We start from the raw sequence: 57,671 nt of genomic DNA, 5'->3' as shown, positions 1-57,671 counted from the left end.
CCCTTGCGCACCACGATCGCGACGACCGAGCCGAACGGAATTCCCTTGGTAGCGTCGGCATTCCAGCTCGGGTCGACCAGACCGGCGTCGACCAGGCGGGTGATATCGGGCTCGACCGAGAAGTTGACGATATCGGCCTCGGCGCCGTCCTTGACCTTGCGGGACTGATCGCCCGACGCGCCGTAGGAGCCGTTGATCTGGACGCCCTTGCCCTTATCGGTCTTGTTGAACTCGGGGACGACCTTGTCGAAACCAGGCTTCGGGACGGCGTAGGCGTACAGGTTGAGGGTGCCGCCGCTACCGTCGGCGCCACCGCCGCCGACGGTGTCACTCGCTCCACCACCGCAGGCGGCGAGCACAACGGCGGCGACGGCCGTTAGTGCCGCGATCACCGGGCGACGGTGCGATCGGGACGATCCGAGGAGCAAGGACCTGGGTGACATGGGTGGAACCTTTCCTATGCGCTCCGCCACGACATGGACTAGTTGTCGCGGCGGTAGAACTGCGGCGCGACTTGTCGACCGAAGGTCGGGGTACGGACACTGCTGCGAAAAGTTTGCGCGCCAGTCTAGAGAAAGATGGGTGCGCAGCAGCGCCCGGAGCCGATCAGCGACAGAGAATGTCCGCGACCGCGAGGTTGCCGACAGCGATCAACGCCAGTTCATGGCGGACCTGCGGGACGGCACTCGAAGACACGGGCAGACTGTAGCAGAGGAAACGTCACCAGTTCGAATCAACGCTAGCTATCCGCTTGCAGGCGGCAAAAACCGACAAAGTTCCTGGAAGAGGGGGGTTTCATCCCATGACTACCAGCCCGGACCGCGTACGCACCCGGTTCCCCGATATCAGCACTCGGGCATGGGAGCATCCCGCCGACCGCACCGCGTTGGTGACGCTGCGCTCGCTCGCCGGGTTCGACACCGTTTTACGAACCTTGTCCGGATTGCTGCAGGAACGCCAGCACCGGCTGCTGTACCTCGCGACCGCGGTCCGGGTGGACGAACGCCAGTTCCGTTCGCTGCACCAGTTGCGTCAGGACTGTGTGGAGGTACTGGACGCGCGCACCACACCCGAGATGTTCGTGCTGCAGAGCCCGCATGTGAACGCCTTCACGATCGGCATGGACCAGCCGTTCATCGTGCTGACGACCGGGCTGATCGATCTGATGGACACCGAGGAGCTGCGCTTCGTCGTCGGTCACGAAATCGGGCACGCGCTGTCCGGACATGCGGTGTACCGCACCATGCTCATGCATCTGCTGCGCATTTCGGCCAATCTGGGCTGGGTGCCGGTGGGTGGCTGGGCACTGCGCGCGATCGTTGCCGCACTGATGGAGTGGAGCCGCAAGTCCGAGTTGTCCGGCGATCGGGCCGGGCTGCTGTGTGGTCAGGATGTCGAGGCGTCGGTGCGGGTGCACATGAAGACCGCGGGCGGCACCTGGATCAAGGAGATGAACCACGGCGCGTTCCTGCAACAGGCCGATGACTACGAGCGCTCCGGCGATCTGCGCGACGGTGTGCTGAAGCTGCTCAATCTGGAACTGCAGAGTCATCCGTTCTCGGTGCTGCGGGCGGCCGAGCTGCGCCGCTGGATCCAATCCGGCGAATACAACCGCGTGCTCGGCGGCGATTACCCGCGCCGCGAACACGATAAGAACACCAGGATCAGCGATGAGATCAAGGAGGCCGCACGCATCTACCGGCAGAACTTCGACCAGTCGGAGGATCCGCTGATCCGCACCGTACGAAATCTCGGGCGTGATGTCGGATCGGCGGTGAGCACGGTCGGTCAGGAGGTCGGCGAAACCGTCTCCAAGATCGGCAAGCGGTTCAACGACTGGCGCACCGGTGCGGACCGGGACGCTAACGAGTAATAAGCCAGGCGATAACCACGAGCACGAGCAGGGCGATCAAGGCGAGCTGAACACGGGAACGCGGCATCAACGCGCCCCGCTCTGCGCGGTCTCGCGCACGGCAACCGGCGGCGCGATCGGCTCGGGCATGAGGACGGGCTCGGTGCCCACGACATCCTGCGCGGTGAGTGCCGTCGAGGCCGTGGGATTACGGCCGAGCAGTTGCAGCGAGATCCGCAGCAGTCGGTCCAGCAGGTAGGCGATGGCGAAGCTGACCGGAACCATGCCGACCAACACCACGACGAACTGCGGGATAAACGGCAATCCCGCGACCCACAGTTCGAAGCCGTCCCACCACCCTGCGATCTGATGCACGGCACCAGCCTAGCCGTGTTGAATTTGCCGCGCCGTCGGCACCGCGTGGTGGTCGGGTTTCGGCGCGCGCGGTGGACGATACGGGCAGACGGACCGAAGATAAGGTATGGCGTCTTCCGATGATCTGACCGTCGACGAACCTGCCGACCTGCCTGTGCTCAGTCAGTTGACCGAGGTGCGCCAGCACGCCACCTATCCGCCGATCGACGATTACGCATTCCTGTCCGACTGTGAGACCAGCTGTCTGATCGCCAGCAATGGCGGCGTCGAGTGGATGTGTGTGCCACGACCCGATTCGCCGAGCATCTTCGGCGCGATGCTCGATCGCAGCGCCGGACATTTCCGGATCGGCCCGTATGGGGTAAATGTGCCCGCATCGCGGCGGTATCTGCCCGGCGGCATGATCCTGGAAACCACCTGGCAGACCGAGACCGGCTGGCTGATCGTGCGGGACGCACTGGTGCTCGGCCCATGGCACAACAATGAGCAGCGCAGCAAGACCCATCGCCGCACGCCAATGGATTGGGATGCCGAGCACGTCCTGCTGCGCACGGTGAAGTGCGTGAACGGCACGGTCGAGCTGGAGATGAGCTGCGAACCCGCCTTCGACTACCACCGCGCCCCGGCCCGCTGGGAGTACACCGGCAAGGTGTACGAGGAGGCCACCGCGGTGCGCACCACCGATCCGAGTGCGGGCCCGACATTGGTGCTGACCACCGACCTGCGGCTCGGACTCGAGGGCCGCGAGGCCCGCGCCAGGACCAGGATGAAGGAGGGCGACGAGGTGTTCGTCGCGCTGACCTGGTCGGAGTTGCCCGCACCGCGCACCTTCGAAGAGGCGGCGCAGAAGATGTGGCAGACCACCGAATGCTGGCGGCAGTGGATCACCCTCGGCGATTTCCCGGATCATCCGTGGCGCAACTACTTGCAGCGCAGCGCACTGACGCTCAAGGGACTCACCTACGCGCCGACCGGTGCGCTGATGGCCGCGGCAACCACCTCACTGCCCGAAACCCCTGGCGGCCAACGCAATTGGGACTACCGCTATACCTGGGTGCGTGATTCCAGTTTCGCGCTGTGGGGTCTGTACACACTCGGTCTGGACCGCGAGGCCAACGACTTCTTCGCCTTCCTGAGGGACGCCACCACCGGTGACAACGGCGAACCCGTTCCGCTGCAGGTGCTCTACGGTATCGGCGGCGAACGCGACCTCACCGAGACCACCCTCGACAACCTGACCGGCTACGACGGCGCCAAACCCGTGCGCATCGGCAACGGAGCGTACAACCAGGACCAGCACGATATCTGGGGCACCATGCTCGATGCGGTGTACCTGCACGTGAAATCCCGCCAACACGTGCCGGAGTCGCTGTGGCCACTGTTGGAGCGCCAGGTCGAGGCAACCATCGCGCGCTGGCGGGAGCCCGACCGCGGCATCTGGGAGGTGCGCGGTGAGCCACAGCATTTCACCTCGTCGAAGGTGATGTGCTGGGTGGCACTGGACCGCGGCGCGAAGCTGGCCGAACTGCACGGCGAATACGAGCGGGCCACCGAGTGGTACACCATCGCCGACCAGATCAAGGCCGATATCCTCACCAACGGCGTGAATGCCGACGGTGTCTTCACCCAGACTTACGGTGGCGACACCCTGGACGCGTCACTGCTGCTGGTGGTGCTGAACCGCTTCCTGCCGCCCACCGACCATCGGGTGCGCGCCACCGTGCTCTCGATCGCCGACCGGCTCACCGAGAACGGTCTGGTGCTGCGCTACCGGACCGAGACCACCGATGACGGATTGACCGGCGCGGAGGGCACCTTCACGATCTGCTCGTTCTGGTTGGTCTCCGCACTGGTGGAAATCGGCGAAGTACAGCGGGCCCGACATCTGTGCGAGCGGCTGCTCGGCTATGCGAGTCCGTTGCGGCTCTACGCCGAGGAAATCGATTCGCGCAGTGGGCGTCATCTCGGCAACTTCCCGCAGGCATTCACCCATCTGGCGCTGATCAATGCGGTAACGCACGTGATCAGGGCCGAGCAGTCACACCACTCCGGCGGGTTCCAGCCAGCGCACACACCGGCGAGCATTCCGACCTGAGGCCGTGAAGCGTACGATCTTGCCTACGCGGCCGCGCTGACCCCATCGACCTCGGCGCGCAGCCCCCGCAGCCTGGCGAGTTGCACATCGAGGTCGGCGATGCGCTCCTCGCGGTGGTCGCCGTATTTGCCGTAGGCCACCTCCGCGACGCGCAAACGTTCGTCGGCGGTGCGGAGTACGTCGGTGGCGATATCGGTGAAGTGATCACGCAGGGAGCGTTGCATGGCGCGCAACCGGTTTCGCGATTCCTTGCCGACCTGGAAGATCACATCGTCCATCAGTCTGGCCACCGAAACCCTGGCCTCGGCCTGACGGCGCTGCTTGCGCGCCTTGCGGTCGTCCCACAGGGCGTTGGCGCCGAGCAGCAGGGCGGCGGCGGCCGAGTACCAGTTCACCAGTGGCATTTTCAGGAGGCTGGTAAGTACACCGACCATCAGCAGGCCACCGTAGGACCCGCGCATGACGGTCAGGAATTGGCCGAGCACACCGGCTTTCCCGCTGATCAGCGGATCCAGCGGCGCGACTTGGTCGAGCACTTCACCGGGATTTTCCAGGCGTAGGTCCGGTAGCGGCGGGGTGCGGTGATCGGCGGGGAATTTGGCCGCAACCTGTTCGGACAGCTCAACCGCCCGGTAGTGCGCCACCACGAAATTCTCTTCGACGGCCTCGCAGATGCGCGCGTCCAGATCCGCGCCGAAATCCTGCCAGCCGCGGGCCGGATCGGTCTGGGCGATCTCGGCCTCGGCATCGCGCACCAGACTGCGCAGCCGGTGCCGCAAATCGTGTTCGATATCGGCCATCAGCTCGGTGCTGCCGTCACCGAGGGTGACCTGCCAGTTGGCCGAACGCTGTCGCAGCTGATCGGCCCGGTCGCGGGCGGCGACCAGTTGTTCGGTGATTTCCACCTGGCGGCGCGGATCGCGCAGCGCCTCGGCCTCGGTCCGCAGGGTCACGGCCAAGTGGTCGGCGACCAACCGGATGTCGTTGGCCGCGGCTTCCAGCACCAGGCTGTCTGCCCGTGCCAGCACGTAGTCGCGCAGGTGGTCGACCAGTTGGGGCACGCCGGACTCCATATCGCGCTGATAATCGCCCGCCTGCAGATGCAGCAGCGCGGACACCGGTGCCACCGCGAAGCCGAGACCGGCCGCGTCCAATAGCTCGCGATTGCGTTGCTGGGTGTGCTGCCAATGCGGGTGCAGGTCGATCTTGTTCAGCGCGCAGATGACCGTCGGACAGAGCTGCTGGATGCGCCCGAGGTAACCGATCTGTTCCGCGCTGAATTCGATTCCGGCGTCACCGACGTAGAGCACCGCATCCGCGGCGGCGATCATCGACCAGGTGGTGTGGTCGTCGCCGTTGGAACCCGGTGCATCCATCAGGACGAGGCCCTCGGCCAGCAGGGGGCTCGGCTCGGTGAATTCGGCGCGGATCACCCCGTCGGCGGCCAGCGCAGGCCCGGGGTCCAGCGGATCGACAGCCTGACGTTCGATCTGGCCCGCGCCCAGCGATTTCACCAGCACGGCGCTCGGCTCCGGTCCGAACTCCACGATCACCGGCACACTCATCGCACTCTCGGTGGCGCTCACCCGCGCCCCGATCAGACCGTTGACCAGGGTGCTCATACCGTTCTTCGCGGCACCTACGACCACCAGGCGCAGCCGTGTGTCACCGACCCGGGCCCGGACCATACTCAGTCGGCCACCCAGGTCTTGCCGGCCCGCGGAGCGAGTCATCTCCTGCAGTTGATCGAGGATTCCGATGACCGGCGCCATCGCCTCCGGATGTTTCACCGTGGCGGCCTCCAGCCCGGCTGCGGCAGACAACCGCTCCTCCTAACTGTCGTGCGGATATCGCGTTCGACGATGACATGCGCCAGCGCGACGGGTGCGCGCGACCCCCAATGCGGCTTCCTAGATCAGGGTGATATCCAAGCCCGGCACGAGGTGGTGGCCGTCGTCGACACCCGGATCAGGCAGCAGCGGGGTGGACAGCCCGGCGGCCATGAGGCTCAGCGCCGCATGATCGGGCTCGTATACCGGGTGCGCGAAATCGGCCGGATCGCTGATTTCGGCGGCGATCGGGTGCGTCGGCGGCTTGATCGGGGTGACCGGGGCGGGCATCGTCGGCGCGGGCACGTGCGGCTGCTGAGTCGGGATCGGCGCCGGGGAGTTCGCGGTCGGGATATCGATATCCGGGGTCGGTGCGACCGTCGGTGCGGAGTGGGTGACCGTCGGCACCGAGACGGTCGGGACATCCACGGTCGGGTCGTCGACTTCCGGCTGGGTGGTGTGTGTATTCGGGATGGAGTTGCCGCCGTTGACGGTGCTCGGAGTGGTCCCGCCGTTGTGGCCGGTGCTGGTTCCACCACCGTTGCCGGTGCTCGGGAGCGTCACATCGTCGTCGTCCGGTGTCGGCGGCGTAGCGGTGTGGGTCGGTGCCTGCGTGGTGGGGGCCTGTGTGGTCGGCGCGTGGGTGGCGGTCGGGATCTTCGTCGTCCCGCTGATATCCGGATCCGGAACTGTGGTGTGGCCGGGCCTGGTGCTGCCCGTATCGGGCGCCTTGGTCGGATGCCCGGTGGTGTTGTCGGCGGGGATCGGCACCGTCTTGGTGACAGTGGTCGGGATGCTGGTCACCGGCGTGGTGGTCGAATGCGAATCATCGACCACGACCGGATGCTTCGCCGGAACCGGCCGCGGCTCGAATAGCGCGGGCACCGTCGCGGCGGGTGCGGTCAGCGGCGACGGCCCCTGCGGCGCGACAAGGACATTGGCGACCGGGGTGCTCGCCACATCCGGCTGAATCGTGGTCTGCAGCGGGGTGGCCGCGACCGGCGCTGCCACCGCCGCGGGCGCGACGACCGCGGGGGCCACCGCCGCGGGCGCGACGGCCGGTGCGATCGGGGCGGGCAGCGGCGCCGCGAACGGCTGCACAGGCTGCACCGCGACGGGCTGCACGGCCGAGTACGGGGATCCGCCCACAGGCTGGGCGCCGACCGGGTTGACCGTGCCATGCGTGCCGGAATTGTCGAGTCCGGAACGTCCGGTGGTGCCGGGGGTTTGGCCGAGCCAATCGGAGAACCTGTCGATATTGTCACCGACTCGGCCCGCGCCCACCTCGATCTTCAGCGCGCCGTCGACCTCGACCTTGGACTGCGTGGCCAGGTACATCCCGTTCGGGCCGACGCTGAAGTCGACTTCGAGCTCGGTATGCACGCTGAACGCGGCCTCTGCATTGATGAATACGCCGACGGCATCCGGATTACCGACACCGTGGAACATATCGGCGCCGTGGAAGGCGTCATTGCCGTGGTACGCGTCGTCACCGTGGAACAGCGCACCACTGCCCCCGGTCGCGCCGCTGTGGAACATGTTTCCGCCGTAGAACGGAACGTTGCTCGCGACCGCATCGCCGTCGTCGGCGCTTTCGGCATCGCTGCTCACCGACTCGCTGATCGCCGTGTTGTGGGCCGTCGCCGACGTCGGAACACGGGGCAGGGTAAAGGGATTCGAACCCGGAGCGAGGAAGCTGTTCGGGTCGGGGAGGTGGAAACCATGGTCGCCCTGACCGAGGTCGAATCCGGGCAGTTTGCCGAAGCCGCCGGGCACGTGTCCGGTACCGAGATCGAGCCCGGACTGCGGTGAATCGCTGTGCAGATCGAGTCCGGACCGTTCGCTTTCGGTTCCGAGACCGAGTCCGGGCTGATAACTGTTGCCGTACCCGGTGTTCTGCCACGGCTGTACTGAATGCTGCTGCGGCACAGGCCCGATGTACACGCCGGAATTGGGCACATTCGGGATGGTGAACGGCGCGTTGACGCTGACATCGCGCGGGGTGGGCGTCGACGAATGCACTGGCGCGGACGGTGTCGAATTCGGGTCCGGATCCGGGAAGGTGACCACCGGACTCGGCGCGCCAGCATCGGGGTCGCGGGTGTAGGCCGAAGTCCAACTGTCGAGCCGTTGCCCGCCGGGATGGACAGGTGCGGGACCGCCATTGGTGGCGACCAGCGCGCCGCCGGTGACGTACGCGCCCGCCCGCGCTACCCGCGCGACGCCGGTGGCAACGCGATAGGCGGTATCGCCCGCACGATCGTCAGCTTCGGTGGCATCGCTGTCGAAGGGCAGGTCACTCGTCATGCAAGCTCCACTCTCAGGTTTCCAGCATCCTCACCACGCCGGGCAGACCGAGTGAAGATCACCTAACGATATTCCGGAAAACCCAACTGTCACATTCTGCAGGTCCGCAGAGCGTACGACTGTGACGAGCAACATAACCTTGCCATTGCGGAAACCAGAACGGAAGCCCTGTTTCTGCGGGCATCACGAACGGGGGCAGGTATCACCATCGGACCTGCTCGAGCGCTCCGGGCCCACGGCCCGAAACCGTGTCGACGAGACTAACTCGGCGGCGGCCAGGCGTACAGCCCGAAGTTCGATGCGCCGCAAGAGATCTCTAATGATTGCTCAAGAGATGGTGAAGTTCGGCTCTCTAGCGTCGGTCTCGCCGGGACAACCCGGTATCGACGCGAAGGAGATCGCATCATGACCGCACCTTTCGGACGCGGCCGAGCCCGTATTCTCACCATCGTCACCGGTACCGCATTCGCCGCCACCGCGGCCGCGCTGGTCGCGGGTACCGCCTCGGCCCGGCCGCCGCTGCCTGCGCCGGGCGGCCCGAGCGTGACGTGTGTGCTGGACGGTCCGGGCGATACACATGTCCTGATCCAGCGCAGGCCGGGTCAGGAACTCGCCGTTCCGGCCACACCGCTGCCGCCGGGTGCCGCGCTGCCCGACTGCCCGGATATCGATCCATCCGGACCGGTCATCGTCGGACCCGGTGGTCCGCAGGTGATGATCGAACCTGGCGGGCCCGGCGTCGTGCATGTCCATCCCGCGCATCCGGCTCATACCGGCAGCAGCGGCAGCTGACCGAGCAACGGTTCTATCGTGACCCCATGACGGAAGCGTCGGGCAGCGATTGGGCGAGGGGTGACGGGTGACGGGTGGACAGCGCATCTTGGTCGTGGACGATGAGGTTCGAGTTCTCGCGTCGCTGCGGCGCGGACTCGAACTCTCGGACTTCGAAGTGGTCACCGCGGGGGACGGTGCCGAGGCGCTGTCGATGGTCCACAGCGCCGAACCGGACGCCATGGTGCTCGATGTGAATATGCCGAATCTCGATGGGGCCGGCGTGGTTACGGCATTGCGCGCGATGGGCAACGACATTCCGATCTGCGTGCTCAGTGCGCGAACCGCGGTCAGCGATCGCATCGCGGCTCTGGAGCGCGGTGCCGACGATTACCTGACCAAACCTTTCGACCTCGGTGAACTGGTTGCCCGGCTGCATGCGCTGTTGCGCCGTCGGCCCGCGACGATCCGGCCGCACGGCAACGATCAACGCCACGTCGGACAGGTGCGGGTCGATCGGGCCGGACATCGGGTCTTCGCGAGCGGACAGCAGGTGGAGCTGACCAAACGGGAATTCGAGGTGCTCGCACTGCTGGCCGAGAACATCGGCATCGTCCTCAGCCGCGAGCAGATCCTTTCCGCTGTCTGGGGTTACGACTTCACCACCGACACCAATGTGGTGGATGTGTTCGTCTCGTATCTGCGACGGAAGTTGGAGGCGCACGGTGCGGCGCGAGTGATCCACACCGTGCGCGGAGTGGGTTTTGTACTGCGGGAGGAAGCGTGAGCGAGGGTCGGAGCCAGCGCTGGGCATCGCGAAAACGGCGGTCGTGGTGAATGACTGCCGAGGGAAAGCGCGTCCTCGCGCACGGCGGAATCGACCGCTGATGAAGTGGGAGCCATGCGTGAGCTTCAGCTAGGTGAACCAACGTCGCAGTGCGCCCTCACGCACAGCGAAGCCCAACATCGACGAGCCGGAGCCATGAATGAGCCTCGGCAAGAGCACCCAACAACACCGTGCACCCTCGCACACAGCGAAGCCCAACATCGACGAGCCGGAGCCATGAATGAGCTCCGGCGAGAGCACCCAACGACACGGTGCGCCTTGGCGCACAGCGGAATCGAGCGGCAACGAAGTGGAGTTATGAACGAGTACGCATCCCCGTGTGGAGCCGGACGGTGAGGGCGACGACGGTGTCATTATCGTTGCGCGCCCGGGTCGCACTGGTATCGGGCGTCGTGGCCGCGCTGGTGGCGGTCACGCTCGGCATCGCCTACACCGCCCTGCTCGACGCCACCGGATCTCGACAGTTCAACGAGACCGTGTCGACGATGGGCGTCGCGGTCGTGCAACGGTTCGATGTGCCACCGCACGCGGGGATTCCGGCACTTCCGCCACTTCCGCCGCCGCCACTGCCGGGACCCGCGGTGTCCGGGCCGGTGCTCGTCGGTCCCGACGGCGTCCGCACCACCGTGGCGGGTGCGCCCGGATTGGTGGTGCGGCTCGATCCCGATCGCGCACTGGTTGATTCGGCCATCCGCCGCAGCCAGCTGATCGGCGTCGGGATCGGCATCGCCGGCGTGCTGCTCGCCGCAGTGCTCGGCTGGTTCCTGGCCGGTTACGCCGCGCGGCCACTGCGCAGACTGGCCGCCGCGACGCACGGCATCGATACCCTCGAACAGCTCCCGCCGCTGAGCGGCCGCGGAGCCCGTGAGGCGGAGGAACTTTCCGACGCGATCACCCGCATGCTCGCACGACTGGAGGCGGCACACGGTGCCACCAACCGCGCACTCGCCAGTGCCAGGGACTTCGCCGCGGTCTGCGCTCATGAGTTGCGCACACCGCTCACCGCGATGCGCACCGACCTGGAAGTCCTGGCCACCAAGAAATTACCCGCCGACCAGCAGCGCGCGGTACTCGCCGATGTCCTGCTCGCCGAACGCCAGATCGAGAACACCCTGACCGATCTGGAACAACTCGCCGTCGGCGAACTCACCGAATCCGACGCCTTCGAACCCTTCGAACTCTGCGAAACCCTGGACCGCGCAGTGCAAGACGCCCGCCGCCGACACCCCGAAGTCCGCATCGATCTCACCGAATGCACCCCGACAACGCTGACCGGCCTACCAGGCGGACTGATGCTGATCGTCACCAATGCGGTCGCCAACGCCGTCCAGCACGGTCACGCGCGCACCATCACGATCGCCGCCCGTCGCTGCAATCCGAGCACCACCGCGACGAACCCAACCGATCCGCGCGTGGCTGGTCCAGGCCCCGCTGGCGTGAGCACCGCCGCTGCGAACACCCCGAATCCGAGCGTGGCCGTCGCAACCCCTACCGATTCAAGCTCTGACTGTCCGAGCACCGCAGGTACAACCCCTGCCGAAGCGAACCCGGCTGATCCGAGCATGGCCGGTCCAACCCCCACCGAGCCGAACACCGCCGGTACAAGCCCGGCTGAGGTGAACGCCGCGGATCCGAACGCCTATGTGCCCCCGGCCAATTCGAATGCACTCCACCACAACGTCGCCGACGCAACCTTGGGAGTCGAGATCATCATCGACGACGACGGCACCGGCATCCCCGAAACCCTGCGCCGCACCGCCTTCGACCGCTTCGTCAAAGGTCCCGGCTCGCCCGGCTCCGGCCTCGGCCTGGCCCTGGTCCGCCAGCAAGCCGAACTCCACTCCGGCACAGCAGAACTCGGCCCCAGCCCGTTAGGCGGCGTTCGCTTGCACGTGCGGATCGCGCTCCCGCGACCAAGCTGAAGCTCAGTCGCCCATGTCTTTGAGCGACTCGGTATCGAGCGTGATGCCCACCGGCTCTGGGAGGCTCACCGCCCGCCCGAATGCATAGCTGTGCACGTCCTGGTAGCCATCCTCATCAGGCTGGCTGTGCACGACTACCTTGCCGGTCTGGCGATCGATGAGCAGATAGATCGGGATCCCAGCTCGCGCATAGGCGATCGGCTTGTCGACTCGATCGCGCCGGTTGGTGTCCGGATCATGAGACGTGACTTCCACCGTCATCACCACGGCATCAGGTGAGGCCCACTCACCCGCGCCGGCGAAGGCATCCGGTGGCGCCAGAATGCCGTCGGGACGAGCTCGCCCCTTGCCGTACGACCCAACTGCCAAACCCTGCCCGATGACATGCAGAAACAGCCCCGGATTCAACGGCATCAGCAGCAAGAGCAGCCAGTTGAGTATCCGGCCATGGTCGCCATCGGGCACTCGTTTGACGACCAGTCGTCCGCCGATGAGTTCAACCTGCACGCCTGCGGTCTCACGCTCGACGGCCCGAGCGATCGACTCGAACTCGGTCGTGAGGATGGGCCCCTCTTCCGACACACGAGTCGGGTCTTCGTGCACCGCAGTCACAGCCCGCCGCCTCGGTTTCTGCCCACCTGACAACGGATCCTGCCTCATAGTCCCTCCCTATGAGACAGGATCCCGCATTTTGCCGACCGCCGCCGGAGTGGCGAACCTACTTCTGGCCCTTCGGCTTATCGGAGGCGGCATCAGAGGAGAGGGCGGCTACGAAGGCTTCCTGAGGGACATCGACGCGGCCGATGGTCTTCATGCGCTTCTTGCCCTCCTTCTGCTTCTCGAGCAGTTTGCGCTTGCGGCTGATGTCACCGCCGTAGCACTTGGCGAGCACGTCCTTGCGGATAGCGCGGATATTCTCGCGGGCAATGATTTTCGAGCCGATGGCGGCCTGGATGGGCACCTCGAACTGTTGGCGCGGGATGAGTTCGCGCAGTTTGGTGGTCATCTTGTTGCCATAGGCCTGGGCAGCGTCGCGGTGCACGATCGCGCTGAACGCGTCCACCGCCTCGCCCTGCAGCAGAATGTCCACCTTGACCAGATGCGACTCCTGCACGCCGGACTCCTCGTAGTCGAGGCTGGCATAGCCGCGGGTGCGCGACTTCAGCGAGTCGAAGAAGTCGAAGATGATCTCCGCCATCGGCATGGTGTAGCGCAGCTCGACCCGGGTCTCGGACAGATAGTCCATGCCGCCGAGTTCGCCGCGGCGACCCTGGCACAGCTCCATGATCGAACCGATGAATTCGCTCGGCGAGATGACGGTGCACTTGACCACCGGCTCGTACACATGGCGCACCTTGCCCTCCGGCCAGTAGGACGGATTGGTGACAACGTGCTCGCTGCCGTCCTCCATCTCCACCTTGTAGACCACGTTGGGCGCGGTGGAGATCAGGTCCAGATCGAATTCGCGCTGCAGACGCTCGCGGGTGATCTCCATATGCAGCAGGCCGAGGAAGCCACAGCGGAACCCGAAACCGAGCGCCACCGAGGTCTCCGGCTCATAGGTCAGCGCGGCGTCGTTGAGCTGGAGCTTGTCGAGCGCATCGCGCAGGTCCGGGTAGTCCGAACCGTCGACCGGGTACAGCCCGGAGTACACCATCGGGCGCGGCTCGCGATAGCCGGTGAGCGGTTCGGTGGCACCGCCACGCGCGGAGGTCACGGTATCGCCGACCTTCGACTGGCGCACATCCTTCACGCCGGTGATCAGATAACCGACCTCGCCCACGCCGAGACCCTGGGTGGGCTTGGGCTCCGGCGAGACGATGCCGACCTCGAGCAACTCGTGAGTCGCACCGGTGGACATCATCTTGATCTTCTCGCGCGGAACGATCTTGCCGTCCACCACACGGACATAGGTGACCACGCCGCGGTAGGTGTCGTAGACCGAGTCGAAGATCATGGCGCGCGCGGGTGCGTCCGGATCGCCGACGGGCGGGGGCACCTGCTTGATGACCTCGTTCAGCAACTCGACCACGCCCACGCCGGTCTTACCGGAGACCCGCAGCACATCATCGGGTTCGCAGCCGACGATATGCGCGATCTCGGCGGCGTAGCGGTCCGGATCGGCGGCGGGCAGGTCGATCTTGTTCAGCACCGGGATGATCGTCAGATCCTTGTCCAGCGCCAGGTACAGATTCGCCAGCGTCTGCGCCTCGATGCCCTGCGCCGCGTCGACCAGTAGCACCGCACCCTCGCACGCCTCGAGCGCACGCGACACTTCGTAGGTGAAGTCGACGTGGCCGGGCGTATCGATCAGATGCAGTACGTAGTCGGTGCCGTCGACCTGCCAGGGCAGCCGCACATTCTGCGCCTTGATGGTGATGCCGCGCTCGCGCTCGATGTCCATCCGGTCCAGGTACTGGGCGCGCATCGCCCGCTCCTCGACCACACCGGTGAGCTGCAGCATGCGGTCGGCCAGCGTCGACTTGCCGTGGTCGATGTGCGCGATGATGCAGAAGTTCCGGATCCGGGCGGGATCGGTGAACGTCGTGTCGGCGAAGCTGGCGGGCACTCCACTCCTCATGGGTATCGGCAAACTGCTATCCATCGTCCCATGCGCGAGGTAGCGGCACTGTCAGCGGTTCACTGTTCAGGGCTCCGTACCACTTTTCAGCCGCGATAGCCGGTGCCGGGGATGCGGTGCGCGTAGTCGGTGCAAAGGTAGGTCTCGGGTACCTGCTCGGTCACTGGTACCTCGAAATAGTCGTCCTTGGTGCGGACCGCGAGGTACTGGTCCTTGGCATCGCGATGACACCACATGCCGGTGAGGCCGTGGCCGTACGGCGAGTAATCGGAGAACAGGCATGTTATGCAGGACAGCAGGCGGATGTCGTCCGGGAACTGCTGTCCGAGTCGGAACAACGCGTCCTCGAAGTATCTATCGGTGCCCTGGTAGGTCAGTCCGTCGATGTCGATGGCGAGTTCGAGTGACTCCCCCGCCCCGCCGGGGGGCAGGATCAGCCGGAAGTGGATCACGCCGGGTTGCCGCTGGTCGTGCACCTGCACCGAGCAGGGCAGTTCGCCGGAGAAGACGCAGCCCGAGATGGCGTCCCACTCGTCGACAGGCAGTCCGGCCCGAAGCGCGGCGCTCTTGTCATAGGGACCGAGCGCGTCGAAGTCCGGACCCGCCACCGGGACGCCACGGATCACCGTGCGGATATCGAACCGGTTCGGACCCCAGTGCCGCGATGGCCCGATCCGCCACATGATGCGATCGGTACCGTGATCGTCGGTGTAGGTTCCCGGAAAAACCTGCGGTTGCACAGCTGGATCCTTACTCCCGCGACGAATTGCCCGACTCTAACCGAGAATTCGACGTATTTTCGGCGGGTGGAGAAAATGGTCTTCGTCCTGCGCCGATCCGATGCCGAGGCAACCGAGTCGTGGTGTGAATCGCTGCGCACCACCGTGGCCGCGCAACTGGTCGACCTGGGGGTTGCGGGTGTCACTGTCTATGTACGTGATGCGGCGGTCCAGGCCGCATTGATGCGGATGGTCACGCTGGATCCGCCGATCGCCGCGGCGGTCACGGTCTGGGTCGAGCAGAGCTATGGTCCCGAGGCCACGGCCGCGGCGGCGATTCTCGCCGAATTCGCCACCGCGGCACACGGCTATCTGGTGACCGAGTCGGTGCCGATGCGGCTCGACGATTCGGTCGCGACCCGCACCGAGGGCTTCGGCAACCTCGCCTTTCTGCGCAAGCCCGCCGAACTCATGCGGGCGGAATGGCTGAGTGACTGGCAGGGACGGCATACCGCGGTGGCCATCGAGACGCAGTCGACGTTCGGCTATTCCCAGAACGTCGTGGTACGGGCGATCACACCGGACGCGCCCGCCATCGATGCCATTGTCGAGGAACAGTTTCCGGCGGCGGCGCTCACCGATCCATTGGTCTGGTACGGCGCGCGCGACGCGGCCGAGTTCCAGGACCGGGTGCGGCGCATGCTCGACTCGGTCACCCGGATCGGCGCCGATCGCGACCTCGATACCGTCTCCGCCAGCAGATATCCGGTGCTGCAACCGTTTTCGACACGGACATATCAGCGTACCGACGCATAATGCGCGAACTCTCGCTACCCGGCGGTAGGCAGCGCTGATGAGAACACGAGATCGCGCCGTTACCATCCAAGGATGGCCCGAACTTGGAACACGATCGGCAAGCAGCTAGGCCTCATCGCGAAGCAGCAGGGTCCCAAGATCGTCAAGCAGCAGGGACCGAAGCTGGTCGACAAGCTGCAGCGCTCATCGCTGCTCGAGCGCGCGGTCGGGTCGCTGGCGACGCGTAAGGCGCCCCCGGTCGTGATCCGGCCGACCGCTTCGACCCCGGTGCCGACCGCCGAGCGGGCCAGGCAGGTCGTCTACTGCCCACAGCTGGACGGTCGCGCCGATCCGGGCGAGATCGTGTGGACCTGGGTGCCCTTCGAGGAGGACCCGGCTAACGGCAAGGACCGCCCGGTGCTCGTCGTCGGCCGCGACCGCAGGACCCTGCTCGGGCTGATGCTGTCGTCGAATCCGGAACGCGCCCACGATCGCGACTGGGTCGGAATCGGCAGTGGCAGTTGGGATCACGAGGGCAGGTCGAGCTGGGTCCGCCTCGATCGAGTACTCGATGTCCCGGAGGACGGCATCCGTCGCGAAGGCGCGATCCTGGCCCGCAAGACCTTCGACCTGGTCGCCCACCGCCTGTGCGCCGAATACAGCTGGCACTGACCGTGAATCGCGCCCCGAAGTTACGAGAGGCGGTCAGGCGATCATTTCCCGGGAGCGGCCGAACAGCAGACCGTAGATCAGTGCGCCGAGTACGCCGCCGATGAGCGGGAACACCACGAACACCCAGACCTGCGGTCCCGCGCCGTCCTGGTAGAAGGCGACGGCGAGGCTGCGGGCCGGATTCACCGAGGTGTTGTCCACCGGGATGGAGATCAGGTGGATGACCGTCAGGGTGACACCGATCGACAGACCGGCCAGCGGAATATCGGAGATCTGGTCGGTGGAGGCCAGCACCACGAATACCAGCAGCGCGGTCAGCATGACCTCGATGATGATCGTCGCGGACAGGCCGTATCCGTTCTCGATCACCACCTGTCCGAGCGGACCGCGCACCGCGGACGGACTGTGCTTACCCCAGCCGTTCGCACCGAGCCCGTTGACCGCGCGGTCGTAGGAGGGCAGATTCTTGGCGATTGCGAACAGCACGAGTCCGGCCAGGAATCCACCGATCAGCTGCGCGATCACATAGCCGACCGCGGAGATCACCGAAAGCCTGCCGAGCAGCAACTGCCCGACGGTCACGGCCGGATTCACATGGCAGCCGGAGATCGGCCCGATCGCGTAGACCAGGAACAGCAGGGAAAGACCGAAGGCCAGTGCCACGCCGAGCCCACCGACGCGCTCACCGGCCAGCACCGCGGTACCTACACCGCTCATGACCAGCACGAATGTGCCGAGCGCCTCGGCGGCCCACTTCTTGGCCTCCGGCGTCGGCTCCAGTTCGGTGACTTCCTCGACGACTTCCTGAGCAGTGGGAGACATACGCGCCACCTTCCGAGAGGATCTTCCCCGTATGCACGGGGTTGTGCCTTGGACCTGCTACGAAAATCACGGCTGATGTGAAACTGGACGTTACGCGAGACGGGTGAGCACTACAACGCTAACCCTTCGAGCAATCCGCAAGGGATCGCCACGGTGCTGGGCTAGGCGAGCCGGGTGATCTCTACGACGACCTCCAGATCGGTCGAACCGCCGCCGGAGAAGATGCCCTTGAGCGGCGGCACATCGGCGTAGTCGCGGCCGACACCGACGGAAATGTGCTGTTCGTTGATGGCGATATTGTTGGTCGGGTCGTAGCCCCACCACGCGCCGGTCCACGCCTCGATCCAGGCGTGCGACTGCCCCGCGACCGTCGTATTGATCTCGGCGGCCGGATTGGGGTGCAGATATCCGGAGACGTAGCGGCTCGGAATCCCCATGCTGCGCAATAGCACCAGGGTCAGGTGCGCGTAATCCTGGCATACGCCTTGACGTTCGGCGAAAGCCTGCACGGCCGATGTGTGCACCGATGTGGTACCCGCTATGTAATTCATTTCGTCGTGCACCCATTCAGCCACTCGTACAACGGCTTTCGCGGGCGGAACGCCACGCGCGAGCTGTTTCGCGATCGCGGCCAGCTTCTTGTCCTGCGGCACATAGGCGGTGGGCGAAAGCATTTCGTCGTAACGGTCACCGATGTGTTCGGAAAGCAATTCCTCCCAGGACAACTCCTCGACCGGACCGGCGAACGGTTCGGTCTCCACCACGGATGATCCGGTGACCTCCAATTCGGTATGCGGGGCGTGCAGATCGAAGGAAGTGACCGCGGTACCCCAGTAGTCGGTATACCGATAGGACCGGGTGGCGGGCACCGTCTCGACCCGATTCAGGATGACGTTCTGCCTGCTGTCCGCGCGCGGAGTGAGCCGAGCCTCGTTGAACGATCGGGTGACCGGGGCGTCATAAACATAACCGGTGGTGTGCACCACCCTGATCCGCCAGCTCACAGCTCTCCCTCCACCTGCGCATGGTTATCCTGACTGCTGCGCAGATCGGTCCAGGCCACCCATGGCGCGGCGTGGAAGTACTGCAGTGCGATCGCCTCGCTGACCTCGCGACAGGTCTTCTGAAGCGAAAGCAGGCGATTCTGCAGATCCTCCAGAAGCGCACCGGGCGGCAGGAATTCGAGTTCGCTGCGGGCCCGGCCGAGTAACCGCTGCGCCTCGTGGCGCGCACCGACCCGGCTGCTCGGGCGCTGATCGAGTTCGGTGAGGCAGGCCTCGGCCACCCGCACCGAATGGAAGACCGAACGCGGGAAAAGCCGGTCGAGCAGAATGAATTCGGCGACCAAATTGGCATCGAGCGCGCCGCGATGGGTGCGCAGATAGGTGTCGTGCGCACCGGCCGAGCGCAATACGGTCACCCACGCCGGTGACGAGGTGCGATCACCCGCGCGCGAAAGCAACAGGCGCACGGTCATATCCACGCGTTCGATGGCGCGACCGAGCAGCAGGAAGCGGTAACCATCGTCGCGGCTGAGGGTGGAGTCGGAGAGTCCGGCGAACATCGCCGCGCGCCCCTTGATGTAGTGGAAGAACTCGTGCGGGCCGAGACTGCGCGCGGCCTTCTCGGTGGCCGTGAGCCCGATATAGGTGGCGTTCAGGCACTCCCACATCTCGCTGGAGGTGACTTCGCGTGCGCCCCTGGCATTTTCGCGGGCATTGGCGATCGAGTCGACAATGGAATTGCCGTGGGCATGGCTGAAAGCGACCAGGTCGGTGACCGACCAGACATCGAGTTCGACCTCGGGCGGTTCGATACCCAACACCCGCAACAGAACTCGCGAGGTTCGGTCCGGATCCACCGTGGCGTCCTCGAGCAACTGATGCACCGCGACGTCGAGGATGCGGGCGGTGTCGTCGGCCCGTTCGACGTACCGTCCGATCCAGTACAGGGATTCGGCGTTGCGAGCCAGCATCAGCGCATCACCCCGCCTTGTCGTTGGTCTTGCCCGGGGACGGACTGCTGCCGGATTCGGCAAGGTGCTGGATTTTTCCGGGCACACCGACCTGTTGTCGGTCGGACCCGGGACCACCGAGCTGGTGCTGACTCTGCCGCATCGGTCCCAGCCGCTGCTCCTGCTGTTGTTGCTGCTGTTGCCGACTCGACTGCGTCGGGGTCGATTCCCGGCCGAGCTCACGCTGATCGGATTGCGGCGGATCGCTCACCAGCTCCTCGCCCGCGAGCTCACGGTCGGCGGGCGAGGCGCGCCCGGCCAGCACCCAGGTGTCTTTACTGCCGCCGCCTTGACTGGAGTTGACGACCAGCGACCCCTCCGGCAGCGCCACTCGCGTCAAACCGCCCGGCAGCACCCAGATGTCGTCACCATCGTTGACCGCGAATGGCCGCAGGTCGACATGGCGTGGGACAAGTTCGTTGCCGATCTTGGTCGGCACGGTGGACAGCTGCACCACCGGCTGGGCGATCCAGCCCCGCGGATCCGACTTGATCTTGCGCCGGATCGTGTCCAATTCTCGTGGCGTGGCCACCGGGCCGATGACGATGCCGTATCCACCGGACCCCTCGACCGGTTTGATCACGAGTTCGGCGATGCGGTCGAGCACCTCTTCGCGTTCGTCGTCGAGCCAGCAGCGGTAGGTATCGACGTTGGGCAGTACCGGTTTTTCGGCGAGGTAGTACTCGATGATCGTCGGCACATACGCGTAGGTCAGTTTGTCATCGCCGACGCCGTTGCCGATCGCGCTGGAAATGACCACATTGCCCGCCCGCGCGGCGTTCACCAGTCCGGCAACGCCGAGCACCGAATCGGGCCGGAAGTGCATGGGGTCGAGGAAGATGTCATCGATGCGGCGGTAGATGACGTCGACCTGACGCTCCCCCGCCGTGGTGCGCATGTAGACGACATTGTCGCGGCAGAACAGGTCGCGCCCCTCGACCAGTTCCACCCCCATCTGCCTGGCCAGCAGCGAATGTTCGAAGTAGGCCGAGTTGTAGACGCCGGGCGTGAGCACGACGACCGTCGGATCGGCCTCGTTCGGCGCGGCCGCTGCGCGCAGGGCGGCCAATAGATGGGTCGGATAGTCGCCGACCGCGCGCACCCGGTGCGAGGAGAACAGATCCGGGAAGACCCGCGCCATGGTGCGCCGGTTCTCCATGACATAGGACACCCCGGACGGTGCGCGCAGATTGTCCTCGAGCACTCGGAAATCGCCGCGCTCGTCACGGATCAGATCGATGCCGGCCACATGGATGCGCACTCCGTTCGGCGGCACCAGTCCGGCGGCCTCGCGGTGGAAGTGCTGGCATGAGGTGACCAGCCGCTTCGGGATGACCTCGTCGCGCAGGATGTTCTGCTCGCCGTAGATATCGGCGAGGAACAGCTCCAGCGCCGTGACCCGCTGCTTGATCCCGCGCTCCAGCTTGGCCCACTCGGCGGCCGCGATCACCCGAGGCACCAGATCGAGTGGGAAGGGACGCTCCTGTCCGGATAGCGAGAAGGTGATGCCCTGATCGATGAAGGCGCGGTCGAGTGCGTCCGAACGGGCAGCGAGATCGGCCACGTCGATGGGCGCGAGCGCCGAGAAGATTCCCTTATACGGCTGACGCACCCGACCCTGGCTGTCGAACATTTCGTCGAAGGCGTCCGCGTACCGGCCGGGTTGGTAGCCCTCGAATAGTCCGGATGTGGTTGCTCTACCGTTGCCGTTCGCATGCCCGTTCGACCGGACGCGATTCGGCGCAGATCGTGCCGAACGTGGCGGCGAGCCGGGAGTCATGCGAAAATCGTGCTACAGCAGCATCGATGCCGTGTGAGACGCAAGTAAATTTCTTGCATCACTCCGGATTTTACGCCCCTTACGCGGTCGGTAGCGTTGCCGGCCGAGCCGTTCGCGCGGTAGCGATTTCGCGTGCCGGGGCGGTGGTGATTTCGTGTGCGACGCGGGGGCTGGTACCCTCGATCTTCGGCGTCGCGTTACCTGATTGCTCCGGTTTCCAACGCGCGCTCGCGAACTTTTCAGCACAGTCCACCAGCGACAGGAACACGAGGAAACAGGCGTGGCCAACATCAAGTCCCAGATGAAGCGGATCCGCACCAACGAGGCGGCGCGCTTGCGCAATCAGTCGGTCAAGTCCGAGCTGCGCACCGAGATCCGCAAGGTCCGGGAGGCCTTCGCGGCCGGTGACAAGGAGAAGGCCGCCGGTCTGGTCGTGAACGCCAGCCGCAAGCTGGACAAGGCCGCTTCCAAGGGCGTCATCCACGCCAACCAGGCCGCAAACAAGAAGTCGGCTCTCGCGGTGGCGCTGAACAAGCTCTGATCGCAACAGTACCGTCCATACGTTGACGCAGCCGCCGTGGCCACGATGACCACGGCGGCTTTTGTCGTCCCCATCAACTATTGCGAGGGTCACTTTTTCGGTCCGGCGGCATGGATTCGGATATTTCTTCAGCAATAGTTCAGCAATCTTCCGTCACGGTAGCGATGCCGCTGCCTGGGCGTTGAGCGGAACCGTCCCGGCAGGTGCCGTGTCATCGAGACTTTCCTGGCAAATCGGCAGGAAAGTGCTGGCCCTGCCAGCATCCGCAGGTCATCGCCGCATCCCACTCCTCGAGCCGTATTCGGATCGGGCAGCCACATGTCGGAGGTTCCCGCTACGATTCGGCGCATGGTTACCGTCTACGCCAATCAGACGCCGGTCCGCTCCGAAGATCTGCCGGACATCATCCGCGCAGCCGAGGTCCTAGGCATCGGACTGAAGATCGAGAACGTCATGGTCCCCGATGAGGAAGGCGGCTACTCGCTCGAGTGGATCGTCACCCGGGACGAGGAAATTCCGGCCTACGAGGAGTGGGAGGGCCGGTACGAGGAGTCCGAAGACGACATCGAGCTGGTTCTCAGCTCGGTCGAATAGATCCCCGCGAATCCGCACCCGCACCGAGCGGGTGCGGATCTCTGGGTACTCAATCCAGATCGCCGTTCAACCGATCCAGCGCGGCTTGGGAGTCCGCATCGGCCGCGCGATAGATGATGATGCGCTGGTCCGGATCCTGTAGCGGCATGAGTACTTCGAAATTGACCACCAGCGGCCCGACTTCCGGGTGGCGCAGCGGCTTCTCCCCGCGCCCCTGCACCCGGACGTCGTGCCTGGCCCACCCCTGCGCGAACTCCTCGCTGCGTGCGGTGAACTCAGCGACCAGATCGGCGAGTTCCTGATCGTCCGGATGGGCCGCCCACGCGGCGCGCAGATCGGCGACGCCCTCGCGAATGATCCGATCCCGGTCGCAGTAGAAATCGCGCATCGCGGGATCCAACAGGCACAGCCACATGGAATTGCGCTGCCGCGGCGGCAGGGCGCCGAAGTCGACGACCAACCGCGCCATTTCCGGATTCCACGCCAGGATGTCGTAGCGGTGGTTGATCAGCATCGCGGGCAGCGGCGACAGATCGTGCACCAGCAGCTCTAGAGCGGGCGCGGGGACGGTGCTGGGTTTCCCGGCATTCGGCTGGCGCTGCTGGGCCAGATCGAAGAGGTAGGCGCGCTCGTCGGTATCCAGACGCAGGGCGCGGGCGAGCGCCTCCAGGACATCCGCGGATGGGCGCAGGCCGCGTCCCTGTTCCAGTCGCACGATGTAGTCGGTGCTCACACCCGCCAGCTCGGCGACTTCCTCCCGGCGCAGGCCCGGGGTGCGCCGAGCCTGTTTGCGCGGAGGCAGCCCCAGATCGCCGGGATTCAAGCGCTCGCGCCGAGCGCGCAGGAAGGCCGCGAGTGCTTGTGCCCAATTCGCGGAGCTCCCTGACCCTTCGTGGTCACGCAAGCTACCGCCTCCGGACCTGAGCTCGCTCCGCTGTGTCGCATTCACCGTGCTCGTCATCGCCCTCGATCTTACGGCTGACTAGGACTGGCTTTCCCAGGAAAGACCTTCCCTTACCCAAGCTCTCGCACCGTTCCAGACTCGATGACACCGGAAACGAAGTACTAACGACAGGAGCACGACATGTCCGGAGCCCGCACCCTCGATACCTACCGGTTGCTCGGCCGTTCGGGTCTTCGGGTGTCTCCGCTGTCCCTCGGGACAATGACGTTCGGCGCCGATTGGGGTTGGGGCGCCGATAAGGACGAGGCCCGCAAGATCTTCGACACCTATGTCGAGCGCGGCGGCAACTTCATCGATACCGCGAGCCAGTACACCAACGGCACCTCCGAGCAGCTGCTCGGCGAATTCAGCGCCGCCAATCGCGAAAGTCTGGTGCTGGCAACGAAATACACGATGCTGCGGCGGCCGACCGACCCCAACTCCGGCGGCAATCACCGCAAGAGCATGGTCGGTTCGGTGGAGGCCAGCCTGCGTCGGCTGAACACCGACTACATCGACCTGCTGTATCTGCACGCCTGGGACTTCCTGACCCCGGTCGAGGAAATCCTGCGCGCCATGGACGATCTGGTCCGCGCCGGCAAGGTGCTCTATGTCGGCATCTCCGACGCACCGGCCTGGCAGGTCGCACGCATGCAGACCATCGCCGACCTGCGCGGCTGGTCGCCACTGATCGCGTTGCAGATCGAATACAGCCTGATCGAGCGGACCGTCGAACGCGATCTCATTCCGATGGCGAGGGAACTCGGCCTCGGTGTGGTGCCGTGGTCGCCGCTGGCCAGCGGTGTGCTCACCGGCAAGTACAGCCGCGCCGACCTGACACACGACGCGGAGAGCTCACCCGAGGGCACCCGCAAGAACGTGGCCGCCGCCAACGGCTCGCTCACCGAACGCGGCCTGGTAATCGCCGACGTGGTGAAAGATGTTGCGGCACAACTGGGCAAGACTCCGTCGCAAGTAGCGCTCGCCTGGACACTGCAGAACCCGGGCGTCACGGCACCGATCATCGGTGCGCGGACGGCGGCACAGTTGGAGGACAACCTCGGTGCGCTCGAGGTGGAATTCGATGCCGCCCAGCTGGACCGGCTGGAACAAGCCAGCGCGATCGAACTGGGCTTCCCGCACGACATGCTGGCGCGTCCGATGACCCGCGGAGTGACGTTCGGCGACCTGAAAATCGAAGGCCGCGAGTGAGTTTCCCCTTTGCGGTGGGTGCGAGCCCTATTCGCACCCACCGCATCGGTGTGTCGGACAGCGAGCAGGTTCAGCGCTATCTCAGCTTGCGGAGTGCAGGTCCAGGATCTGCGTGAGGGCGTGTTCCAAGGCGTAGGTGGCGTCGGCGGCACCACCCTTGACGTCGGCATTCAGCGTGGCGACCACTTGCAGGGCCGTGCCGATGCTGGCCTGGTTCCAACCTCGCGCTTGGGCCTGGGCTTTCTTCACCTTCCACGGCGGCATGCCCAACTGCTGGGCCAGCTTGAACGGGTCGCCGCGGCCCGCGGAGCCGACACGGGCGATGGTATGGACGGAGTCGGCGAGTGCGTCGGCGAGCAGTACATGCGGTACACCGCGGTCGGTGGCCCAGCGCAATGCCTCCATGGCACCGGGGCGATCCCCCGCGACCGCGAGTTCGGCGACATCGAAACCGGAAATCTCGGCCTTGCCGGAGTAGTAGCGGCGCACGGCGGCGATATCGATCTTGCCGCCGGTATCGGCGACCAATTGCGAACAGGCCGCGGACAATTCCCGCAGATCCGAGCCGACCGCCTCCAGCATCACCTGCACGACCTCGCTCGAAACCCGCGCCCCGGCGTTGCGAAATTCGCCGCGTACGAACTCCACCCGCTCGGCCGCCTTGGTCAGCTTGGCGCAATCGTGCACCTGCGCACCCGACTTCTGCAGCGCAGGGGCCAGTGCCTTGGCCCGACCGCCCCCGGAATGCAGCACCACGAGCACCACACCTTCGGGCGGATCCCCGGCGGCAGCGGTGATCACCGCGACCGCCTCCTTACCGGCCTCCGCCGCCGACTCGAGCACGATCACCCGATCCTCGGCGAAAAGGGAAGGACTCAGCAGCTCTGCTAGCTCAGCGGTGCTGGCATCCCCGGCCCGCAGCCGATCAACAGGCACCGCATCGGGCTCGGGCGCATTCGCCCGCACCTGCGCCGTAATCCCCGCGATGGCCCGTTCGACCAACAGCTCTTCATCACCGAGCACCAGGTGCACTGCCGCAGTCCGTTCGCTCACGCGAGCATCCTACGGTTCGTCACCGACACCTCCTCACACCTCGCAGGCTCCTCCGCCTTTCACCATCCGTGTTCGAAACTCGGGCCTCCCGGTCGTCTAGCTATTCCGTCCGTCATCCACGCGCTGCACTCCAGCAGGTACCGGTCCCGACTTCGGCCGGACGGATCCAACGGCGAGCCTGCGCTCCGAAGCTCCGGGGTCCAGCAGCTTGTCCAGATCGGCGCGCAGACTATCGGGACAGCTATCTGGCTCTTCGGGTGGTCAGGGTTCGCAGCTGACGGCCCTCACCCAGGACCAGTACGTCGCCCTGTTGATCGGTCCGCGCGACGGCGACACCCAGGTCGGCGAGATCCGCGAGCACACCCGGATTCGGGTGGCCGAAGGTGTTGTCGGCACCGACGCTGACCAAGGCGAGTCGCGGGTGGACGGCGGCAATGAATTCCTTCGTGGTTGTTCGCGATCCGTGGTGCGGCAGCTTCAGGACGTCGGCCTGCACAGGAGCACCCGAGTGGAGCAGTCGTTGTTGCGCTGGGGCCTCGATATCGCCGGTGAGCAGGATTCGGCCGGCAGGCGTGGTGGCGGCGATGACGATCGAGCGGTCATTGGCATCATCGGTGCTAGGCGGGCCGGTCGGGCGGTGTTGGAGTGGGGCCGGGGCGAGTACGTTCAATTCGACAGCGCCGAAACGCAATACCTGTCCCGAAGACAACTCCAGCACCGGGATGTGTTCCTGTGCCGCGAGACCAGCGACTTGTTCCGGTCCGCTGACCGATGCGCGCCGATGTCGTGGCGAATGCGGTTCGGGGGAAGAGTCCGTCGACGCATCCGAATCCGCCTCCGATCTGGTCGAATTCGATATTCGACGGTCGCCGGTGATTGCGGATTCGACATTTCCCGCTGTTCCGGAGAGCTCGCCGGGCCCGACTGCCAGGGCGTCGACCGCACGGCCTTGTAAGGCACCAGCCAATCCGGCGATGTGGTCGGCGTGCGGATGTGTCAGCACGAGCAGCGAGATCCGGTTGATGCGCAGGCGATTCAGACAGGTGCGCATGATGCGCGGGTCCGGTCCGACATCGATGACCACCGCCGTGTGGTCACCGACGGACAATGCGAGTCCGTCTCCCTGACCAACATCACAAACAGCCAATACCCAGCCAGCGGGTGGCCAGCCCGGATGCCAGACCCGCACCGGAATCAGCACGCCCGCGACGCCGAGGAGCACGGCAGCTGCGAGGCGGCGCATCATCGCCGACCGCAATGCGAGCACAGCGAAAACTACTGCCGCACAAGCGATAGCCCCGCCGGTGAGACCACCGCGCACTGAGATCTCCGCGCCCGGCACGTTCGCCGCATGTTCGGCCACGAACAGCAACCACCACAGTGGCGGTTGCGTGCAGCGCAGTATCAGTTCGGCCAGCGGCGGCCAGGCCGCAGCAAGTACGGTGCCGACCGCACCGAGCACCGTGACCGGTGCGATTACGGGTTCGACCAGGATGTTCGCGAGAATCGCGACCAGACTGAGCCGCCCGGTCAACGCGACCACGACCGGTGTCGTCACCACGAAAGCGGCGGCCGATACGGCGACGATCTCGGCTGGCACCCGCCACCAGCCGCGATCGCGCAACCAATCCGCCCAACTGGGTGCCAATAGGATCAGTCCGGCGGTCGCCAGTACCGACAGTCCGAATCCGGCTCGCACGGCAAGTTCTGGCCACAGTGCGAGCAAACCGATGACCGCGGTGCAGAGCGCGGGCAATGCTTGCTTGCGACGTCCGGTTATCAAGGCGAGCAGAGTAATCGCGCCCATTGCCCCTGCCCGCAGCACACTCGGATCCGGACGTGCCACAACAATGAACATCAGCAGTGCCGCAGCCGCGACCGCGGCACCGGCGCGCGGCCCAAGGGTGAGCAGCCGCACAGCACCGAGCACGACCGCCAACAAAATCGTGAAATTGGCCCCGCTGACCACGCAAATATGTTCCAGTCCAGCGATTTCGAACTCCTCGCGGACTTCGTCGGGCAGCGCGGAAGTGTCTCCCACCACCAGCGCGGGCAGCAGCCCCGCCTGCTGTTCGGGTAGTACGCGTGCCGCCTGCGCGAGGTCGGTGCGCACCGCCGCCGCGACCCGTTGCCACCAGGGCAAGGCACTGACCACGACCGGCGGTCCCTGAGCCCGCAGCGTGGCGACGGTGAGGTCGCGGTGCCACGGCCGTTCCGGCTTGGCCCGAAACTCCACCGCTCGCCCGGGCAATAGCTCGCCCCAGTCCATGCCGGACCCGAGGATCACCACGGTGCCACCCACCCGTACCGTCACACCGCCTTGCCGATACTCGCGCAACCGAGCCTGCACCTTCCATCGCTGCTCACCCCCGAATGCGCTGGACCGCACCGGTTTCGGATCATCGGTGGGTATCACGACCACACGCACCGAAGCGGCCGTGTTCCGCAACGGATGCGTCGCCACCCGATGCTCGCGCCATGCCCCGGCCACCGCGAACCCGGCACCCATCAGCAGCGCGGCGAGTGCGGCGACGGCGACCACCCGCCACCGCTCGCTGGGATGGGCCACCGCGCGCAAAAGCACCACCCAGAGGCCGATCGCCAGCAGCACCAGCGCCGACGCCAGCACCAAACCGGCCACCCATCCCACCGTCAGCACGACAATCGTCGCGCCCCAACAACTCAACGCGGCGGGCAGCAACCGCGCGTCGAGCACCCGTGCTGCCTGCACCGATGGCTCACCATCCTCGGCAGCCCGTCGATCGATATCGCCCTGCCCATCTGTCCCACCGTCGAATGCGGTCATACCGTCACCAGATCGCGCAGGCGGGCGAGCCGGGCCGGGCCGATGCCGTCGACCTCGCCGAGTTGGGCGACATCGGTGAATCGTCCATTCGTGGTGCGCCAGGTGACGATTGCGCGAGCAGTGACCGGGCCGATGCCCGGGAGGGCATCGAGTTCGGCTTCGGTCGCGGTATTGAGGTCGATCTTGCTCGACGGGCGTTGCGCCGCAGTGGAATTCGGTGCAGATCCGCCCGGCGGCCGTCCACCTGCACCGATCGTGGCACTGCCGAGCTGCGGCCCCGCGTTCGGACCGCTCGGACCAACGAGAACCTGGTCGCCGTCCTGGAGACGCTGCGCGAGGTTGAGCCCGCTCAGATCCGCACCGTCCTTCGCACCGCCCGCAGCGGTGAGCGCGTCGGCGACTCGCGACCCGGCGGGCAATCGCACCAGGCCCCCGCGATGGACGAGACCGACCACGCTGATCACCAATTCCGTTGTGGGACTCGTAGTTACCGGCAGGGCAGACGATGCCGCGCCGGATGATGCCGCGCCGGACGATGCCGCCATGCTTGCGGCGGACAGCCCAGCCGGTGCCGTACCGGTGCTGACGCGCACCGCGGACGGCAGCGGCACCGCCTGCGCGACCGGTCGCTCACGCAACACCACGACAGCCGCGACTACCACTGCTGCCAGTCCGACCGCGACGAGCGTCACCAGTCCCCGCCACCCCGGATCCAGTCGAGTACCCCGAAACCGTTCCGGCACAAGATGTTCCCGCCATGCCGAGCGGTGCCGCGGCTCATCCAGCCAACCCGGTGCCCGCACCTCGCCGACCGCGTCCGCCCAGTCCTCCTCATCATCGAGATCGGACCGGGCGTCCTTGGTAGACGAAAAATCGGTATCGGACTCCACAGCGTCGGATAACTCCTGGTCATCCCAGCGTCCACCGCGGACCAGCGGCGCACTTCGCCCCGATCGTTTTCCGGACTTCGACGAACGTGGCGAACTTCGACAGAGCTCAGCGCCTCGGCGGTCGTTACGCGCCGGACTCCCGGCACCGATCGTTCGGCTGGCACCGACCCGCTCGGTCAGCACGGTCAGTCGTCGGCGAATCCGCTCGCGCTCGTCATGTCGGGACATGGCGGCGACGCTAGTCCCACCGCACGGCCGAGAATCGGTGCCGACCAGGCGAAATAAAAAGTCTGTTGATAACTCCATGCCTGTGGATAACCCCGCTCGCGAAGGCGCGAATGCCTGTCCGACAACAGCGTCGGCGGGCGCACGTTACGGGGCTCGAACTGAGGCATAGGTCAGTTCCGCAGTGCTGTCAATACCGTCGTGGTGAACTGCACCGGGAAGGAACCACCAGCCGCGTCGATGGCGGCCCCGACGCCTGCCAGCACCTCTTCCTGTGTGGCAGAAGAGAATTGAGCATGACCGCCGGTCGTGGGCAGTTGATCCAGCCACTCGTCCCGGGTGTAGGTCCGCTCCCAATCGAACGTCCACTGCTCGGGATCACCGAAGCCATCCGCCGCCTGAATCCCCTCGCTCGCCTTGATCGACGGCGACGAAGACGCCGTCGTCGCCCCCGCTGCCCAACGAGCAGCAAGCGAGTCGGGCACGACCCGTTGATAGACCGCGGCGAAGCCTTGGGCCAACTCTGTTGGCGGCTGGCCCGAATTCCAGAACACGGCCAGCCGTCCACCGGGTCGCAGCACTTCGGCGGCCTTTGCGGCACCCGCGAGAGGGTGCACCCAGTGCCAGCTCTGGCCGGAGATGACGGCGTCGAAGGTTCGGCCAGCGGGGTCCCAGGATTCGAAGGCCGACACTTCGACCTCGAAGCCGTGCTTGCGCGCCCACTCAGCCATCCGCGCATCGACCTCCACACCAAGGACGCGACAACCGGCGGCCCGGAACTGCCGAGCCGCTATGCCGGTACCGATGCCGACATCGACGATCTCGAGGCCCGGGCTGGCGGCGACGATCGCATCCACCATGGCAGCCGGATAGCTGGGTCGGGCCCGGTCGTAGCGCTGCGGATCCGAGCCGAACGATTCGGCCAGCTCACGGGCTCGATGGGATTCGCGTTGGTCGGAGGCGGTGCGCTCCGGAGGTACAGTGGGCATGCGCCCACCATAGTGGGCATGCGCCCACTTGCCAACGGGTGCGCCCGAGAAAAGGAGATACCGTGCCGACAGGGGTGGCCATGCGCGATCCGCGCGAGCAGCTATTCGCTGCCGCCGAGCGAATCCTGTTGCGAGACGGTCCGAATGCGCTGAACAGTCGCGCGGTCACCACCGAGGCAGGCTGCGCCAAGGGCGTCCTGCACCGGCACTTCGCCGACTTCGACGCGTTCCTCGCCGAACTCGTCCTCGACCGCATCGGCCGAATCGATCAGCAGTCCGCCGCCCTGCGCGAATCCGCAGGCACCCGCACGGTCACCGACAATCTCACCGAAGCCCTGACCACCGTCTTCGAATCGGTCGCGGTAGCCATAGTCAGCCTCGTCACCTTCCGAGACGAACTCCGCGCCCGCCTGCGCCCCGTCCGGCCCTCCGGCGTCCCGGTACTCACCGAAGCAACCACGATGCTCGCCACCTACCTCACCGCCGAACAGGCCCTGGGCCGCATAACCCCCGAAGCCGACACCCACACCCTTGCCCTGACCCTCATCGGCAGCGCCCACCTCCTCTTCGCCGACCGAACCACCGCCCCACCCACCCCCGAAGCCACCCGCAAAGTCGTAACCACCGTCATCACAAGCGCTCTCGGCTGAGGTGGCGAGTGTCACCAAGGTCAGCGTGACCGCAGCCAGTCCCGGAAGTGGGTGGTAGCGAGGTGGGTGCCTTTGGGCGCCGTGAGCACATCTCCTTTGACGGCTGCGAATAGGCCGGCGGTCTCGTCGGTGATGACGCGGCGGTTGTCGCCGGTGATCTCCAGTGCGATTCGGCCCAGTTCGTCGAGTCGGAAGACTTCGGGGCCGCCGATATTGCGGATGCCTCGCAGCGGAGCGCCTGCGGCGACCTCGGCGACGGCGGCAGCGACCTCGGCGGAGCTGATGGGCTGAATCGGGGTGGACGGCAGCCGCACGACATCACCGTCGGTTGTCCAGTCCAGCGCCGCCACAACGAATTCCATGAACTGAGTCGCGCGGACGATCGAGTACGGGATCGGTCCGGCCTCGACCAGGTCCTGCTGCAGTGTCTTGGCCCGGTAGTAGACGAGGTCGGGCACCTGGTCGACGCCGACGATCGAGAGCGTCACGATGTGGCGCACGCCCGCCGCCTGCGCGGCGGCCAAGAGGTGGGGCACCGAGGTGCGGAAGAAGTCGAGCGAGGCCTCGTCGAAGGTCGGCGAGTTGGCCACGTCGACGACCACCTCGGCACCGCGCAGCGCCTGGTCGAGTCCGTCGCCGGTGAGGAGATCGATGCCGGTCGAGCGCGAGTGCCCGGTCGCATCGTGTCCCGCCGCGGTGAGCTTCTCCACCACCTGGGAGCCGATGAGTCCGGTGCCGATGACTGCGATCTTCATGAGCTTGCCTCCTGTTCGCTATCGGGGCGGATCGCCCCGTAGAGCACTGTGTCGACGGTCCGCACGCTGTCGAGCCCACGCGTCTAATCCGATAATGGCGCCTTCACTTCCGTCGGGGATTTGTCGGGACGCAGGCCGCGCCAGGAGGGATGGCGGAGGCGGCCGTCGCTGGTCCATTCGGTGAAAGTCACTTCGCCGACGAGGGTTGGGGTTGTCCAGATAGCGTCGGGCACGTCGGCGGTTACGGTGGGGCTATTGCGTTGTAGGTGTTGGAGTTCGGATTGGAGGTCGGCGAGGGCGGATTGCGTGAAGCCGGTACCGACGTTGCCGATGTAGACGAGGTTTCCGGAGTCGTCGTGCACTGCCATCAGGAGGGAGCCGATGGTCCGTGCGCGTCTGCCGGTTCCCGGTCGCCAGCCGACGATGATGACCTCCTGGTCGCGCATATTTTTGACCTTGGTCCACAATGGGCTGCGCCGGCCGGGGAGGTAGGGACTGTCGAGGCGTTTGCAGAGAATGCCTTCGAGGCCAAGGTGTTTCGATTCGGCGAGTACATCTGCGCCGGTGCCGTGTAAGCGCGGTGGAACCTGCCAATGCGGGCCGCGTAGGCCGAGTTGTTCCAACAGTTGGCGACGCTGCTGATAGGGCAGGTCGATCAGGGATCGGTCGCCGATGTGGAGCAGGTCGAAGATCAGGTACGTCGCGGGAATGGACTTCCGCAACGCGCGGATCATGGCGGGATTGCGCTGGTGCATGCGTGGCTGCAGTGCTTCGAAGGAGGTCCGGCCGTCGGCGGCGAAGGTGACGACCTCGCCGTCGACGACGAATCTCGGATTCCCGGGTGCGATATCCGCGAGTTCCGGCCAGGCCGCGGAGATGTCCTTATCGTTGCGCGAAATCAGCCGCAGGTCGTTATCGACGTACCCGATGGCGCGAATGCCATCGAATTTGACCTCGTAGCCCCAGCGGTCACCGTCGCCGGGGAGAGCACCCGCCAGCGCCAGCATCGCCGCATAGTGCGGCAGCCTCGTCACACCCGCCTCGTCGCCATCGCCGGTCCCCTTGCGAACTCGAACGCTGCTGACAATTAGCTGAATGATACCGACTGGTCTGGCAGGCGAGGGTTATCGAACGATTCCTCTCCGGATGAGCGGGTCCGGACCGATTCCGGGCCTGCTCAACCGGAGAGGAATCCTGAGCATCCAGAGTTCTGTTGAGTGTCGGCACATGGCATCTACCTCCATTTCATTGCTGGGACCGAATCGACGGATCTAGGTGAACAGCCTGGTGACGAAGGCGTTCATGTTGTCCCGGACTCGCTCGATCTTGGTCTCCTCGGTGATCAGATCTTCCCGGTACCGATTGCCGAGCGCGGGCGTTCGTTTACCGCGCGCGTACAGCGAACACGCCAGATCGGTGCACATATAGGTACCGATCGAGTTGCCCCGGCGTCCGGATTCGCCCGCCTTGTGCGCGGTCATCAGCGAGACGCCGCGACCGGTATGCGAGGTCAGGCAGATCGCGCACATTTGGGTACGGCCGGATCCACCGGTTTCGTAGCGCAGCGCGATGCCGAGGATGCGATCGTCGCGCGGCACAACGAGATAGCCGCGACCGGGCAGTGATGGATCGCTCCAGCCCAGGAAGTCCAGGTCATCCCACGGTCGCTTGTCCAGGTCCCGGGGCACCGGCAACTTCTTGGCGGTCGTCTTGGAACAGTTGATGAACGACGACCTGATGTCGCGTTCGGTGACGGCTTTCATGACGGCATCGACTCCTTCGATCGATCGGTGGACAAACCGAAGGAACGCTACAGCTGGTCATTAGCCCGGGCAACGGAATTTCCAGGCTCACACGCGGCGCATCACCGACACGACCTTCCCGAGCACCACCGCCTCATCACCGTCGATCACGTCGTAGGCCGGATTGCGCGGTTCCAGATAGACATGCCCGTTGCGACGCCGATACACCTTCACCGTCGCCTCCCCATCGATCATCGCGGCGACGATGTCACCGGAATGCGCCTCGTACTGTTTGCGGATGACCACCAGATCGCCGTCGCAGATCGCCGCATCGATCATGGAATCGCCGCGCACGCGCAGCCCGAAAACCGTTCCGCGACCGACGAGTTCACGCGGCAGCGTCATCACGTCGTCGGCGTGTTCCTCGGCGAGGATGGGCGTGCCCGCAGCGATATCACCGACGACCGGAACCGCGACCGAATCATCGGCCTGCTCCGCAACCACCGACGCCTGCAGGAACATCCGCACATCGATCGGCCGTGACATGGTCTCGCTGCGGCGCAGAAACCCCCTGTCCTCCAAGGACTTCAGATGCTTGGAGACCGAGGACGAGGACCGCAGGCCGACAGCATCGCCGATCTCCCTGGTATTCGGCGCGTACCCGTACCGCAGCACCCAGTCCCGGATCGTGGCGAGGATCCGCTGCTGACGCGGCGGCAGGGTCGAGGTGTCGAGGTGGTCGAAGGCATCGTGGTCGTATCCGGTCACCCGCGAATCTTAGAGGTGCGCGCGGACAATTCCGGCTTTGTCACACCGGGCCCGCCTGCGTCGTCATCCCGGTAACGACCAGCACATGCGAACCCTGGAGGAACCATGACGACCATCCTGCTGACCGGCGGCACCGGCACTCTGGGCCGCCACGTCACACCGCTGCTGGTAGAAGCCGGTTTCAAGATCCGGATGCTCAGCCGCAATGCCCACGAATCGACCGACGGCATCGAATTCGTGACCGGAGATCTGCTTGCCGGCACCGGCGTCGAGGCCGCGGTCGACGGCGCGGAGATCATCCTGCACCTCGCTGGCGGCCCCAAGGGCGACGACATCGCGACCCGGCACCTGGTCGACGCCGCCGCCAAGGCCGGTGTGCAGCACATCGTCTACATCGGCGTGGTCGGCGCCGAAAAGCTGCCGATCGGTTACTTCCGAGCCAAGTTCGCGGCCGAACAGGCCATTATCGAATCGGGCGTCCCGTACACCATCCTGCGCGCGGCCCAGTTCGACGACCTCGCCCTGAAGACCGCACAAGCCATGGCGAAGAGCCCGGTCGTCCCCGCGCCCGGCGCGGTGCTGTGGCAGCCGGTCGATTCGCGGGAGGTGGCCGCCCGGCTCGTGGAGCTGACGCGCGGCGCACCGGCCGGGCGGGTACCCGATCTGGTCGGGCCGACGGTGTACACGATGGCCGAGCTGATCCGCGGCTACCTGAAGGCCGAGGGTAAGCGGCGGTTGTTCCTACCGGTTCCGGTGCCGGGCAAGGTCGGGCGCGCGTATCGCGGGAAGGAGAATCTGACCCTCGATGGTGCGACCGTCGGCAAGCTCACCTGGGAGAACTTCCTCGCCGAGCAGGTGTGAATCTCCTTGCACAACGCAGGAATAATTGATGTGCCAGCGCCATGACCGTTCTGCTACCGTGGCGCATATGAAGCGCGCTGCTGTGACGACGACGCCGGAGACTGTCCCGGCGCGCTGATCGTTGTCCTGATCGAAAGCCCCGGGCGAGTGCCCGGGGCTTCGTCTTGTGGTCACTCGCCCGCTGTCCGCGAGGAGACCCCGTGCACGACCACCGCAAACTCGGCCGCGAACTCGGCCTGTTCGATACCGACCCACTGATCGGATCCGGCCTGCCGTACTGGCTGCCCGACGGCGCCACTGTGCGCCACGCACTCGAGGAATTCATCCGTACCGCGGAACGTCGGGCCGGGTACCGGCACGTGTACTCACCGGCACTCGGAAAGCGGGAGCTCTACGAAATATCCGGGCACTGGTCGCATTACCGCGACGACATGTTCCCGCCGATGGAGTTGAGCGGCGAACAGGTGGTGCTGCGCCCGAGCCTGTGCCCGCATCACGCGGTGATGTTCCGTTCCCGCTCGCACAGCTATCGCGAATTACCTTTGCGGATGGCCGAATTGGGCGGGATGTATCGATCCGAACTCTCCGGCGTACTCGGCGGACTGACCCGGGTCCGCGCGATCCAGCTCAATGACGCACACATCTTCTGCACCGTAGATCAGGTCGCCGACGAGGTCGCGGGCGCGCTGGACCTGATCCGATCGGCGCACGCGGCCATGGGCATCCGCCCCACTCGATACCGGCTGTCCTTGCCCGGTCCGGGCGGGAAATACGTTGCGGCCCCGGAACTCTGGCAGCAATCGACCGCCATGCTCACCGACGTTCTCGACCGCTCCGGCCTGCCGTATGAAGCAGCCGAGGGCGAGGCCGCGTTCTATGGTCCCAAGATCGATATCCAGTTCACCGACAGCGCCGGCCGCGAATTCACCCTCTCCACCGTGCAGGTCGACTTCCACCAAGCGGAGCAATTCGACCTGCACTACATCGGTGCGGACGGCGCCGAACACCGCCCGGTCATGGTGCACCGCAGCATTATCGGCAGCGTCGAGCGGGCCGTCGCGCACCTGATCGAGGTGCACGGCGGTGCGTTCCCGGCTTGGCTGGCCCCGACCCAGGTGATTGTCCTGCCGATTTCGGCGGCCGAGGCGGCGCCCGCCGAAGCGCTCGTCGAACGCTGTCTCGGGCTAGGACTGCGCGCCGAAACCGCCGATCAGGGCAGTCTCGGCGCGCGCATTCGCGAAGCTCGCCTGGTCCCCTACCAAATTGTGATAGGTCCGAATGAGGTCGCGAATGACCTTGTCGCGGTGCGGCTTCGGGACGGACAGCGCCTCGATCCGCTACCTGCTGACGAATTGCTTCGCCGCATAACCGAACTCATCGCCGCGCACAGCATCGAGCTGTGACCCTCAGTGCTCGGTGACGAAGTGGATCGCCAAGCGATCGCATAGTTCACCGAGTGCGCACGCATCGATGTGTGGCGCGTCCGGCCACGCATCGGCGTTCGTCCACGGCACCGAGGCGGGGGTGCCGTGCGGGCGAGCGAATACATGCTGGTGGAAGTGCGCGACGCTCAGTCCGGTGATCGCGGAGAATACGAATTCCGGTGCCAGCTCGACATATAACGCGTGCGCGGCGCGCCGAGCGGCCCAGCCAACCGCCCGCGCCTCGGCGTCGGTCAAGGTCGATAACGTCGGTGCGTGCCGCCGGGTCTCCACGAAGAGGTAGCCCGGCACCGGCATGCCCTCGGTGAGCGGCCGATGCGTCACCAACACCAGGTCGTCCGCGTAGATCACCGGGCCGACCAGCGCGCCGATCCCTCGATGCTTATCGCAGATCGGACATTCGTCGCCCACATCCTCACCGTAGCTTCCGTGCATCGCCTCGATATCGAAGCTGCGCCATCCCACTCGATATCGCCGAGCGCCCTTGCGGCACTTGATGTTATCCCGCTGCCGAGGTCGGGTCGGGCGGTGTCGCCGGGCGGCGCCGCCGCACATTGCGGATCGTGGCATCGGCGATCAGTTCAGAGCCTCGGAGGCCATCTCATCGCGCAGGATCACCGCGTCCGGATGCTCCCACTCGACCGATTCGACGGTCAGCGGCGGATTGATCGGAGTTACGGAACTCGTCATGCCGCGACGTTAGTCACCTCCGGTGCCGACCGAAGGGGTTGCGATCACGCAGAAATTATTACGCCCACCACGCCATTCGACCGGACATGCGGCACGTCCGCGAGTGCTGGACCGTAGCCGATCAGGCGCAGCCACCCGGGACGACCAACACACCGACCGCACCGACGCCGAGGTGAACGCCCAGCGTCGGCCCGAATTCCGCGACAATCAGTTCACGGATACCGGGCAGTAGCTCCCGCAGTTGGCTGGCGACGGTATTCGCGGCGTCCTCGGCACCCAGGTGTTGTACGGCGACGGCGGCGCCATCGTCACCCGCCGCATCAACCGCAGCCGCAACGAGTTTGGCGTAGGCCTTGGAGCGAGTACGCACCTTTTCGCGCAGTTCCAAACGGCCCTCGACGATCTGCAGCAGCGGTTTGCTGACCAGTTCGCTGCCGAAAAATGCTGCGGCGCTACTCAATCGACCGCCGCGGCGCAATTGTTCGGTGCGGTTCACCAGAACGAAGGTGCGTGATCGGCTGGCCGCGGCGACGGCGGTGTCGTAGACGATATTCAATGTCGCGCCACTGCGCGCGCGGCGGGCGGCGGCGAGCACCGGCAGACCGGTAGCCAGACCAGCGCCGAGTGAATCGACCAGCCGTATCTGATCGGCGGCGTCCATATCGCGGACCGCCTGCCGTCCCGCTTCCCAGGTACCGGAGAGTTGGCGCGAAAGATGTACCGCGACAACACCGTCCCCGTTGCTGCGCTCCAGTGCCTGCTCGTAGACCGCGCGCAGCTCACCGGGTGAGGCCGCCGAGGTCGTCACGGTATCCGAGCCGTAGTCGATATCGATGGCGTCGACGCCTTCGCGGATGGCACGGTCGCCGACCAGAACATGCAGCGGGACAACGGCAATGTCCAACTCACCGACGAGTTCAGCAGGGAGGCTGGCGGACGAATCGGTGACCACCACAACGGCCACGGACTACCGAACCTCCTGCAAGGTCTTCACCATCGCGTTCGCCACCGCGGTATGTCCGGCCCAGCCCCAGTGGATGCCATCGGGATTCGCATCGCCGGAGAAGACGTCCTCGCGCACCGCTTCACCGAGATCGACCAGCGGGACGGAGGTCTTGGCCGACCATGCGCGCAGCGCCTTGACGGCACGCTCCCGGCCACTGTGCACATGCCCGTAGGCGGCACAGTTGTGCACTGACGGCAGCACCGCCACGACCGGCAGATCCGGACGCAGCTGTGCCAGGGCCTCGCGCGACTGCTCCAGGTAGTCCACGCTCACCTTCGGCGGCAATGCGACCGGGCGACCGAGTTTCGACAGCTTGGGCTGCAGCCAGTTGTAGGTGCCGCGGACCCCGCGACGCAGCACCGGCGGGCGCACATAGCGGATCAACTCGCGCAGCGCGGTCGGCAGCGGCGACGGCAGGGTGTCCATGCCGCCGACGGCGAAGACGACCGCACCCGCGCGCGGCACCGCGGCCCAGACCCGGGGATCGCCGATCAACGCCCAGTAGGCGTCGCGGCAGGTCCAGCCGATCCGCCCGATCAGCTCGACATCCCAATCGAGTTCGGCGCCGACCAGGTTCGGCCAGATTTTCGGATGGTCCGCGGGCAGGCCGCCCTTGGGACCGAAATAGGACAGCGAGTCCGCGATCACCAGCAGCACCGGGCGATCCGATTCATCGGTCGAGGCCGGTTCGGCCGCGGCGGCCGAAACCTCGTCGCCGATAATCGTTTCGAGCGCGGATGCCGATTCGGGATCGTCGACACCCGAATCCTCTGTGGACTCGTCACCGCTTGTCGAAACCGCGGCCATGACCTCGGGCGCGGATTCCGCTGCGGGAGCTATGGACTCGTCGGTGGAAGCAGCGTCGGTCAACGACTCGTCGGTGACCGAGGCCACGATATCCGTATCGGAAACTGCCGCAACACCTTCCGGTGGTTCACTCGCAGGTTCGGCCGGCTCCGCACCAGTTGTGAATTCGGGCGCGGATGCGGCGGGCTCCTCGTTACCTTCCCCGGAGTCGGCGGCGACCGATTCGTCGCTGTCGGACTCGGCCGGTTCCCGCGCCTCGCCGTTCTGCACCGGGAGAGGTCCGAATAGCGCGTCCGGGATCGCCCGTTCGGGTTTCGCCGAAACCCGACGGAACAATTCATCCGGTACCTGACGAACCGGTTCTTCAGAGGACATCCGGGGCCACCTTCGCCGCTGCGTTCCACACATCCAGGCGCCAACCGGGCTGATCGATGCTCGGACCGTGACTGCTCAGCTGCACCCAGCTGGTATTGGCCAAACCCCCCAGGGCAGGCCAGTTCCGCGGCGGCAGGTCGAGCAGCGCGGCCGTGAGGGCGGCGATCAGCCCGCCGTGCGCCACCAGGATGATAGTCCGGCCCGGCCAATCCTGCCGCTCGGCGAACAATTCCCGAACAACCGGTAGTGACCGTGCGCCCACCTCGAGTTTGCTCTCACCGCCGGGCGGGGTGTAGGCCGCGTCCAAGCGCCAGGCCACCCGCGCGCCCGGGTAGTCGGCGTCGACCTCCAGGTGGGTCAACCCCTCCCAGTCGCCGAGGTTGGTCTCACGCAGCCGCGGATCCGGAACCACCGGAAGATCGGTGTGGTCGGCCAGTGCCGAAGCGGTATCGAAGGCGCGCCGCAGATCGGAGGAGACGATGGCGATCGCATTGCGCGAAACCAGTTCGCGCGCGGCCTCTTTCGCCTGACGACGACCCAGCTCGGTGAGATCGGTGTCGATCTGCCCCTGCATCCGGTCGGCAGCATTCCATTCGGTCTGCCCGTGCCGCAGCAGGATCAGCGTGCGGACGCCGGCATACTTACTCACTCGCGTTCTTCCCCCGCTTCACCACGCACCGCCACACCCTCGGACTCGGTGTGCTTGAACACCTCGGTCCCGGCCGCGAGCCCGTCCACCGGAACCACCGGACAATCCTTCCAGAGCCGTTCCAGCGCATAGAAATTGCGTTCGTCATTGTGTTGGATGTGCACGACGACGTCGACGTAATCCAGTAGCGCCCACCGACCCTCGCGGGTGCCCTCGCGCCGGACCGGCTTATGCCCGGCCGCGCGCAGCTTCTCCTCGACATTATCGACGATGGCATTGACCTGACGCTCGTTCGGCGCGGAGGCGATCACGAAGCAGTCGGTAATCACCAACTGTTCGGACACGTCGAGCACCACGACATCGGTGGCCAGCTTCTCGTCCGCCGCGCGCGCGGCGACCTGCGCCATCTCCACCGACTCGACAGATGCGCTCAATTATCTACCTTCCACTCCTACGGGCACATATAAATGCCGCTTCGATATGTACTGCACGACGCCGTCGGGCACGAGGTACCACACCGGCCGATTCTCGGCGGCGCGGCGACGGCATTCACTCGATGAGATCGCCAACGCCGGGATCTCGATCATGGTCACCGCATCGACCGGTAGGTCACGCAGATGCTCCTCGAGATGATCGATGTTCAGCTCATACCCCGGTCGGCTCACCCCGACGAATTTCGCCAGTTCGAACAACTCCGCCCAATCCTGCCACGTCAGGATGTTGGCGAGCGCGTCAGCTCCGGTGATGAAGTACAGCTCGGCTTCGGGATGCTTGGTGCGCATCTCGCGCAGGGTGTCGACGGTATAGGTGACCTTGCCCCGGTCGATATCGGCCCGGCTGACCGAGAATCGGGGGTTGGAAGCGGTCGCGATCACGGTCATGAGGTAGCGATCCTCGGCCGGGCTGACCTGCCTGTCGGCCTTCTGCCACGGCTGTCCGGTTGGGACGAAGATCACCTCGTCCAGTTCGAATCGGTTCGCGACCTCGCTGGCGGCGACGAGGTGGCCGTGGTGGATGGGGTCGAAGGTGCCACCCATCACCCCCAGCTTGCGTCGACGGCGCCCGTTCTCCTGCATGAGAGCCGAGCTTAACCGGTCGGTTCGGTCCGAGCCGGGGCCGGACGGTCAACTGCTGACGACTGCCCGCAGATCCGGCTTCAGCACTGCGTCCAGTTCAGACCATGGGATCGTGATGTCGATATAGCCCACCGCATGCGAGGCGATCTCCCCGAGGTAGACGCGCAGACCATCGGGCATGGCCAGCCAGTCCTTGAAGTTCTCCACCGCCGGTGCGATGCGCTGCTTGTCGTAGGGGTTCGTGCCGACGCGGGTCTTCGGGATCTGCACCTCGGCCTGTGCCGAGAGCCGATCGAGGGCTTTCGGCACATCGGTGAACAGTTCCGGCAGGGTGAGCGCCTTGCCGGTGTCGATATCGGTCACATGCGTGCGTTTGAAGGTGGTCGGATGCAGATAGCCGTCGTCGACCTCGATGCCCAGCACACCGCTGAGCACATGGCGCCCGATATGGGCGACCTCGCTGTGGAATCCGCTCACCTTCCGGGTCTGCGCCGCATCCCGCAGGAACGGCTCCACCTCGGCGCGCAAGCCTTCGTTGAAGTCGGTGCGCGCATCGTCGGTTCCGCCGTCGACCTGCGGCAGGTCGAAGGAGTACCAGGTCCCCTCGAGTCGAATCGAGGTCGCGGTGAAGGCCGGTGCCGCTGGTGCCTCGGCCCGGTCGGCGGACCCACACGCCGTGAGTACGGCGAACAGGACGCTGACCAGGACAGCGGCAGCGGTCTTCCTCATTACGCCTCCCCGAATAGCTCGCGTTCGTGCCCGAGAAGCTACCACCGCAAGCTATGGCAGGTTCATCAGCTGCTGAGGATCGCGCGCATCCCCGGCTTCAGCACGCCGTCCAGCGCGGACCACGGCACGATGACATCGATATTGCCCGCGGCGTGCGAAGCAATTTCACCGAGATAGATCCGCATGCCCTCGGGCGTGGCCACCCAGGTCTGGAAATGCTCGGCGACCGGAGTGAGCAGGCTGTTGCTATAGCCGGTCGCCCTCGGGTTCTGCTGTACCTGGGCCTCGGCCTGAGTCGAGAGCGTGTTCAAGCCCTGCTGCAGGTCGGTGAACAGATCGGGCAGGGTGATGGCCTTGCCGGTATCGATATTGGTGACGTGCGCGGCGTCGAAGCTGTTCGGGTGCGCGGCGCCTTCGGAGTACATAACGACAACCAGATGCCCGCTGAGCACCTGCGAACCGATGCGGAGGACCTGGCTGTCACCGCCGGTGACCGAATCGCCCGGCCGGTTGATCCGATCGATCCATTCCTGTGCACCGGCCCGCATCGCCTCATTGAATTCGGCTCTGGCATTGGCCTTTCCACCTCTCACCTGAGGCACGTCGATCTTGTAGCCCGTGCCCTCGAGACGAAGTGTTGTCGCGGTGAAGGTTTCGGCTCGAGGCGATCCGGCGACGGTCGTCGACGCTCCCGCCGCGGCCGAGGTCGCGGGCACCGACGATCCGCCCCCGGTCGTCGGAGAGTCGTCCGGCCCGCAGGCCGTGAGTACTGCGGCGCTGGCCAGCGCACCGATAACCGCGGCGGTCTTCTTCATCCGGAGCTCCGAATCGACGTCGCACCGAGCCGATCTCGGTGTCCCCCGCAACAATGCCCATGCCACCTAACAGTTTTCTTATCATCCGCAAACGTCGGCGAGCCCGAGCCAGCAGGGTCATTCCGGTGCGTGCCGCGAAGGTCGGAGGCAATCGCAGATCAACGTTGCTAACCGCTGTGGGTCGCGAATTCCGTTGCGGCAAACAGCAACCGCTGCGATCGCGAGACAGCCGGGGCGGCCGCCCCGTATATTAACCGGGGTGATAACCCCGGTTAATTGTCGAATAGGAGTATGCCATGTCCACCACCCCTCGTGAGACCATTGAACGCCTGCTTTCCTTGACCGCTGACGGCCCGACGCCGGAGATGGCCGATGTGTATGCCGACGATGCGGTGTTCGAATTGCCGTTTCTGCCGCCGGGTGCCGAGCATCCCGAGGTCGGGCGCGAGGCGTTTCGCGCTCATCTGGTGGAGGGTGCTCGGATTCAGCGCTTCGATTCCGTCGACGACGTCCGCATTCACGAGACGGCCGACCCTGAGGTCGTCATCGCCGAGTATCGGATCAACGGAACCGTGTTGGCCACCGGCAAGCGGTTCGACCTGCTGATCATCAACGTCTCCCGGGTGCGTGACGGGTTGATCGTCTCGACTCGCAGCTACTCGAATCCGCTCGCTGGTGCCATCGCTTTCGACCAGGTCGAGGCACTGCTCGGCGGACTGGTCGCCAGGTGATCAGCGGTCCTCGTCGCGCTGCATGTCGGCGAGTTGGGTGCGGGTGTTGAGGAGTTCGGTGGTCAGCTCGGGTGATGGGGACGTTTCGGCCAGGCTCTCCAGTTCCCTGAGCAGGTCGCGCATGGTCGTGAGCCATGGGCGGTCGGATTCCATACCGGCGCCGTAGAGCTGTAGCCAGGCCGCGGAGCGTAGACATTTGGCCCGGGGGCCGATGCGGTCGAGGGCGCCCCAGAGGTGGGCGGCGCGGAGAAAGGCAACGACCGCTTGTTCGTCTTCGCCGCAGTAGTCCAAGACCGCGGCCGCCGACCAGGCGAGCTCGGCTTCGAGTTCGACGCGGTCGGGATCGTTGTGCACGAGACGGGCCGCCTCGACGAATTGCTTTGCCGCATCACGAAATCGGTTCAGCTTGCGCAGGGATTCGCCGTATTGCCTGCGCACTATCGCCATTTCGGCGGGCGGGTACGGCTGCTCTCCAATGGCCAGTGGCTGTTCGAACAGGGCGGCCGCCTCCCCGTGCCGTCCGGCCCGGTGGCAGGCGCGCGCGGCGACGAAGGTGAGGTGTATCGCATCCGCGGTCGAGATCGGTTCCCAGCGTGCGGCGGCGGTGAGCGCGGCATCGGCCAGTTCGTATTCGCGGCCCGGCTGTCCGGAGAGCACCATCACGAGCTGGGAACTCAGGCGGGCGAGGTGTTCGGCGGGCAGCGCGGTCGCGCCGATCGAAAGCGCCCGGCGCAGATACTGTTCGGCATCCTTCGGGTAGTCGACGAGGCGTACCGCGGCCAGTTCGGCCAGCTGCAGTGCGTCCTCGGCTTGTTCGTCGACCGTGGCGGAAGTCGCGGGGGCCACGGCGGCAACCGTGCGCGGCAAGGTATTTCGCATACCGAGCGGAAGATGGCCGACCAGCGGTCCTTGCGCGAGCCGTGCCGCGACCCGATCGCTGACCACCGTATTACCATTACGCGCGTCATACTTCGCGGTCAGCTCGCCGATTTCGACGCTCAACTCGGTGCGTACCGAATCCACCGTCCCCGCCCCGACTGCGAGTGCACCGAGATCCAACTCGCTCAGCCGCCGCAACAGCACGCACACTCCCGATATGAAGGCCAGCCGAATGGCGACGTCCGCGCCGGGATCGGTCAGCCACGCCGCGTGTTCGGCCAGCATCTCCAGACCACGCGCCTCGTTTCCGGTCAACGCGCAGAACTCGATGTGCTCGCCGACCGAACGCCGCAAATCCGGAAGGTGGCGCACTAGCGGATAACCCGTCAAATGCGCACTGCGCGCCTCGACGGTGCGCCCGGTGCGCAGCATCGGCAGCAACGCCTGCCCGAGCACCCGATGCGGCTCCTCGGCACAGCTGCGCGCACCGTCGATGACCGGACGCCAGCTCTCCAGCGCGGACTCATCGTCACCGGCCTGCGCGTAGTTCGCACCCCAGTGGTTGCGTTCGCAGGCATCGCAATCGGACATGCTGTCCCGTGCTGCGGCACACGCCGCGTCCAGCAGTTCGGCGGCCATATCGTGCTGACCCAGTTCCCGCGCCAGGTCCGAGCGCAATGCGAGCACCGGGCGCACACTGTATCCCCGCTGCCGATAACGACTTTCGAGCTCGTCGAGCCAGCGGTAGGTGGTCTGCAACGGCACCGCGGGGTTCTCGATCAGCCCCCAGGTCAGCCATTTCAGATACCAGTGCACCGAATGCGCAAGCGGACCGAGCTCGGCCGGGAAGTCGTCATAGATCCGCAGCAACCTGCCATAGGCGACCGGCGCCAGATCGCGTTCGCCCGCATAGGCATACGCCTGGGCCAGTTCCAACAGGACACTCCCCTCCAGTGCCCGGTCCGGACCCGACTTCGCCGCGGCGGCAAGCGTTTCCAGGCGTTCGGTGCGGCCACGTCCGTGCGGCAGCGAACGGCTCTGCGCCAGGGCCGATTGGATCTCGGAGGTTTCCATTTCAGGCCTCCTCCGCGGTCTCGCCCGCCGCACGTCGGGTAGCCCAGCTGAGGAATTCGCCGAATGCGCGATTGAGCAGCGCGGTATCGGCCGGTCGCAACGGTCGGTGTGTCATCAATAACGCTTGGCCGTAGAGCGATTCGACCGCGGTTCGCAGGAAGGCGGGGTCGTCGATCCGGCTCAATCGTCGGACCACCGGGCTGTTGTGGTTCAATACCAGTTGCGCTCGGGGCGCACTCGCCTCCAGCGCGCCGAGGATTTCGGTCCAGATCTCATCCGCGCCCACGGTGGTCTCGACGCGTGCTCGTTCATTGCGCGCGCCCCGACTGTCCAGATGCAGTGCGGGCACCGAAACCGGATGGAACGCACGCAGAATCACATCGCAGGACAGCGGATCCAGTGCGGTGCGCGCGGCGGCGAGCACCGGGGCCAGTACCAGTTCCTCGGCCGGATCCACCAGGTCGAGGGCGGCGGTGACGGCAGCCGCGTCCAGCTCGGTCACCGTGACTCCGGGCAGGATCGTGGGCAGCAGCGCGACGAGTTCCGCATCGTAGGCATATCCGCCGTTGACGACGCCGATGCCCTGCGCAGCAGCCGTGGCTGCCACCTGACGGAATTCCTCCACCGTCGCCGTCATCCGCACGGTCGGATGGTTGCGCGCGAATTCGGTCAGTGGAACCCGGCCGTCCGTCGTCTCGAACAGCAAGTGCGGCACCATGATCCGCAGCATGTCCGGTGAATGCCGCGCCATTGCCTTGACGCCGAGTGCGTGCACGGATAGGAACGCGGCGAGCCGCTCGGGCTGTTCGGCGGCGATTTCGGTGAGCCAGTCACGGATTCGGTCGCCGAGGCTGTCGCGGACGATGGCGAGGCGTTCGTCTTCGTAGAGGCCCTCACGCGAGGCGGTCGGACGCAGGCTGTCGGTGTCGATGACACATCGCACGAAGAAGGCCCAGTCCGGCAGCAGTCCGCGCACGGCGTCACCGAGCAACATGCCCTTGAGATACACCCGGTGCGCACTGCTTTCGGCGGGATTGCCCGGCTGCGACAGCACGAAGGCAATCCCGCTGACCCCCGCCAATTCGGCATCGAGATCGATCACATCAAGCGGGGTGAAACCGAGGACGCGCTCGCCGTATTCGAACAGCGCCGCGCGTCGCTGCGCCGCAGATGCGTAGCTGCGCCGCCATACCGGTGGACCATCGGTGCCGCGCAGTCCGGCACCATTCGCCTCGACCGTCACTTCGTAGGGCAGTAGCGATCCATAATCGCGGACCAGGTCCAGCACCCGCCCAGGTGTGAACCACTCCTGCGCACCGGCTCGCGGTGTGAGATGCACCGTAGTTCCCGGCTCTTGCCGCACTGCCGGATCGAGCTGACGCAGCGAGTAGGTGCCATCGGCTGCGGCCAGCCATTCGACGGGCGAGGCGTCCGGGTCGAGGGCCGAGCGGGTGACCACACGGATCGTCTCGGCCACGGTGAAGCACGCCAGCAGCCCAATGCCGAACTGCCCGAGGAACTCTCGACGCGCGCCCTCGATATCGTCTCGCTTGGACGATTGCCCGATGGTGGCGAGGAAACGGTGCACATCCCTCTCGGTGAGACCGATACCGTGATCTGTTATCCGCAGACCTGATTCGTCGATGAGCAACCGAATCGCGGTGGGCGCCAACGCATCACGCTGCCTGCGCGCCGTGACGGCATCAACCGCGTTCTGCAGTAGCTCACGGAGGTAGACCCGGGGGCTCGAATACAAGTGATGCGAGAGCAGATCGACGATTCCACGCAGATCGACCTGGAACGAATAATCCCCACTACCGCTGCGGCCAGACCCATCCGGCGCGTTGTTCACCATGGAGCGAATCCTGGTGCGCAGCGCCAATAGTTCTCTTAACGAATGCTGATGGTGTTAACGCAGACCGATAATGACTTCGGTCACAATCGCGTCACACCGGTAGCAGCCGCGACACCACCGCGGTCAGCTGTTTGGCCGAGCGGCACTCGTGCATCTCGATCACTTCGCGATATCTGTTGGCGGCGGAATCGCCTGTGCCCCAGTTGCTTTCCTTCTCCGGATTCAGCCAATGCGCGTGCTTGGCGGTGCGCACCAGCTCGTGCAGCGTATTCAGATCCGGATCACGGTAATTGGTGCGGGCATCGCCGAGGATCAGCAGCGAGCTGCGGGAGGTCACCGCATCGGGCCACTGCTCGACGAAGGTCGACAGCGCATGGCCGTAGTCGGAGTGCCCGTCCAGGCCGACCACCTTGCCCTCGGTGAAGATGCGGGCCATGGACTGGTCCAGCTGGGTGTGCGGATCGAAGAACCGAGTCACCTCATCGGTCCGGTCCACGAACGCGAATATCCGCACCCGGGAGAACTGTTCGCGCAGCGAATTGACGAGCAAGAGGGTGAAGTTGCTGAATCCGGCCACTGAGCCGGACACATCGCAGAGCAGCACCAGTTCGGGGCGACCCGGTCGCGGTTTGCGATTGACAAGGTCGATCGGCACACCGCCGGTCGACATGGATTTGCGCAGTGTCTTGCGCAGATCGATCTCACCGCGACGAGCGTGCCTGCGCCGCACGGCAAGTCGGGACGCCAGGATTCGGGCCAGTCGCTGCGTGCTGCGCCGCATCTCCGCGAGCTCGGTTTCCGAGGCCCTCAAGAAGTCGACGTCCTCGACCTGCCGGGAGACGGCATAGCTCGCGACGCGTTCCCTGCCGATATTCTCGGCCACCCGCCTATGCGTTTCTGCCTCCACGATGGCGCGGAATCCGGCGATGCGCTGCCGACCGGTGCGGCGGGCGACCTCGGCATCGAATTCGCTGGTATCCGGTCCGACAGCCAAACCCTGCAGGATCCTGGCCAGCAGCGTTTCCGGCTGCACCTCGCGCAACGTTCGGTACGCCGAGAAGGACGGACCGCGCGAGGATTCGTACTGCCCGAGTTGTTCGACCAGTTGCGCAGCGATCATTTCTTGCTGCTGCGTCGAATCCTCCCTGCTCAGCAGGGCCGCGAGCAGTCCGCGCAACGCGGGAATATCGATCTCGCCGGACGGCGTGCGCGGAAGTTCGAGATCATCCGGAGTGCTGCTGCGCGCACCGATGGCCGCCGGGAACCACAGGTCGAACAGGCCGTCGAAGGTGCTGCGATGAGTGGTGCGGCGCAGTAGCGAACAGGCCAGACCTTCGCGCACGACGTCACGGTCCATCAGATCCAGCACGGACATCACACGGCCCGCGTCCACCGTCTCCGAGGGACCGACCGGGATGCCGCGCGCCCGCAATGCCTCGACGAAACCGACGAGATGTCCCGAAATCCCGTGCGGCGCATCGAGTGTGGGCTGCGATCCGGCCGCCATGGCTCAGGCCAGCTTCAGCTCGGCCAGCGCACGCTGGTGGTCGGCTTGGTGCTTGAGCACGACACCGAGGGTGGCGCGCACGGTCGTGTCGTCGAGATCTTGCAGACCCAGCGCGAGCAAGGTGCGTCCCCAGTCGATCGACTCCGCGACGCTCGGCAGCTTCTTCAGCTGCATGCCGCGCAGCACGTGCACGATCCGAACCAACTGGGCGGCGACCGAGGCGGACAGCTCCGGAACCCGGCTGGCCAGGATGCGGCGCTCGAGTTCCTCATCCGGGAAGTCCAGGTGCAGGTAGAGGCAGCGGCGCTTGAGCGCTTCGGAGAGCTCGCGCGTCGCATTGGAGGTCAGCACCACGAACGGCTTGCGGCTCGCGGTAATCGTGCCGAGTTCGGGGACCGTGACCGCGAAATCACTGAGCACCTCGAGCAGCAAACCCTCGATCTCGACATCGGCCTTATCGGTCTCATCGATGAGCAGCACGGTCGGATCGGCGCGACGGATCGCCGTCAACAGCGGGCGCGACAGCAGGAATTCCTCGGTGAAGACGTCGGCCTTGGTCTCTTCCCAGTCGTTCTCGCTGGAGGCCTGGATCCGCAGAATCTGCTTGGCGTGATTCCATTCGTACAGCGCGCGGGCCTCGTCGACGCCCTCGTAGCACTGCAGGCGCACCAGCTCCGCATCCGCCGTCTGCGCGACCGCCCTGGCGAGTTCGGTCTTGCCGACACCGGCCGGGCCCTCGATCAGCAGCGGCTTGCCGAGCCGATCGGCCAGGAATACCGAGGTCGCCGTCGCCTTATCGGCCAGGTACCCGGTCGTGGCCAGCCGTTCGATCACATCGTCGACCGAGGTGAAGATCGGCTCCTGCACTGCGCTTTCGGTACCCACGTAGCGTCCTTCCATTGAAACCCACCCCTAACGCTACGGGAGTGCCCGAAGCAAGCGCTCGGCGGTTCTTACACCGAACGAAATCTAGACCGGCCGGATCTGGCCGTCGCCCCAAACGATCCACTTGGTCGAAGTCAGTTCCGGCAGCGCCATCGGACCGCGGGCGTGCAACTTCTGGGTGGAGATGCCGATCTCCGCCCCGAAGCCGAACTGCTCACCGTCGGTGAAGGCGGTCGACGCGTTCACCATGACGGCGGCGGCATCGACCCGGTTGGTGAATTCGCGGGCCGCGGCCAGTTCACCGGTGACGATGGCCTCGGTGTGGCCGGTGCCCCAAGTGTTGATGTGCTCGACGGCCTCGTCGAGATCCTTGACGACCTTGAGCGCGATATCGAGGGTCAGGTACTCCTCGCCCCAATCCTGATCGTTGGCGGGCACCAGTCCGGGCAGGTCACCGTGCACGGTGACGCCGTTGCGTTCCAGCGCCTCGATCAGCCGGGGCACCGCGGTGGTGGCGATCGCGTCATCGATGAGCACCGTCTCGGCGGTATTGCACACGCTGGGACGACGGGTTTTGGCGTTGATCAGGATCTGCTCGGCCATCTCCAGATCGGCGGCTTCGTGCACGTAGACGTGGCAGTTGCCGGTACCGGTCTCGATGGTGGGCACGAGTGCATCGCGGACCACCGCATTGATCAGGCCCGCGCCGCCGCGTGGGATGACCACGTCGACCAGGCCGCGGGCCTGGATCAGATGGGTCACGCTGGAGCGATCGTGGCTGGGCAGCAGCTGTACCGCATCAGCCGGAATGTCCAGTGCGACAAGGGCTTCCCGCAGCACGGCGACGAGTGCAGCATTGGAGTGCGCGGCCGAGGAGGAACCGCGCAGCAGCGCCGCATTGCCGGACTTGAGCGTGAGGCCGAATGCGTCGACGGTGACATTCGGGCGGGCCTCGTAGACCATGCCCACCACGCCGAGCGGCACCCGCACCTGACGGATCTCCAGCCCATTCGGCAACGTCGACCCACGCACGACCACACCGACCGGATCGGGCAGGCCGGCCACCTGGCGCAGCCCGGACGCGATGCCGTCGATGCGCGCCTTCGTCAGCCGCAGCCGGTCCAGCAGTGACTCCTCGGTCCCCGCTGCCTGCGCGGTCGCGATGTCCTCGGCGTTGGCGGCGAGCACGGTATCGGCCGCCGCTAGTAAGGCGTCGGCCGCCGCATGCAGCGCCTCGTTCTTCTGCGCCGTGGTCAGCTGTGCGAGCGCCCGCGAAGCGACCCGAGCATTGCGCGCGGCATCGTGCACCGTCTCGCGGATATCCTGCTCGGTCGTGGTTCCAGCCGTCATGGGTAACAGCCTACTGACCGGTGCGAAAGCGGTTCCAGCCACGGCCCGGACCGGCGGCCTCTCAATACTTGCCGCACGGAGCTCCTGCTGCTCTTGATCGTGGCACTGGTGGTCGCCGGAGTGGGCGTCGGGCTCGTCCTGCTCATCGTGCAGTCCGGATCTCGCAGACCGAGCCACCCCGCGCAATCGATGACACCGGGGTGGTATCCGAATCCGGCGAATCCCGGCGTAGTGCGCTGGTTCGACGGACAGCAGTCGACGCCGCATACGCACTGACACTGCCCCAACGCGTCTTCCCGGATCCACGCCGCATGCTGAACCGGCACCATCGGCCTCAGTCCGGTCTGAATTCTCAGCTTTGACAAGCCGATACCTTGCAGATCGGGCCGTCCAGTGCCTGGTCCCGATGGATCCATGAAGGAGACCTCCGAGTGAACAACGCTGCAAAATGGCTCATCGATCAGCGGAGGATCTGGATCACGGTGCTGGTCGTGGCTGTGGTGGCGGGTATCGCTGTGGTCGTGTGGGTGAACCGATCGCCGGTACGGCCGCAGGAGGTATCCACGGCTGCCGGTGGCCGGTTCCGGATTTCGCCCCGGCTCGACTCCACTCCGGTGCCGCAGTGGACATTGCGCGCGGCCGACTTGTCCGAGGAGCCCGGTGCGGTTTTGCTGGCCGCGCCGCAGACCCTGAGTCGCTACTACGGTTATGGCTCGCCGATGGACACCGGGACGATGATCGTCGCGGCAACCGCGGTGCCCGGCGGGGCTGCGCCGGGCGAAAGTGCTGGGTTAACCGTCGGTCCAGTGCGGATGCACGGCATCGATCCGGACACCGGCCAGGTGCGATGGACGACCGATGTCGGCGAACTCCTCGGCTGCCGTGAGCAGGTGTTCGACGGAAAGATCGCCTGCCACGGCACGAATCGGGTGTTGATCGTCGAGGCTGCCACGGGCTCGGTACTCGAAGACCATGCGACGGACTTCGAGGTCATGGACGTGGCGGTGCACGACGGCGTCGTTTCGGTAACCGGCCGAACCGCGGACTGGATGACCGCCGTCGTCACGCGAGGGACCGTTTCCGCTATCGACGCCATCTGGCGGCGGACGTATCCGACGCCCGTTCCCGGCGACCCGGTCAGGCCCAGGATCGTGCAGGACTACTTCATGGACGGGCACGACCATGGCGTTCGCGTCTACGATCTGTCCACCGGCGAGTTGCTATTCACCGCCCCCGTTGGCTATACGTTCGACGGCGGCATTGTCGCTTCGCAGGTGTTCGACCGCGGCTGGAGCGCGGGACGAGTCACGCTTCTCGATCGCAATGGCCACTCGATCACCGAGGTCAGCAACGCGAGCTTCCTCCTCGAGTGGTACCCGACCGCGACCACGACGCCGCCGCCGATCCTCACCGGAGAAAGTGCCTACGAGCGAACGACCGGCCGAGTCCTCTGGACCAATGCGCAGATCGGTATCGACGAGCACACAGGACGTATGACCGCCGTAGAAGGAGTAGTCGATAACACTGTGATCGTCCGATCGCTCGATGGATCAGAGCTGGCGGGCCTCGATCTCACTGATGGACACCGGATCTGGCAGCAGCCGACGCCGTTCGCGAACACTGCCCGCTACGACGGCATAACCGACGCACGCCACCTCATCCTGACCGACGGCACCACCGTGCACGCGATCGACGCTGGAGACGGTTCGAGCGCGTGGTCGATGCCGTTACCGCCCAGTGGCAGACCCAACTTTCGCACGGCGGTGAAGGCAATGGGTGGGCGCATGGTCACCGTAACCGCGCAGGAATTCACCGGATACGCTGCGGCATAACGTGACTGCATCGCAAGGAAACCGCTGAGCAGTTGCGAGAGACGCTTCGATCGCTCCGGAAAGGTCGCCCCTGAGGTCACGCCCGAATCACGACTTCACCGAGCCCGGGGGCACCGCTCCCGACGCGCTCGCTGTCCTCCGACGGAGCATCGAACGCCGCCAACAGGCCGCGCTTCTTGTACTTGGGTCGAAGCATCCGTCCGACCATGTCGGTCGGGGACAACCAGGAAATGACTGCGCCGTGTTCCTGGTTCGTGAGCAGCCGTGGAACGAGTTCTGCCGCAACGGTTTCGGGGAGATCGGCAAAAGCCGAGTAGAGCCGCAGATGCCGAATCACCGTAGCGAATGACCACCCCGCGGGTCCGTCGACTCACACTGCGTGAGCAAACTAAATCCCCTGTGGCGGAAGCGAAGTCGAACGCAGCTTCCGGCAGCGCGGAATCGACCGAAAGCAGGTGAAAGCGGCACAGTCACAAGCCGACGCCTTATTCGTGATATGTCCGCTCGCTGATTCCATCGATCTCTTTCAGGATCTGTTGCAGGAAAGGCCGGGGAGGCCGGTCGGGTGCCTGCGGGGCGGCGAGCAGGGTTTCCACGACGGGCGCGATCGCGGGGGCACTGTCCACGGCCACTCGGACGAGACCGAGTTCGGCGCACCGAGAAAGCGCCGGAGTCAGGCAGGCGATCGCCTGTTCGCTACGTCCGGCGACGGAAAGGCAACCGCCGTATAGCAATCGAGCCTGCAGAAGCGCGCGGGGGCGAGGCTGGGTGCGGATCTCGGCGACGATCTGTTCGGCGGCGGCGACGCCGCGCTCGGTGGCGGACGGTGACTGTTGGGCAAGCAGGAGACGAATGGCCGACTCGTGGGTGAGTTCGGCGGTGACCGCGAGCGGGTGGTTCGGTTGCCGCTGGTAGCTGGGCAGGTGCTCCAGCGTCTGCCGGTCTTCGTCGGTGATCGGCAGACCCAGTCGTACCCGCTCGTTCACAATGCGGGCGGTCAGCCGTGGCAGGGCGATGTGCTCCGCGACCGTTTGCCCCTCGTCCAACCGTCGTCGCGCGGCATCGAGGTCGCCGCGCACTGCCGCCAGCCTGGCACCGGTCCCGTAGGTAGCGACCAGGAATTCCACGGCGCCGGTCGTGAGGCCGGGGCCGAGTGCCAGCAGCTCCGCGGCTTCGGCGTATTCCCCTTTCTGGTAAAGCAATTCGCCGAGCAGGCCGCTGGCCATCCGGATCGCGTGGGATTGGCTGCCGGTACTCCGGGCGAGGGTGAACGCGGAGCGGAAGAGCTCCTCGGCTCCGGCGATATCGAGTTGTTCGGCGGCAGCTTCGCCGGCGATGCAGGCGCCGTACACCACGCCGGCCGGACCGTTGATGCGAGTCCGGTAGGGCTTGGCCCATGCGTGCCAGCGACGGGCACCCGCGAAGTCGAAACGATAGTAGGCGGCCGCTTCCGCGGTGGTGGCCGCGACGCTGGCGAGGAACGGCCGCACCGGCTGCCGCAGCCATGCCTCGGCGGCATCCGGGAAATCCTTGAACCGGTCCGTCACAAGGTATTCCGCGGCTCGCGTCACATCGGCCTGGACGCGCAGGTCCGCGGTCCCGGGATCGTCCGGTGCGGCGGTTGCCAGTGCCGCGTCCACGCGATCCAGCGCGGTCTGGGTGGCGATAGGGCGCTGGAGCGAGATGTTGGCCCAGGCCACCGACAGTTGCAGCCGTGGATCGGTAACCGCGATCGCGGCGGGCAGCTTCTTTACCAGGCCCAGGAAGGTGGCCATGCGGGAATCTTCGATCAGCGTGTCGGCGTGTTCTTGCACCAGCTGTTTCGCCTGCTCGGCGGCGCCGGCCGCGAGTGCGTGATCCACGGCTTCGGTGAGCATTTCGTGCCCGGCGAACCAGTTCGACGCGATCAGATGCAGCTCTTCGAGCAAGCCGGGATGCTGCCGGACCAGTCTGCGGCGCAAGAAGTCCGCGAAGAGCGCGTGATAGCGGAACCATTGCAGCTCGTCATCGATGCTGCGCAGGAAGAGATCTCGGCGCCGCACCTCCTCGAGCTGTTGCTGCCCTGACAGCACGCCGGTCAGCGCCTCCGCGAGATCTCCGCAGATGGTGTCGGTGACCGCGGTCCGAATGACGAAGTCGAGCATCGTCGGTTCGAGCGCGCCGACGACGTTTTCCATCAAATATTCGCCGATGGCGTAGTGCTGCCCGGTGATCTGGTCCAGGTAGCCCCCGGGATCCTCCTTGCCGCGCAGCGACAGTGAGGCGAGCTGCAGCGCCGCCACCCAGCCCTCCGTCGACTCGCGCAGCCGGTCGACATCGGCGTCGGAAAGGTGCAATCTCTTCGCGCCGACCAGGAAGTTCGTCGTTTCCCCAGAATCGAAACGCAGTGCGCTCTGATCGATTTCCACCAGTTCGTCCTGGACGCTCATGCGCCCCAATGGAAGACCGGTGCGACTGCGGCTGGTCACGATCAATCGCAGGTGGTCGGACCCGTTGTCGAGTAGGAACTCCATCGCGGCGAGGGTCGCCGGACTGGTCACTTGGTGCCAATCGTCGATCACGACGGCGACGGGCTCCGCGCTGTCGTGGATCTCGTTGATCAGGGCCGCCATCACCTGCTGCGCCGCGCCGGCGGAACCCTCCTCGAGAATCTGCGTCAGTTCGCTGGCCAGCGTGGGACGAACCTGCCGAATCGCCTCCACCAAGTGGCTCAGGAACCACACCACATTGTTGTCGTCCTCCGCGATCGCCAACCAGGCCACCCGGACGCCTTCCGCGGCGAGGGCGTGCGCCCACTGTGCGGCCAGGCTGCTCTTGCCGAAACCGGCCGGGCCGTGAATGAGGACCAGTCGCCTGGATTGCCCCTCCCGTAAAGTCTCCAGCAACCGCGGGCGGTTGATCAGCCGACGCAGCGTCGTCGGTGGGCGGAACCGGGTCTTCGGGGCCGATTCCAGCGGCAATACGGCGCTCGAGGTTGTCTGCGAGAGCGGCCGAACGCCCGCGACCGATCCCGTTGCGCCGGATCCGTCGTGCGCCGGGGCGGCCATCGTGTCCACCGGCAGCCCGCAGGAGAACTGCGCGGTACGCAACCGCTCACCGAAGTCCCTGGCTGATGCCGGGCGGTCGGCCGGATCGGTGGCCATCGCGGCTTCCAGGGCGGCGCACACCATTGCCGGTACACCGGCGGATCGCAGGTCCGGGACGGGTTCTGAGGTGATGCGCACGAACTGCGCCACCATCGACTCCCCTGCTTGGCGCTCGAACGCGGCGTGGCCGGTGAGAGCGGTGAACAGCGTCGAGCCGAGCCCGTAGATATCGGAGAGAACCGTCGGAGGTTCGCCGCGGATCACCTCCGGAGCCGTGTAGGCCGGAGTACCCGCGACCGTGCCTGGCGCCGTCTCGAACGCGCCGCCCACCCGCGCGATACCGAAGTCCGCCAACTGCGGTTCACCGTAGTCACTGATCAAGACGTTGCCGGGATTGACATCGCGATGGATGACGCCTGAGGCGTGGGCGGTCGCCAGTGCGCCCGCCAGCTTCACGCCCACACCCAATACCTCCTGCCACGGCAAGGGCCCGTCCGCGCGAATCCGGGTGGCCAGCGAGCCTCTGGGGTGCAGGGGCATCACGATGAACGGCCGCCCGGTCGCGGTGACATCGGTCGTCAGCACCTGGACGATGTTCGGGTGGTTCGAGAACTTCCCCAGCGCCCGCTGTTCGCGCAGGAATCGGGTCCGGTCCTCATCGTCGACCGTGGAGCCCAGAACCTTGACCGCCACGTCCCGCTCGATTGCGGACTCGGTGCACCGGTACACGATGCCGAATGTGCCTCGGCCGATCTCTTGGGCGTCGGCGAACCCGGCCGCAGCCAGTTCCGCTGCGATACCGAAAGTCAGGTCGCGTTGCGTCCCCTCGGAATTGCGCTCGGACACCGACCGCTCACCCGATCATCGGCGCAGATTTCCCGGAAATTCGCGCGTTTGCGGCGGCCTGCCATCCCGACCGCACCACGAGCGACTCATGTATTTACCTCTCGAGGCGAAAACGAGCTGGTCCCGACAGGTCGATCATAAGCCGCGACGACGAGAGCAGTGTGCCGTCCAACGAACTGGCCGCGCAGCGACGAGCTAGCCCGAGTCCGTCCCGAAGCGGGCGAGGGCGGATTATCTTGGGACTCATGCCCACCATGCCGGATCGGATACCGGCCGAGGGTGCCCATGATGCGTTGATCGGGCACCTCGAGGCCCATATGGTTGCTCTGACTTTTGTGGATAATGCCGGGATAACCAGGGTGAAGACGGTCCCGAAGGCGCGGTTGGCGCAGGCCGCCAGGTTCGGGATCGGGGTTTCGCCTTGTTTCGAGACCTTCACCTTCGACGATCTGATGTCCGTCGGGCGATATCTGGGCGGCCCCGATGGTGATCTGCGGCTGATTCCCGATCTGACGCGATTGACCGAACTCGCTTGTCAGCCGGGGTGGGCCTGGGCGCCCGCCGATAAGTTCAGCCAGGACGGCACTCGCTTCGTCGGCTGTCAGCGCGCCTTCGCGACTCGGCAGG

Annotated in this window: 52 protein-coding genes (2 of these 52 running past the window's edge); 17 read left to right on the top strand and 35 right to left on the bottom strand. The window is 65.8% G+C overall.

Annotation, left to right across the window (positions count from 1 at the left end; genetic code table 11):
• Window positions 1–443, bottom strand: the start of a protein-coding gene (locus ACIBI6_RS10270) for a sulfate ABC transporter substrate-binding protein (protein WP_364339200.1). The gene continues 616 nt to the left of window position 1, outside the view; the window shows 443 of its 1,059 coding nt (coding positions 1–443); the start codon lies at window positions 441–443; its stop codon lies beyond the left edge, outside the window.
• A 163-nt stretch (window positions 444–606) separates the two neighbouring features.
• On the bottom strand, window positions 607–696 hold the full coding sequence (locus tag ACIBI6_RS10265; RefSeq protein WP_309546086.1) for an Ms4533A family Cys-rich leader peptide: 90 nt from the start codon (window positions 694–696) through the stop codon (window positions 607–609).
• A 106-nt stretch (window positions 697–802) separates the two neighbouring features.
• Between ACIBI6_RS10265 and ACIBI6_RS10260 the strand changes: the two genes are divergently transcribed.
• Window positions 803–1,873, top strand: a complete 1,071-nt coding sequence (locus ACIBI6_RS10260; RefSeq protein ID WP_396955807.1) for a M48 family metallopeptidase — start codon at window positions 803–805, stop codon at window positions 1,871–1,873.
• 66 nt (window positions 1,874–1,939) lie between these two features.
• On the opposite strand, the gene ACIBI6_RS10255 is transcribed toward ACIBI6_RS10260, so the two are convergent.
• Window positions 1,940–2,227: a hypothetical protein gene (locus ACIBI6_RS10255; RefSeq protein ID WP_396955806.1), complete on the bottom strand. Its 288-nt coding sequence runs from the start codon at window positions 2,225–2,227 to the stop codon at window positions 1,940–1,942.
• Window positions 2,228–2,333: 106 nt separating this feature from the next.
• On the opposite strand from ACIBI6_RS10255, the gene ACIBI6_RS10250 reads away from it, so the two are divergent.
• Window positions 2,334–4,322, top strand: coding sequence for a glycoside hydrolase family 15 protein (locus ACIBI6_RS10250; RefSeq protein ID WP_364339192.1), 1,989 nt, complete (start codon window positions 2,334–2,336; stop codon window positions 4,320–4,322).
• 23 nt (window positions 4,323–4,345) lie between these two features.
• Here the strand turns inward: ACIBI6_RS10250 and ACIBI6_RS10245 are convergent, their stop codons facing one another.
• Window positions 4,346–6,145 (bottom strand): hypothetical protein, encoded by a 1,800-nt coding sequence (locus tag ACIBI6_RS10245; protein ID WP_396955805.1) that lies wholly within the window; start codon window positions 6,143–6,145, stop codon window positions 4,346–4,348.
• An 87-nt stretch (window positions 6,146–6,232) separates the two neighbouring features.
• Window positions 6,233–8,458 (bottom strand): hypothetical protein, encoded by a 2,226-nt coding sequence (locus ACIBI6_RS10240; protein ID WP_396955804.1) that lies wholly within the window; start codon window positions 8,456–8,458, stop codon window positions 6,233–6,235.
• Window positions 8,459–8,863: 405 nt separating this feature from the next.
• Here ACIBI6_RS10240 and ACIBI6_RS10235 point away from each other — a divergent pair, with 405 nt between their 5' ends.
• The 3 genes from ACIBI6_RS10235 (at window position 8,864) to ACIBI6_RS10225 (ending at window position 11,998) form a co-directional block, all read left to right on the top strand.
• Window positions 8,864–9,250, top strand: a complete 387-nt coding sequence (locus tag ACIBI6_RS10235) for a hypothetical protein (RefSeq protein ID WP_364339186.1) — start codon at window positions 8,864–8,866, stop codon at window positions 9,248–9,250.
• A 67-nt stretch (window positions 9,251–9,317) separates the two neighbouring features.
• Window positions 9,318–10,016 carry a response regulator transcription factor gene (locus ACIBI6_RS10230; RefSeq protein WP_396955803.1) on the top strand — a complete coding sequence of 233 codons (699 nt, stop codon included), beginning with the start codon at window positions 9,318–9,320 and terminating at the stop codon, window positions 10,014–10,016.
• Between the two features lie 407 nt (window positions 10,017–10,423).
• Window positions 10,424–11,998 (top strand): ATP-binding protein, encoded by a 1,575-nt coding sequence (locus ACIBI6_RS10225; RefSeq protein ID WP_396955802.1) that lies wholly within the window; start codon window positions 10,424–10,426, stop codon window positions 11,996–11,998.
• Between the two features lie 3 nt (window positions 11,999–12,001).
• Here ACIBI6_RS10225 and ACIBI6_RS10220 read toward each other — a convergent pair whose 3' ends face one another.
• From ACIBI6_RS10220 to ACIBI6_RS10210, 3 genes are all read right to left on the bottom strand, one after another.
• Complete coding sequence (locus ACIBI6_RS10220) at window positions 12,002–12,610, bottom strand: Uma2 family endonuclease (protein ID WP_396955801.1); 609 nt, start codon at window positions 12,608–12,610, stop codon at window positions 12,002–12,004.
• A 106-nt stretch (window positions 12,611–12,716) separates the two neighbouring features.
• Entirely contained in the window at window positions 12,717–14,579 is a 1,863-nt protein-coding gene (gene lepA, locus ACIBI6_RS10215; RefSeq protein WP_396955800.1) for a translation elongation factor 4, read from the bottom strand.
• A gap of 86 nt (window positions 14,580–14,665) precedes the next feature.
• Complete coding sequence (locus tag ACIBI6_RS10210; RefSeq protein ID WP_396955799.1) at window positions 14,666–15,319, bottom strand: DUF6304 family protein; 654 nt, start codon at window positions 15,317–15,319, stop codon at window positions 14,666–14,668.
• 66 nt (window positions 15,320–15,385) lie between these two features.
• Between ACIBI6_RS10210 and ACIBI6_RS10205 the strand changes: the two genes are divergently transcribed.
• Window positions 15,386–16,114: a hypothetical protein gene (locus ACIBI6_RS10205; RefSeq protein ID WP_396955798.1), complete on the top strand. Its 729-nt coding sequence runs from the start codon at window positions 15,386–15,388 to the stop codon at window positions 16,112–16,114.
• Between the two features lie 72 nt (window positions 16,115–16,186).
• A complete protein-coding gene (locus ACIBI6_RS10200) occupies window positions 16,187–16,765 on the top strand; it encodes a type II toxin-antitoxin system PemK/MazF family toxin (protein ID WP_396955797.1) in 579 nt (192 codons plus the stop codon).
• A gap of 33 nt (window positions 16,766–16,798) precedes the next feature.
• On the opposite strand, the gene ACIBI6_RS10195 is transcribed toward ACIBI6_RS10200, so the two are convergent.
• From ACIBI6_RS10195 to ACIBI6_RS10180, 4 genes are all read right to left on the bottom strand, one after another.
• On the bottom strand, window positions 16,799–17,587 hold the full coding sequence (locus ACIBI6_RS10195; RefSeq protein ID WP_396955796.1) for an aquaporin: 789 nt from the start codon (window positions 17,585–17,587) through the stop codon (window positions 16,799–16,801).
• 161 nt (window positions 17,588–17,748) lie between these two features.
• Entirely contained in the window at window positions 17,749–18,591 is an 843-nt protein-coding gene (locus ACIBI6_RS10190; protein ID WP_396955795.1) for a transglutaminase domain-containing protein, read from the bottom strand.
• Complete coding sequence (locus ACIBI6_RS10185) at window positions 18,588–19,562, bottom strand: alpha-E domain-containing protein (RefSeq protein WP_396955794.1); 975 nt, start codon at window positions 19,560–19,562, stop codon at window positions 18,588–18,590. The genes ACIBI6_RS10190 and ACIBI6_RS10185 overlap by 4 nt, the downstream gene beginning before the upstream one ends.
• A gap of 7 nt (window positions 19,563–19,569) precedes the next feature.
• Window positions 19,570–21,234, bottom strand: a complete 1,665-nt coding sequence (locus tag ACIBI6_RS10180; RefSeq protein WP_396955992.1) for a circularly permuted type 2 ATP-grasp protein — start codon at window positions 21,232–21,234, stop codon at window positions 19,570–19,572.
• A gap of 427 nt (window positions 21,235–21,661) precedes the next feature.
• Here ACIBI6_RS10180 and rpsT point away from each other — a divergent pair, with 427 nt between their 5' ends.
• Both rpsT and ACIBI6_RS10170 read left to right on the top strand, forming a co-directional pair.
• The gene (gene rpsT, locus ACIBI6_RS10175; protein WP_364339163.1) at window positions 21,662–21,922 is read left to right on the top strand and encodes a 30S ribosomal protein S20; all 261 of its coding nucleotides are present in this window, start codon (window positions 21,662–21,664) and stop codon (window positions 21,920–21,922) included.
• Window positions 21,923–22,270: 348 nt separating this feature from the next.
• A complete protein-coding gene (locus ACIBI6_RS10170) occupies window positions 22,271–22,516 on the top strand; it encodes a hypothetical protein (RefSeq protein ID WP_364339161.1) in 246 nt (81 codons plus the stop codon).
• A gap of 49 nt (window positions 22,517–22,565) precedes the next feature.
• Here ACIBI6_RS10170 and ACIBI6_RS10165 read toward each other — a convergent pair whose 3' ends face one another.
• Window positions 22,566–23,420 carry a helix-turn-helix domain-containing protein gene (locus ACIBI6_RS10165; protein WP_396955793.1) on the bottom strand — a complete coding sequence of 285 codons (855 nt, stop codon included), beginning with the start codon at window positions 23,418–23,420 and terminating at the stop codon, window positions 22,566–22,568.
• A gap of 180 nt (window positions 23,421–23,600) precedes the next feature.
• Here ACIBI6_RS10165 and ACIBI6_RS10160 point away from each other — a divergent pair, with 180 nt between their 5' ends.
• A complete protein-coding gene (locus ACIBI6_RS10160) occupies window positions 23,601–24,671 on the top strand; it encodes an aldo/keto reductase (protein WP_364339156.1) in 1,071 nt (356 codons plus the stop codon).
• 81 nt (window positions 24,672–24,752) lie between these two features.
• Here the strand turns inward: ACIBI6_RS10160 and holA are convergent, their stop codons facing one another.
• From holA to ACIBI6_RS10140, 4 genes are all read right to left on the bottom strand, one after another.
• Window positions 24,753–25,724, bottom strand: coding sequence for a DNA polymerase III subunit delta (gene holA, locus ACIBI6_RS10155; RefSeq protein WP_364339154.1), 972 nt, complete (start codon window positions 25,722–25,724; stop codon window positions 24,753–24,755).
• A gap of 241 nt (window positions 25,725–25,965) precedes the next feature.
• A complete protein-coding gene (locus tag ACIBI6_RS10150; protein WP_396955792.1) occupies window positions 25,966–28,530 on the bottom strand; it encodes a ComEC/Rec2 family competence protein in 2,565 nt (854 codons plus the stop codon).
• A complete protein-coding gene (locus ACIBI6_RS10145; protein WP_364339150.1) occupies window positions 28,527–29,648 on the bottom strand; it encodes a ComEA family DNA-binding protein in 1,122 nt (373 codons plus the stop codon). The genes ACIBI6_RS10150 and ACIBI6_RS10145 overlap by 4 nt, the downstream gene beginning before the upstream one ends.
• Before the next feature lie 170 nt (window positions 29,649–29,818).
• A complete protein-coding gene (locus ACIBI6_RS10140; protein ID WP_396955791.1) occupies window positions 29,819–30,634 on the bottom strand; it encodes a class I SAM-dependent methyltransferase in 816 nt (271 codons plus the stop codon).
• A gap of 62 nt (window positions 30,635–30,696) precedes the next feature.
• Between ACIBI6_RS10140 and ACIBI6_RS10135 the strand changes: the two genes are divergently transcribed.
• Window positions 30,697–31,284 carry a TetR/AcrR family transcriptional regulator gene (locus tag ACIBI6_RS10135; protein ID WP_364339145.1) on the top strand — a complete coding sequence of 196 codons (588 nt, stop codon included), beginning with the start codon at window positions 30,697–30,699 and terminating at the stop codon, window positions 31,282–31,284.
• A 20-nt stretch (window positions 31,285–31,304) separates the two neighbouring features.
• On the opposite strand, the gene ACIBI6_RS10130 is transcribed toward ACIBI6_RS10135, so the two are convergent.
• From ACIBI6_RS10130 to lexA, 4 genes are all read right to left on the bottom strand, one after another.
• Window positions 31,305–32,039, bottom strand: a complete 735-nt coding sequence (locus ACIBI6_RS10130) for an NAD(P)H-binding protein (RefSeq protein ID WP_364339141.1) — start codon at window positions 32,037–32,039, stop codon at window positions 31,305–31,307.
• A gap of 83 nt (window positions 32,040–32,122) precedes the next feature.
• Complete coding sequence (gene ligD / locus ACIBI6_RS10125) at window positions 32,123–33,073, bottom strand: non-homologous end-joining DNA ligase (RefSeq protein WP_364339139.1); 951 nt, start codon at window positions 33,071–33,073, stop codon at window positions 32,123–32,125.
• 237 nt (window positions 33,074–33,310) lie between these two features.
• The gene (locus ACIBI6_RS10120; protein ID WP_364339137.1) at window positions 33,311–33,802 is read right to left on the bottom strand and encodes an FBP domain-containing protein; all 492 of its coding nucleotides are present in this window, start codon (window positions 33,800–33,802) and stop codon (window positions 33,311–33,313) included.
• A gap of 87 nt (window positions 33,803–33,889) precedes the next feature.
• Complete coding sequence (lexA, locus tag ACIBI6_RS10115) at window positions 33,890–34,549, bottom strand: transcriptional repressor LexA (protein ID WP_364339135.1); 660 nt, start codon at window positions 34,547–34,549, stop codon at window positions 33,890–33,892.
• A gap of 105 nt (window positions 34,550–34,654) precedes the next feature.
• On the opposite strand from lexA, the gene ACIBI6_RS10110 reads away from it, so the two are divergent.
• Both ACIBI6_RS10110 and thrS read left to right on the top strand, forming a co-directional pair.
• A complete protein-coding gene (locus ACIBI6_RS10110) occupies window positions 34,655–35,410 on the top strand; it encodes an NAD(P)H-binding protein (protein ID WP_364339133.1) in 756 nt (251 codons plus the stop codon).
• A gap of 200 nt (window positions 35,411–35,610) precedes the next feature.
• On the top strand, window positions 35,611–36,813 hold the full coding sequence (thrS, locus tag ACIBI6_RS10105) for a threonine--tRNA ligase (RefSeq protein WP_364339131.1): 1,203 nt from the start codon (window positions 35,611–35,613) through the stop codon (window positions 36,811–36,813).
• A 3-nt stretch (window positions 36,814–36,816) separates the two neighbouring features.
• Here thrS and ACIBI6_RS10100 read toward each other — a convergent pair whose 3' ends face one another.
• From ACIBI6_RS10100 to ACIBI6_RS10065, 8 genes are all read right to left on the bottom strand, one after another.
• Window positions 36,817–37,317, bottom strand: coding sequence for a hypothetical protein (locus ACIBI6_RS10100; RefSeq protein WP_364339129.1), 501 nt, complete (start codon window positions 37,315–37,317; stop codon window positions 36,817–36,819).
• A 346-nt stretch (window positions 37,318–37,663) separates the two neighbouring features.
• Window positions 37,664–38,506: a DegV family protein gene (locus ACIBI6_RS10095; protein ID WP_364339127.1), complete on the bottom strand. Its 843-nt coding sequence runs from the start codon at window positions 38,504–38,506 to the stop codon at window positions 37,664–37,666.
• 3 nt (window positions 38,507–38,509) lie between these two features.
• Window positions 38,510–39,268, bottom strand: a complete 759-nt coding sequence (gene octT, locus ACIBI6_RS10090) for a diglucosylglycerate octanoyltransferase (protein ID WP_396955991.1) — start codon at window positions 39,266–39,268, stop codon at window positions 38,510–38,512.
• Between the two features lie 451 nt (window positions 39,269–39,719).
• Complete coding sequence (locus ACIBI6_RS10085; RefSeq protein WP_062993388.1) at window positions 39,720–40,379, bottom strand: histidine phosphatase family protein; 660 nt, start codon at window positions 40,377–40,379, stop codon at window positions 39,720–39,722.
• Complete coding sequence (rsfS, locus tag ACIBI6_RS10080; RefSeq protein WP_364339124.1) at window positions 40,376–40,813, bottom strand: ribosome silencing factor; 438 nt, start codon at window positions 40,811–40,813, stop codon at window positions 40,376–40,378. The genes ACIBI6_RS10085 and rsfS overlap by 4 nt, the downstream gene beginning before the upstream one ends.
• Entirely contained in the window at window positions 40,814–41,455 is a 642-nt protein-coding gene (nadD, locus tag ACIBI6_RS10075; protein WP_364339122.1) for a nicotinate-nucleotide adenylyltransferase, read from the bottom strand. It abuts the gene before it with no gap.
• Window positions 41,456–41,503: 48 nt separating this feature from the next.
• Window positions 41,504–42,184 (bottom strand): RsiV family protein, encoded by a 681-nt coding sequence (locus ACIBI6_RS10070; protein ID WP_364339120.1) that lies wholly within the window; start codon window positions 42,182–42,184, stop codon window positions 41,504–41,506.
• 65 nt (window positions 42,185–42,249) lie between these two features.
• Complete coding sequence (locus ACIBI6_RS10065) at window positions 42,250–42,999, bottom strand: RsiV family protein (RefSeq protein ID WP_396955790.1); 750 nt, start codon at window positions 42,997–42,999, stop codon at window positions 42,250–42,252.
• 296 nt (window positions 43,000–43,295) lie between these two features.
• Here ACIBI6_RS10065 and ACIBI6_RS10060 point away from each other — a divergent pair, with 296 nt between their 5' ends.
• Window positions 43,296–43,730 (top strand): nuclear transport factor 2 family protein, encoded by a 435-nt coding sequence (locus tag ACIBI6_RS10060; RefSeq protein WP_364339116.1) that lies wholly within the window; start codon window positions 43,296–43,298, stop codon window positions 43,728–43,730.
• Here ACIBI6_RS10060 and ACIBI6_RS10055 read toward each other — a convergent pair whose 3' ends face one another.
• The 5 genes from ACIBI6_RS10055 to ACIBI6_RS10035 all read right to left on the bottom strand — a co-directional run bounded on the left by ACIBI6_RS10055 (window position 43,731) and on the right by ACIBI6_RS10035 (window position 51,280).
• Window positions 43,731–45,683 carry a hypothetical protein gene (locus ACIBI6_RS10055; protein WP_396955789.1) on the bottom strand — a complete coding sequence of 651 codons (1,953 nt, stop codon included), beginning with the start codon at window positions 45,681–45,683 and terminating at the stop codon, window positions 43,731–43,733.
• A 1-nt stretch (window position 45,684) separates the two neighbouring features.
• The gene (locus ACIBI6_RS10050) at window positions 45,685–47,538 is read right to left on the bottom strand and encodes an HSP90 family protein (protein WP_396955788.1); all 1,854 of its coding nucleotides are present in this window, start codon (window positions 47,536–47,538) and stop codon (window positions 45,685–45,687) included.
• Window positions 47,539–47,629: 91 nt separating this feature from the next.
• On the bottom strand, window positions 47,630–49,045 hold the full coding sequence (locus tag ACIBI6_RS10045; protein ID WP_396955787.1) for a VWA domain-containing protein: 1,416 nt from the start codon (window positions 49,043–49,045) through the stop codon (window positions 47,630–47,632).
• Between the two features lie 3 nt (window positions 49,046–49,048).
• Entirely contained in the window at window positions 49,049–49,945 is an 897-nt protein-coding gene (locus ACIBI6_RS10040; protein WP_051181768.1) for a MoxR family ATPase, read from the bottom strand.
• A gap of 69 nt (window positions 49,946–50,014) precedes the next feature.
• Complete coding sequence (locus ACIBI6_RS10035) at window positions 50,015–51,280, bottom strand: glutamate-5-semialdehyde dehydrogenase (RefSeq protein WP_396955786.1); 1,266 nt, start codon at window positions 51,278–51,280, stop codon at window positions 50,015–50,017.
• A 99-nt stretch (window positions 51,281–51,379) separates the two neighbouring features.
• Here ACIBI6_RS10035 and ACIBI6_RS10030 point away from each other — a divergent pair, with 99 nt between their 5' ends.
• Window positions 51,380–51,556, top strand: coding sequence for a DUF2510 domain-containing protein (locus tag ACIBI6_RS10030; protein WP_396955990.1), 177 nt, complete (start codon window positions 51,380–51,382; stop codon window positions 51,554–51,556).
• Window positions 51,557–51,711: 155 nt separating this feature from the next.
• Entirely contained in the window at window positions 51,712–53,112 is a 1,401-nt protein-coding gene (locus ACIBI6_RS10025) for a PQQ-binding-like beta-propeller repeat protein (RefSeq protein WP_364339105.1), read from the top strand.
• A gap of 485 nt (window positions 53,113–53,597) precedes the next feature.
• Here ACIBI6_RS10025 and ACIBI6_RS10020 read toward each other — a convergent pair whose 3' ends face one another.
• The gene (locus ACIBI6_RS10020) at window positions 53,598–57,044 is read right to left on the bottom strand and encodes a protein kinase (protein ID WP_396955785.1); all 3,447 of its coding nucleotides are present in this window, start codon (window positions 57,042–57,044) and stop codon (window positions 53,598–53,600) included.
• Window positions 57,045–57,289: 245 nt separating this feature from the next.
• Here ACIBI6_RS10020 and ACIBI6_RS10015 point away from each other — a divergent pair, with 245 nt between their 5' ends.
• Window positions 57,290–57,671, top strand: partial view of a glutamine synthetase family protein gene (locus ACIBI6_RS10015; RefSeq protein ID WP_364339096.1) — the start only. It continues 992 nt past the right edge of the window; the window shows 382 of its 1,374 coding nt (coding positions 1–382); it begins with the start codon at window positions 57,290–57,292; its stop codon lies beyond the right edge, outside the window.

This window comes from Nocardia sp. NPDC050412, assembly GCF_044458825.1.
Taxonomy (GTDB): Bacteria; Actinomycetota; Actinomycetes; order Mycobacteriales; family Mycobacteriaceae; genus Nocardia.
The sequence above is the reverse complement of the archived record's forward strand: the minus strand, read 5'-3'. Positions and strand labels throughout refer to the sequence as shown.

Excerpts from the sequence above, each read along its gene's own strand:
- ACIBI6_RS10260 (WP_396955807.1), top strand. The coding sequence starts at position 803 with ATGACTACCAGCCCGGACCGCGTACGCACCCGGTTCCCCGATATCAGC.
- ACIBI6_RS10250 (WP_364339192.1), top strand. The coding sequence starts at position 2,334 with ATGGCGTCTTCCGATGATCTGACCGTCGACGAACCTGCCGACCTGCCT.
- ACIBI6_RS10240 (WP_396955804.1), bottom strand. The coding sequence starts at position 8,458 with ATGACGAGTGACCTGCCCTTCGACAGCGATGCCACCGAAGCTGACGAT.
- ACIBI6_RS10235 (WP_364339186.1), top strand. The coding sequence starts at position 8,864 with ATGACCGCACCTTTCGGACGCGGCCGAGCCCGTATTCTCACCATCGTC.
- lepA (WP_396955800.1), bottom strand. The coding sequence starts at position 14,579 with ATGAGGAGTGGAGTGCCCGCCAGCTTCGCCGACACGACGTTCACCGAT.
- ACIBI6_RS10200 (WP_396955797.1), top strand. The coding sequence starts at position 16,187 with ATGGCCCGAACTTGGAACACGATCGGCAAGCAGCTAGGCCTCATCGCG.
- ACIBI6_RS10195 (WP_396955796.1), bottom strand. The coding sequence starts at position 17,587 with ATGTCTCCCACTGCTCAGGAAGTCGTCGAGGAAGTCACCGAACTGGAG.
- ACIBI6_RS10185 (WP_396955794.1), bottom strand. The coding sequence starts at position 19,562 with ATGCTGGCTCGCAACGCCGAATCCCTGTACTGGATCGGACGGTACGTC.
- ACIBI6_RS10180 (WP_396955992.1), bottom strand. The coding sequence starts at position 21,234 with ATGTTCGACAGCCAGGGTCGGGTGCGTCAGCCGTATAAGGGAATCTTC.
- ACIBI6_RS10170 (WP_364339161.1), top strand. The coding sequence starts at position 22,271 with ATGGTTACCGTCTACGCCAATCAGACGCCGGTCCGCTCCGAAGATCTG.
- ACIBI6_RS10160 (WP_364339156.1), top strand. The coding sequence starts at position 23,601 with ATGTCCGGAGCCCGCACCCTCGATACCTACCGGTTGCTCGGCCGTTCG.
- ACIBI6_RS10150 (WP_396955792.1), bottom strand. The coding sequence starts at position 28,530 with ATGACCGCATTCGACGGTGGGACAGATGGGCAGGGCGATATCGATCGA.
- ACIBI6_RS10145 (WP_364339150.1), bottom strand. The coding sequence starts at position 29,648 with ATGTCCCGACATGACGAGCGCGAGCGGATTCGCCGACGACTGACCGTG.
- ACIBI6_RS10140 (WP_396955791.1), bottom strand. The coding sequence starts at position 30,634 with ATGCCCACTGTACCTCCGGAGCGCACCGCCTCCGACCAACGCGAATCC.
- ACIBI6_RS10130 (WP_364339141.1), bottom strand. The coding sequence starts at position 32,039 with ATGAAGATCGCAGTCATCGGCACCGGACTCATCGGCTCCCAGGTGGTG.
- ACIBI6_RS10120 (WP_364339137.1), bottom strand. The coding sequence starts at position 33,802 with ATGAAAGCCGTCACCGAACGCGACATCAGGTCGTCGTTCATCAACTGT.
- ACIBI6_RS10110 (WP_364339133.1), top strand. The coding sequence starts at position 34,655 with ATGACGACCATCCTGCTGACCGGCGGCACCGGCACTCTGGGCCGCCAC.
- nadD (WP_364339122.1), bottom strand. The coding sequence starts at position 41,455 with ATGCAGGAGAACGGGCGCCGTCGACGCAAGCTGGGGGTGATGGGTGGC.
- ACIBI6_RS10070 (WP_364339120.1), bottom strand. The coding sequence starts at position 42,184 with ATGAGGAAGACCGCTGCCGCTGTCCTGGTCAGCGTCCTGTTCGCCGTA.
- ACIBI6_RS10065 (WP_396955790.1), bottom strand. The coding sequence starts at position 42,999 with ATGAAGAAGACCGCCGCGGTTATCGGTGCGCTGGCCAGCGCCGCAGTA.
- ACIBI6_RS10060 (WP_364339116.1), top strand. The coding sequence starts at position 43,296 with ATGTCCACCACCCCTCGTGAGACCATTGAACGCCTGCTTTCCTTGACC.
- ACIBI6_RS10055 (WP_396955789.1), bottom strand. The coding sequence starts at position 45,683 with ATGGAAACCTCCGAGATCCAATCGGCCCTGGCGCAGAGCCGTTCGCTG.
- ACIBI6_RS10050 (WP_396955788.1), bottom strand. The coding sequence starts at position 47,538 with ATGGTGAACAACGCGCCGGATGGGTCTGGCCGCAGCGGTAGTGGGGAT.
- ACIBI6_RS10045 (WP_396955787.1), bottom strand. The coding sequence starts at position 49,045 with ATGGCGGCCGGATCGCAGCCCACACTCGATGCGCCGCACGGGATTTCG.
- ACIBI6_RS10040 (WP_051181768.1), bottom strand. The coding sequence starts at position 49,945 with ATGGAAGGACGCTACGTGGGTACCGAAAGCGCAGTGCAGGAGCCGATC.
- ACIBI6_RS10035 (WP_396955786.1), bottom strand. The coding sequence starts at position 51,280 with ATGACGGCTGGAACCACGACCGAGCAGGATATCCGCGAGACGGTGCAC.